The 55,093-nt window shown below is 65.3% G+C and carries 55 protein-coding genes (1 of these 55 cut by a window edge); 28 read left to right on the forward strand and 27 right to left on the reverse strand.

From position 1 onward, the window contains the following. From ACQKPE_RS09080 to ACQKPE_RS09105, 6 genes are all read left to right on the forward strand, one after another. The coding region (locus tag ACQKPE_RS09080) for an MBOAT family O-acyltransferase (protein WP_427665085.1) at positions 1-1,032 on the forward strand (1,032 nt) is incomplete at its 5' end. Between the two features lie 10 nt (positions 1,033-1,042). Beyond that, positions 1,043-2,200: an alginate O-acetyltransferase gene (locus ACQKPE_RS09085; RefSeq protein ID WP_427665087.1), complete on the forward strand. Its 1,158-nt coding sequence runs from the start codon at positions 1,043-1,045 to the stop codon at positions 2,198-2,200. 14 nt (positions 2,201-2,214) lie between these two features. Then, on the forward strand, positions 2,215-2,859 hold the full coding sequence (locus tag ACQKPE_RS09090) for an alginate O-acetyltransferase AlgF (RefSeq protein WP_427665089.1): 645 nt from the start codon (positions 2,215-2,217) through the stop codon (positions 2,857-2,859). 32 nt (positions 2,860-2,891) lie between these two features. Next, the gene (locus tag ACQKPE_RS09095) at positions 2,892-4,346 is read left to right on the forward strand and encodes a mannose-1-phosphate guanylyltransferase/mannose-6-phosphate isomerase (RefSeq protein WP_427665091.1); all 1,455 of its coding nucleotides are present in this window, start codon (positions 2,892-2,894) and stop codon (positions 4,344-4,346) included. Between the two features lie 144 nt (positions 4,347-4,490). Then, positions 4,491-4,955, forward strand: coding sequence for a multidrug transporter (locus tag ACQKPE_RS09100; RefSeq protein ID WP_427665092.1), 465 nt, complete (start codon positions 4,491-4,493; stop codon positions 4,953-4,955). Positions 4,956-5,026: 71 nt separating this feature from the next. Further along, complete coding sequence (locus tag ACQKPE_RS09105; RefSeq protein WP_427665094.1) at positions 5,027-5,851, forward strand: SDR family oxidoreductase; 825 nt, start codon at positions 5,027-5,029, stop codon at positions 5,849-5,851. Here the strand turns inward: ACQKPE_RS09105 and ACQKPE_RS09110 are convergent. The 4 genes from ACQKPE_RS09110 to ACQKPE_RS09125 are packed head-to-tail and all read right to left on the reverse strand — an operon-like array spanning position 5,834 to position 10,598. After that, complete coding sequence (locus ACQKPE_RS09110) at positions 5,834-6,721, reverse strand: efflux RND transporter periplasmic adaptor subunit (RefSeq protein ID WP_427665096.1); 888 nt, start codon at positions 6,719-6,721, stop codon at positions 5,834-5,836. The genes ACQKPE_RS09105 and ACQKPE_RS09110 overlap by 18 nt on opposite strands. Before the next feature lie 10 nt (positions 6,722-6,731). Continuing rightward, entirely contained in the window at positions 6,732-6,932 is a 201-nt protein-coding gene (locus ACQKPE_RS09115) for a DUF1656 domain-containing protein (RefSeq protein WP_427665098.1), read from the reverse strand. After that, positions 6,922-9,093, reverse strand: coding sequence for an FUSC family protein (locus tag ACQKPE_RS09120; protein ID WP_427665099.1), 2,172 nt, complete (start codon positions 9,091-9,093; stop codon positions 6,922-6,924). Before ACQKPE_RS09120 ends, ACQKPE_RS09115 begins: the two co-directional genes overlap by 11 nt. After that, a complete protein-coding gene (locus tag ACQKPE_RS09125) occupies positions 9,090-10,598 on the reverse strand; it encodes an efflux transporter outer membrane subunit (protein WP_427665100.1) in 1,509 nt (502 codons plus the stop codon). The genes ACQKPE_RS09120 and ACQKPE_RS09125 overlap by 4 nt, the downstream gene beginning before the upstream one ends. A 178-nt stretch (positions 10,599-10,776) precedes the next feature. On the opposite strand from ACQKPE_RS09125, the gene ACQKPE_RS09130 reads away from it, so the two are divergent. Together ACQKPE_RS09130 and ACQKPE_RS09135 are read left to right on the forward strand one after the other, a co-directional pair. Continuing rightward, positions 10,777-11,724 (forward strand): LysR family transcriptional regulator, encoded by a 948-nt coding sequence (locus tag ACQKPE_RS09130; RefSeq protein ID WP_427665102.1) that lies wholly within the window; start codon positions 10,777-10,779, stop codon positions 11,722-11,724. 59 nt (positions 11,725-11,783) lie between these two features. Next, positions 11,784-12,758 (forward strand): 2-hydroxyacid dehydrogenase, encoded by a 975-nt coding sequence (locus tag ACQKPE_RS09135; RefSeq protein ID WP_427665104.1) that lies wholly within the window; start codon positions 11,784-11,786, stop codon positions 12,756-12,758. Between the two features lie 7 nt (positions 12,759-12,765). On the opposite strand, the gene ACQKPE_RS09140 is transcribed toward ACQKPE_RS09135, so the two are convergent. Beyond that, positions 12,766-13,668: a DMT family transporter gene (locus ACQKPE_RS09140; protein ID WP_427665106.1), complete on the reverse strand. Its 903-nt coding sequence runs from the start codon at positions 13,666-13,668 to the stop codon at positions 12,766-12,768. 142 nt (positions 13,669-13,810) lie between these two features. On the opposite strand from ACQKPE_RS09140, the gene ACQKPE_RS09145 reads away from it, so the two are divergent. Then, positions 13,811-14,683, forward strand: a complete 873-nt coding sequence (locus ACQKPE_RS09145) for a helix-turn-helix domain-containing protein (RefSeq protein ID WP_427665107.1) — start codon at positions 13,811-13,813, stop codon at positions 14,681-14,683. A 14-nt stretch (positions 14,684-14,697) separates the two neighbouring features. Here ACQKPE_RS09145 and ACQKPE_RS09150 read toward each other — a convergent pair whose 3' ends face one another. The 6 genes from ACQKPE_RS09150 to ACQKPE_RS09175 all read right to left on the reverse strand — a co-directional run bounded on the left by ACQKPE_RS09150 (position 14,698) and on the right by ACQKPE_RS09175 (position 20,943). Then, positions 14,698-17,091, reverse strand: coding sequence for a TonB-dependent siderophore receptor (locus ACQKPE_RS09150; protein ID WP_427665109.1), 2,394 nt, complete (start codon positions 17,089-17,091; stop codon positions 14,698-14,700). Between the two features lie 130 nt (positions 17,092-17,221). Then, positions 17,222-18,199 (reverse strand): FecR family protein, encoded by a 978-nt coding sequence (locus ACQKPE_RS09155; protein ID WP_427665110.1) that lies wholly within the window; start codon positions 18,197-18,199, stop codon positions 17,222-17,224. Beyond that, the gene (locus ACQKPE_RS09160) at positions 18,196-18,753 is read right to left on the reverse strand and encodes an RNA polymerase sigma factor (protein WP_427665112.1); all 558 of its coding nucleotides are present in this window, start codon (positions 18,751-18,753) and stop codon (positions 18,196-18,198) included. Before ACQKPE_RS09160 ends, ACQKPE_RS09155 begins: the two co-directional genes overlap by 4 nt. Continuing rightward, positions 18,750-19,076, reverse strand: a complete 327-nt coding sequence (locus ACQKPE_RS09165) for a DUF3325 domain-containing protein (protein ID WP_427665114.1) — start codon at positions 19,074-19,076, stop codon at positions 18,750-18,752. The genes ACQKPE_RS09160 and ACQKPE_RS09165 overlap by 4 nt, the downstream gene beginning before the upstream one ends. After that, a complete protein-coding gene (locus ACQKPE_RS09170; protein ID WP_427665116.1) occupies positions 19,070-20,644 on the reverse strand; it encodes a PepSY-associated TM helix domain-containing protein in 1,575 nt (524 codons plus the stop codon). Before ACQKPE_RS09170 ends, ACQKPE_RS09165 begins: the two co-directional genes overlap by 7 nt. Further along, the gene (locus tag ACQKPE_RS09175; protein ID WP_427665117.1) at positions 20,641-20,943 is read right to left on the reverse strand and encodes a DUF3649 domain-containing protein; all 303 of its coding nucleotides are present in this window, start codon (positions 20,941-20,943) and stop codon (positions 20,641-20,643) included. The genes ACQKPE_RS09170 and ACQKPE_RS09175 overlap by 4 nt, the downstream gene beginning before the upstream one ends. Positions 20,944-21,122: 179 nt before the next feature. Between ACQKPE_RS09175 and ACQKPE_RS09180 the strand changes: the two genes are divergently transcribed. The 5 genes from ACQKPE_RS09180 (at position 21,123) to ACQKPE_RS09200 (ending at position 25,933) form a co-directional block, all read left to right on the forward strand. Next, complete coding sequence (locus ACQKPE_RS09180; RefSeq protein ID WP_427665119.1) at positions 21,123-21,617, forward strand: sigma-70 family RNA polymerase sigma factor; 495 nt, start codon at positions 21,123-21,125, stop codon at positions 21,615-21,617. Next, positions 21,614-22,546, forward strand: coding sequence for a FecR domain-containing protein (locus ACQKPE_RS09185; protein WP_427665120.1), 933 nt, complete (start codon positions 21,614-21,616; stop codon positions 22,544-22,546). The genes ACQKPE_RS09180 and ACQKPE_RS09185 overlap by 4 nt, the downstream gene beginning before the upstream one ends. Before the next feature lie 95 nt (positions 22,547-22,641). After that, complete coding sequence (gene fecA, locus ACQKPE_RS09190; RefSeq protein ID WP_427665122.1) at positions 22,642-24,954, forward strand: TonB-dependent Fe(3+) dicitrate receptor FecA; 2,313 nt, start codon at positions 22,642-22,644, stop codon at positions 24,952-24,954. 168 nt (positions 24,955-25,122) lie between these two features. Continuing rightward, on the forward strand, positions 25,123-25,470 hold the full coding sequence (locus ACQKPE_RS09195) for an HPF/RaiA family ribosome-associated protein (RefSeq protein WP_427665124.1): 348 nt from the start codon (positions 25,123-25,125) through the stop codon (positions 25,468-25,470). A 166-nt stretch (positions 25,471-25,636) separates the two neighbouring features. After that, the gene (locus tag ACQKPE_RS09200) at positions 25,637-25,933 is read left to right on the forward strand and encodes a DUF3509 domain-containing protein (RefSeq protein ID WP_427665126.1); all 297 of its coding nucleotides are present in this window, start codon (positions 25,637-25,639) and stop codon (positions 25,931-25,933) included. A 15-nt stretch (positions 25,934-25,948) separates the two neighbouring features. Here ACQKPE_RS09200 and ACQKPE_RS09205 read toward each other — a convergent pair whose 3' ends face one another. Continuing rightward, positions 25,949-26,422, reverse strand: coding sequence for a phosphate-starvation-inducible protein PsiE (locus tag ACQKPE_RS09205; protein WP_427665128.1), 474 nt, complete (start codon positions 26,420-26,422; stop codon positions 25,949-25,951). A 243-nt stretch (positions 26,423-26,665) separates the two neighbouring features. Here ACQKPE_RS09205 and ACQKPE_RS09210 point away from each other — a divergent pair, with 243 nt between their 5' ends. Next, entirely contained in the window at positions 26,666-26,929 is a 264-nt protein-coding gene (locus tag ACQKPE_RS09210) for a YebG family protein (protein WP_209873601.1), read from the forward strand. Between the two features lie 12 nt (positions 26,930-26,941). Here ACQKPE_RS09210 and ACQKPE_RS09215 read toward each other — a convergent pair whose 3' ends face one another. Then, a complete protein-coding gene (locus ACQKPE_RS09215; RefSeq protein WP_427665130.1) occupies positions 26,942-27,961 on the reverse strand; it encodes a Glu/Leu/Phe/Val dehydrogenase dimerization domain-containing protein in 1,020 nt (339 codons plus the stop codon). Between the two features lie 123 nt (positions 27,962-28,084). Between ACQKPE_RS09215 and ACQKPE_RS09220 the strand changes: the two genes are divergently transcribed. Further along, a complete protein-coding gene (locus ACQKPE_RS09220) occupies positions 28,085-28,891 on the forward strand; it encodes a SirB1 family protein (protein WP_427665132.1) in 807 nt (268 codons plus the stop codon). Positions 28,892-28,960: 69 nt separating this feature from the next. Here the strand turns inward: ACQKPE_RS09220 and maiA are convergent, their stop codons facing one another. The 3 genes from maiA to hmgA are packed head-to-tail and all read right to left on the reverse strand — an operon-like array spanning position 28,961 to position 32,196. Next, positions 28,961-29,587 carry a maleylacetoacetate isomerase gene (gene maiA, locus ACQKPE_RS09225; protein ID WP_427665134.1) on the reverse strand — a complete coding sequence of 209 codons (627 nt, stop codon included), beginning with the start codon at positions 29,585-29,587 and terminating at the stop codon, positions 28,961-28,963. An 11-nt stretch (positions 29,588-29,598) separates the two neighbouring features. Continuing rightward, positions 29,599-30,891, reverse strand: coding sequence for a fumarylacetoacetase (gene fahA / locus ACQKPE_RS09230; protein WP_427665136.1), 1,293 nt, complete (start codon positions 30,889-30,891; stop codon positions 29,599-29,601). 3 nt (positions 30,892-30,894) lie between these two features. Further along, entirely contained in the window at positions 30,895-32,196 is a 1,302-nt protein-coding gene (gene hmgA, locus ACQKPE_RS09235) for a homogentisate 1,2-dioxygenase (protein ID WP_427665138.1), read from the reverse strand. A gap of 178 nt (positions 32,197-32,374) precedes the next feature. On the opposite strand from hmgA, the gene ACQKPE_RS09240 reads away from it, so the two are divergent. Further along, positions 32,375-33,154, forward strand: coding sequence for an IclR family transcriptional regulator (locus ACQKPE_RS09240; RefSeq protein WP_427665140.1), 780 nt, complete (start codon positions 32,375-32,377; stop codon positions 33,152-33,154). Positions 33,155-33,177: 23 nt separating this feature from the next. On the opposite strand, the gene ACQKPE_RS09245 is transcribed toward ACQKPE_RS09240, so the two are convergent. The 4 genes from ACQKPE_RS09245 to ACQKPE_RS09260 form a co-directional block, all read right to left on the reverse strand. Next, the gene (locus tag ACQKPE_RS09245; protein WP_427665142.1) at positions 33,178-36,339 is read right to left on the reverse strand and encodes a hypothetical protein; all 3,162 of its coding nucleotides are present in this window, start codon (positions 36,337-36,339) and stop codon (positions 33,178-33,180) included. Positions 36,340-36,631: 292 nt separating this feature from the next. After that, a complete protein-coding gene (locus ACQKPE_RS09250) occupies positions 36,632-37,546 on the reverse strand; it encodes an SDR family oxidoreductase (RefSeq protein ID WP_427665144.1) in 915 nt (304 codons plus the stop codon). A 114-nt stretch (positions 37,547-37,660) separates the two neighbouring features. Continuing rightward, on the reverse strand, positions 37,661-38,566 hold the full coding sequence (locus ACQKPE_RS09255) for an alpha/beta fold hydrolase (RefSeq protein WP_427665145.1): 906 nt from the start codon (positions 38,564-38,566) through the stop codon (positions 37,661-37,663). A gap of 211 nt (positions 38,567-38,777) precedes the next feature. Continuing rightward, the gene (locus ACQKPE_RS09260; protein WP_427665147.1) at positions 38,778-39,233 is read right to left on the reverse strand and encodes a flavodoxin; all 456 of its coding nucleotides are present in this window, start codon (positions 39,231-39,233) and stop codon (positions 38,778-38,780) included. A gap of 100 nt (positions 39,234-39,333) precedes the next feature. Between ACQKPE_RS09260 and ACQKPE_RS09265 the strand changes: the two genes are divergently transcribed. Both ACQKPE_RS09265 and ACQKPE_RS09270 read left to right on the forward strand, forming a co-directional pair. Further along, a complete protein-coding gene (locus ACQKPE_RS09265) occupies positions 39,334-39,753 on the forward strand; it encodes a PAS domain S-box protein (RefSeq protein WP_427665149.1) in 420 nt (139 codons plus the stop codon). 88 nt (positions 39,754-39,841) lie between these two features. Further along, the gene (locus ACQKPE_RS09270) at positions 39,842-40,459 is read left to right on the forward strand and encodes a hypothetical protein (protein ID WP_427665151.1); all 618 of its coding nucleotides are present in this window, start codon (positions 39,842-39,844) and stop codon (positions 40,457-40,459) included. On the opposite strand, the gene ACQKPE_RS09275 is transcribed toward ACQKPE_RS09270, so the two are convergent. After that, the gene (locus tag ACQKPE_RS09275; protein ID WP_427665153.1) at positions 40,444-41,379 is read right to left on the reverse strand and encodes a MerR family transcriptional regulator; all 936 of its coding nucleotides are present in this window, start codon (positions 41,377-41,379) and stop codon (positions 40,444-40,446) included. The two genes, ACQKPE_RS09270 and ACQKPE_RS09275, sit on opposite strands and share 16 nt — an antisense overlap. Positions 41,380-41,596: 217 nt before the next feature. Here ACQKPE_RS09275 and ACQKPE_RS09280 point away from each other — a divergent pair, with 217 nt between their 5' ends. The 5 genes from ACQKPE_RS09280 to chrA all read left to right on the forward strand — a co-directional run bounded on the left by ACQKPE_RS09280 (position 41,597) and on the right by chrA (position 44,965). Then, entirely contained in the window at positions 41,597-42,157 is a 561-nt protein-coding gene (locus ACQKPE_RS09280) for an antibiotic biosynthesis monooxygenase (protein ID WP_427665155.1), read from the forward strand. A 73-nt stretch (positions 42,158-42,230) separates the two neighbouring features. After that, entirely contained in the window at positions 42,231-42,923 is a 693-nt protein-coding gene (gene folM / locus ACQKPE_RS09285) for a dihydromonapterin reductase (protein ID WP_427665157.1), read from the forward strand. Between the two features lie 9 nt (positions 42,924-42,932). Next, entirely contained in the window at positions 42,933-43,229 is a 297-nt protein-coding gene (locus tag ACQKPE_RS09290; RefSeq protein ID WP_427665159.1) for a DUF1244 domain-containing protein, read from the forward strand. Continuing rightward, positions 43,222-43,563, forward strand: coding sequence for a HopJ type III effector protein (locus ACQKPE_RS09295; protein WP_427665161.1), 342 nt, complete (start codon positions 43,222-43,224; stop codon positions 43,561-43,563). Before ACQKPE_RS09290 ends, ACQKPE_RS09295 begins: the two co-directional genes overlap by 8 nt. A gap of 97 nt (positions 43,564-43,660) precedes the next feature. Further along, positions 43,661-44,965 carry a chromate efflux transporter gene (chrA, locus tag ACQKPE_RS09300; RefSeq protein WP_427665163.1) on the forward strand — a complete coding sequence of 435 codons (1,305 nt, stop codon included), beginning with the start codon at positions 43,661-43,663 and terminating at the stop codon, positions 44,963-44,965. 19 nt (positions 44,966-44,984) lie between these two features. Here chrA and ACQKPE_RS09305 read toward each other — a convergent pair whose 3' ends face one another. From ACQKPE_RS09305 to ACQKPE_RS09320, 4 genes are all read right to left on the reverse strand, one after another. Continuing rightward, positions 44,985-45,893 carry an alpha/beta hydrolase family protein gene (locus tag ACQKPE_RS09305; RefSeq protein ID WP_427665165.1) on the reverse strand — a complete coding sequence of 303 codons (909 nt, stop codon included), beginning with the start codon at positions 45,891-45,893 and terminating at the stop codon, positions 44,985-44,987. A gap of 88 nt (positions 45,894-45,981) precedes the next feature. Further along, a complete protein-coding gene (locus ACQKPE_RS09310; RefSeq protein WP_427665167.1) occupies positions 45,982-46,668 on the reverse strand; it encodes an N-acetyltransferase in 687 nt (228 codons plus the stop codon). A 155-nt stretch (positions 46,669-46,823) separates the two neighbouring features. Continuing rightward, entirely contained in the window at positions 46,824-48,035 is a 1,212-nt protein-coding gene (fabV, locus tag ACQKPE_RS09315) for an enoyl-ACP reductase FabV (RefSeq protein ID WP_427665169.1), read from the reverse strand. Positions 48,036-48,154: 119 nt separating this feature from the next. Continuing rightward, positions 48,155-49,012 carry a LysR substrate-binding domain-containing protein gene (locus ACQKPE_RS09320; RefSeq protein WP_427665171.1) on the reverse strand — a complete coding sequence of 286 codons (858 nt, stop codon included), beginning with the start codon at positions 49,010-49,012 and terminating at the stop codon, positions 48,155-48,157. A gap of 136 nt (positions 49,013-49,148) precedes the next feature. On the opposite strand from ACQKPE_RS09320, the gene ACQKPE_RS09325 reads away from it, so the two are divergent. Genes ACQKPE_RS09325 through ACQKPE_RS09340 form a run of 4 tightly spaced genes read left to right on the forward strand, consistent with a single transcriptional unit; the run spans position 49,149 to position 53,317 of the window. Then, positions 49,149-50,204, forward strand: a complete 1,056-nt coding sequence (locus tag ACQKPE_RS09325) for an agmatine deiminase family protein (protein WP_427665173.1) — start codon at positions 49,149-49,151, stop codon at positions 50,202-50,204. Further along, positions 50,201-51,097, forward strand: coding sequence for an N-carbamoylputrescine amidase (gene aguB / locus ACQKPE_RS09330; RefSeq protein WP_427665175.1), 897 nt, complete (start codon positions 50,201-50,203; stop codon positions 51,095-51,097). Before ACQKPE_RS09325 ends, aguB begins: the two co-directional genes overlap by 4 nt. 2 nt (positions 51,098-51,099) lie before the next feature. Further along, on the forward strand, positions 51,100-52,194 hold the full coding sequence (locus ACQKPE_RS09335; RefSeq protein WP_427665177.1) for an extracellular solute-binding protein: 1,095 nt from the start codon (positions 51,100-51,102) through the stop codon (positions 52,192-52,194). Between the two features lie 4 nt (positions 52,195-52,198). Then, the gene (locus ACQKPE_RS09340) at positions 52,199-53,317 is read left to right on the forward strand and encodes an agmatine deiminase family protein (RefSeq protein ID WP_427665179.1); all 1,119 of its coding nucleotides are present in this window, start codon (positions 52,199-52,201) and stop codon (positions 53,315-53,317) included. Between the two features lie 3 nt (positions 53,318-53,320). On the opposite strand, the gene ACQKPE_RS09345 is transcribed toward ACQKPE_RS09340, so the two are convergent. Both ACQKPE_RS09345 and ACQKPE_RS09350 read right to left on the reverse strand, forming a co-directional pair. Beyond that, positions 53,321-54,994 (reverse strand): phosphoethanolamine transferase, encoded by a 1,674-nt coding sequence (locus tag ACQKPE_RS09345; RefSeq protein WP_427665181.1) that lies wholly within the window; start codon positions 54,992-54,994, stop codon positions 53,321-53,323. Between the two features lie 15 nt (positions 54,995-55,009). Next, positions 55,010-55,093: the end of a cytochrome b/b6 domain-containing protein gene (locus ACQKPE_RS09350; protein ID WP_427665183.1), read on the reverse strand. It continues 447 nt past the right edge of the window; the window shows 84 of its 531 coding nt (coding positions 448-531); the start codon falls outside the window, past its right edge; the stop codon is at positions 55,010-55,012.

The raw sequence follows: 55,093 nt of genomic DNA on the forward strand, positions 1-55,093 counted from the left end.
GACACCCCGGCCACCCGCAACCTGATCGACTTCGCGGCGTTCGTGGCGATCTTCCCGCACCTGATCGCCGGCCCCGTGCTGCGCTTCAAGGACCTGGCCGACCAGTTCAACAACCGCACCCACACCGTGGACAAGTTCTCCGAAGGCTGCACCCGCTTCATGCAGGGCTTCATCAAGAAAGTGTTCATCGCCGACACCCTGGCGGTGGTCGCCGACCACTGCTTCGCCCTGGAGAACCCCACCACCGGTGACGCCTGGCTTGGCGCGCTGGCCTACACCGCGCAGCTGTACTTCGACTTCTCCGGCTACAGCGACATGGCCATCGGCCTGGGTCTGATGATGGGCTTCCGCTTCATGGAGAACTTCCGCCAGCCGTACATCAGCCAGTCGATCACCGAGTTCTGGCGGCGCTGGCACATCAGCCTGTCCACCTGGCTGCGCGACTATCTGTACATCACCCTGGGCGGCAACCGCGGCGGTACCTTCGCCACCTACCGCAACCTATTCCTGACCATGCTTCTGGGCGGCCTGTGGCACGGCGCCAACTTCACCTACATCATCTGGGGCGCCTGGCACGGCATGTGGCTGGCGATCGAGCGTGCACTGGGCCTGGACACCAACCCACAGCGCTTCAACCCAGTGAAATGGGCCTTCACCTTCCTGTTGGTGGTGGTCGGCTGGGTGATCTTCCGTTCCGAGAACCTCGACGTGGCCGCACGCATGTACGGCGCAATGTTCAGCTTCGGCGACTGGCAGCTGTCGGAAATCAACCGCGCCAACATCACCGGTTTGCAGGTCGCGACCATGGTCATCGCCTACGCCACCCTGGCCTATTTCGGCCTGCGCGACTTCTACCGCAACGCCACCCCTGAGCAAGCGCCACGCACCCCGGTGCAGGTCAACGCCGATGGCTCGGTGGGCATGGACTGGACGCGGATCATGAGCCGCGCGCTGGTACTGCTGCTGTTCGTCGCCTCGGTGCTCAAGCTCTCGGCGCAGAGCTACTCGCCGTTCCTCTACTTCCAGTTCTGAGGCCAAGACCATGAGCCGGACACTTCGTATCACCTACTCCCTGACCTTCATGGGCATGCTGGTCGGCCTGGGCGCTTGGTCTGTCGGTGGCATTGAAAGCTTCAACCGTACCGAGCAGATGACCTTCCTCAACGGCAAGCTGGCCAAGGCCGCCGAGACCCACTACGACGAGCAGTTCCCGATCAAGCGCCTGAGCACCAACCTCTGGGCCGCGCTGGATTTCAAGCTGTTCAACGAAGGCCGCCCCGGCGTGGTACTGGGTCGCGAGCAGTGGCTGTTCACCGACGAGGAGTTCAAGCCCACCGCCGGTGCCGATCACTTGATGCAAGAGAACCTCGCGCTGGTGCGCGGCATTCGCGACACCCTGCAACGCCAGGGCACCCAGCTGGTGCTGGCGATCGTGCCCGCCAAAACGCGGCTGTACCCCGAGTACCTAGGCGAGGAGCAACCGGCCAGCCTGCACAGCGAGCTGTTCAACCAGTTCCACGCCCAGGTGCGCCAGGCCAACGTGTTCGCCCCCGACCTGCTGGCGCCGCTGGAGCAGGCCAAGGCCCGCGGCCAGGTGTTCCTGCGTACCGACACCCACTGGACGCCCATGGGCGCCGAGGTGGTGGCCCAGGCCCTGGCCGAGGCGGTCAAACGCCAGAGCCTGCTCAGCGGCGAGCCCCAGGCCTACATCACCGAAGCCGGCGCCAGCGCGCCGTACAAGGGCGACCTGACCAACTTCCTGCCGCTGGACCCGCTGTTCAGCAACCTGCTGCCCAAGCCGGACACCCTGCAACAGCGCAGCACCCGCCCCGTCTCGCCCGAAGGCGAAGGAGGCGATGCGCTGTTCGCCGACGCGCAGATCCCGGTGGCACTGGTGGGCACCAGCTACAGCGCCAACCCGCACTGGAACTTCCTCGGCGCCTTGCAGCAAGCGCTGCACAGCGACGTCGCCAGCTACGCCGAAGACGGCCATGGCCCGCTGCTGCCGATGCTCAAGTACCTACAAAGCGACGCCTTCAAGCAACACCCGCCACAGGTGGTGGTGTGGGAGTTCCCCGAACGTTATCTGCCAATGAAGAACGACCTCAGCGCCTTCGACCCACAGTGGATCGCGCAGCTGAAGAACACCCGCAAGACCGAAGAAAACCTGGCCCTGTCGTCCAATCGGACGGATCACTGATAGAGGACATGCACATGACCAACAAACCTTCCTTTGCCAAAGCCTTCACCCTCGCCGCTGGCCTGAGCCTGCTGACGGCACAAGCCATTGCCGGCGACGCCGCGCTCTATGGCCCAAGCGCGCCGAAGGGCTCGACCTTCGTACGCCTGTACAACGCCACCAGCACCCCCACCGCCGCCACGGTCGGCAACACCCAGATCAAGCAGGTGAGCGCCCAGGGCAGCAGCGACTTCAGCTTCCTGCCCGGCGGCGACTACACCGCCCAGGTCGGCAGCAAGTCGGTGCCGGTGAAACTGGCCTCCGACAAGTACTACACCCTGGTCAACAACGCCTCGGGCAACCCGCAGCTGATCGAGGAACCGCCGTTCAAGAACAAGCAGAAAGCCCTGGTACGGGTGCAGAACCTCAGCGACAAGCCGCTGACCCTCAAGACCGCCGATGGCAAGACCGAAGTGGTCACCCCGGTGGCCGCCAAGGGCCGTGGCGAGCGCGAGATCAACCCGGTGAAGGTCAACCTGGCGCTGTATGAAGGTGACAAGAAAGTCAGCGACGTCAAACCCGTCGCCCTGGAACGCGGCGAAGCTGCCGTGCTGTATGTGACCGGTTCCGGCAGCAGTCTTTCGCCGGTTTGGGTAGTCCGCCCGGTCGCCACTAACTGATCCCTGCCTCTATCGACTATTGGAGAAACATCATGATCCCGGTAATTCTTTCTGGTGGTAGCGGTTCGCGTCTGTGGCCTTTGTCGCGCAAGCAATTCCCCAAGCAGTTCCTGGCCCTAACCGGTGAGCACACGCTGTTCCAGCAAACCCTCGAGCGCCTGGTGTTCGAGGGCATGGACACCCCTATCGTGGTCTGCAACAAGGACCACAAGTTCATCGTCCAGGAGCAACTGGGCAGCCTGCAGCTGGAAACCCAGGCGATCCTCATGGAGCCGTTCGGCCGCAACACCGCACCTGCGGTAGCGATGACCGCCATGAAACTGGTCAACGAAGGCCGTGACGAGCTGATGCTGGTGCTGCCCGCCGACCACGTGATCGAGGACCAGAAAGCCCTGCAACGCGCCCTGGCCCTGGCCACCGTGGCCGCCGAGCGTGGCGAGATGGTGCTGTTCGGCGTGCCGGCCACCAAGCCTGAGACCGGCTATGGCTACATCCGCTCCAGCCAGGACGCGCTGCTGCCTGAAGGCGTGGCACGCGTGGCGCAGTTCGTCGAGAAGCCCGACGAAAAACGCGCCAACGAGTTCGTGCGTGCCGGTGGCTACTTCTGGAACAGCGGCATGTTCCTGTTCCGCGCCAGCCGCTTCCTCGAAGAGCTGAAAAAGCACGACCCGGACATCTACGACACCTGCCTGCTGGCCCTGGAGCGCAGCAACGAGGACGGCGATGTGCTGAGCATCGACGAAGCCACCTTCGCCTGCTGCCCGGACAACTCCATCGACTACGCGGTGATGGAAAAGACCCAGCGCGCCTGCGTGGTGCCGCTGTCCGCGGGCTGGAGCGACGTGGGTTGCTGGTCGTCGCTGTGGGACGTGCACGAGAAGGACGCCGACGGCAACGTCACCAAGGGCGACGTGGTGGTGCAGGACAGCCGCAACTGCATGATCCACGGCAACGGCAAGCTGGTGTCGGTGATCGGCCTCGAGAACATCGTGGTGGTCGAGACCAAGGACGCCATGATGATCGCCCACAAGGACAAGGTTCAGGGCGTCAAGCAGATGGTCAACACCCTCGACAAGCAGGGCCGCACCGAAACCCAGAACCACCTGGAAGTGTACCGCCCGTGGGGCTCGTACGACTCGGTGGACATGGGTGGGCGTTTCCAGGTCAAGCACATCACCGTCAAGCCCGGTGCCAGCCTGTCGCTGCAGATGCACCACCACCGCGCCGAGCACTGGATCGTGGTGTCCGGCACTGCCGAGGTGACCTGTGACGAGAACGTGTTCCTGCTCACCGAGAACCAGTCGACCTACATTCCGATCGCCTCGGTCCACCGCCTGCGCAACCCGGGCAAGATCCCGCTGGAGATCATCGAGGTGCAGTCTGGCAGCTACCTGGGCGAGGACGACATCGAGCGCTTCGAAGACGTGTATGGGCGTACCTCCACGCCGATCGAGCGTGGCGTTTCGGTGAAGACCATCGCGCAGTAAACGCAAGAGGCCGCTGCTACAGGTTTCCCCCATCCCTGTGGCAGCGGCCTCGTCTTGCGATTGGAGGGCACAGCCCTCCCCTTTTGAGCCCACCCCGATTTCCCGCTACGATGATCGAACCCTCGCCACCAAGGCTTGCACCTCATGATCATCGGCGCCTTCCTCATTCTCACTTGGCTGATCTTGCTGCTGCGCTACCCGGCCAAGGCCCTGCCTATTTCCCTGGCCGCCGTGCTCGGCTTGGGCCTGGTCGCCTTGGGTGTGGTCTGGCAAGACCAACGCGAAGCTTCGCAATTGGCCCGCCTGGACCTGCGCCTTACCTACGCCCCCGAGCAGTGCCCCGCCGACCGCGCCCTGCGCGTGACCATGAAGAACAACAACAAGGCCCCGCTGACCGAGCTGCGCTGGCGCGTGGCCGCCTATGCCCCGGGGGACACCGTGAACCTGGCCGAGAACACCTACAACGCCCCGCGCTATCGCGGACCTGGCGAACTGCAGCCGGGTATCGAGTGGAGCGACTGCCTGCCCATTCCACCGCTGCGCTCGGGCTATCGGCCGCAGACCCTGGAGTTCCGGGCCGAGCACCTTCAGGGTACATTCGCCAATTGACCTATCGCCTGTACCGCCGCGAATAGGCCGGTACTGCCCACACAACCCTCGAACTGAACACAGGCCCCCCCATGCCCACCATCCTGATCACCGGTTGTTCCAGCGGCATCGGCCGCGCCCTCGCCGATACCTTCCGCGACGCAGGCTTCGAGGTGTGGGCCACCGCGCGCAAGGCCAGCGATGTCGAGCAGCTGTCCGCCGCCGGCTTCACTGCCCGTCAGTTGGACGTCAACGACCCACAGGCCCTGGCCCGGCTGGCCGAGGAACTCACCGACCGCGATGCCGGCCTGGACATGCTCATCAACAACGCCGGCTACGGCGCCATGGGCCCGCTGCTGGACGGTGGCGTCGAAGCCATGCGCCAACAGTTCGAAACCAATGTGTTCTCGGTGGTCGGCGTGACCCGCGCCCTGTTCCCACTGCTGCGCCGTGCCAAAGGCCTGGTGGTGAATATCGGCAGCGTGTCGGGCGTACTGGTCACCCCATTCGCCGGCGCCTACTGCGCCTCCAAGGCGGCGGTGCATGCCTTGAACGACGCCCTGCGCCTGGAGCTGGCGCCGTTCGGCATACAGGTGATGGAAGTGCAGCCCGGCGCCATCGCCTCGCAATTCGCCAGCAACGCCCAGCAACAGGCCGACCAGGTACTGGCTGCCGATTCGCCGTGGTGGCCGCTGCGCGAACAGGTGCAGGCCCGCGCCCGCGCCTCGCAGGACAAACCCACCCCAGCTGCGGTGTTCGCCCAGGGCGTGCTTGCCGCCACGCGCAAGTCGCCGGTGCCAGCGTTGGTGCGCCTGGGCAACGGCAGCACGGCGCTGCCGCTGCTGGCGCGGGTGTTGCCGCAGCGGTTGCTGGATACGGTGTTGCGCAAGCGGTTTGGGTTAATGCGCCCGCTTTGAGACAGCAGTGAGGCCCTCGCCTGGCCTCACCACCACCGTACAGGTCGTTCCCGCCGCCAACAGGTACCCCTGCGGCACCTCGTCGATATGAATGCGCACCGGCACCCGCTGCGCCAGGCGCACCCAGTTGAAGGTCGGGTTCACGTCCGCCACCAGCTCGCGGCTTTGCGGGTTGTCGCGGTCGTAGATGCCGCGGGCGATGCTCTCGACATGCCCCTTCAGGCGCTCGCCGCTCATCATCTGCAACTCGGCCACATCGCCCACCTTCACGTGGGGCAGCTTGGTTTCCTCGAAAAAGCCATACACCCAGAACGAGTGCTCATCCACCACCGCCATCACCGCCTCGCCGGTGCGGGCGTAGTCGCCTTTATGCACGTTGAGGTTGGTCACGTAACCATCGACCGTGGCCAGGATGCGCGTACGCGAAAGGTCCAGCTCGGCGGCGGCCAGCAGCGCCTGGGCGTGCTGGTAGTCGGCCAGGGCCGCGTTGGCGATGTTGCTGGCGTCGTCGCGGTTTTCCCTGGAGATCACCAGGTTGTCCAGGTCGGCGCGGCGCTTGGCGTTGACCTTGCGCATCTCCCAGGTGGCCTTGCGCGAGGCCACCAGCGCCTTGGCCTGGTCGACCGCCAACCGATAGTGCTCGGGGTCGATCTGGATCAACACGTCGCCCTTGCGCACCCGCTGGTTGTCGCGCACCGGCACGTCCACCACATAGCCGGGTACGTCGGCGGCGACGTTGATGATGTCGGCACGCACGCGGCCATCGCGGGTCCAGGGCGTGGTCATGTAGTGCAGCCACAGCTGGCGACCGATCGCCACGGCAGCGGCCAGCACCAGCAAGGTGGCGAGCAGGCTGAAGAACTTTTTCATCGAAGGTTTCTCACCAGTAGAGCGACAGCGCCAGGGCGCCGAACAGGCAGACGAACAGGCACAGGCGCAGCAGCGCCGGGTGCCAGAAGAATCGGTAGCCATCATGGCTTGCGATGAACCGGTCCAGGCCCCAGGCCAGGCCCAGGGCGAACAGGAACACCAGGGTCAGGGTTGGCATGTACAGGCCATGGAAGGCGATTTCACGGGGCATGCTGCGGTCCTTGGGCCAGGGGCGACTGGGGGTCGAGCAGGGAGCTGCGGATGAAGTGCAGGTAGCTCTGCACCCGGCGCAGCACCGAGGTGTCGAAGTGCCGGGCGAAGGGTTCGTCGGTGGCCTGTACGCGGCTGATGGCGTGGTCTACCGCCACCAGCGCGCGCTCGTGGTTGCTGGCGTTCGGTTGCAGGAACAGCCGCGCCAGCGCACGGCCCATCACGCGGATGGCCTGTCGCCAGGGTTGGCTTTCGGCATAGGCCGGGTGCACCGGGGCCGTGGCCTGCTCCTTGCGCAACTCGATGATCGCGTGGCCGACTTCCGAGACCACGAACATCCAGCGCATCAGCTCGCCCTGCACCTGCGGCTTGCCTGCCGCCAGGCCATAGGCCTGGTGCAGCAGGTCGCGGGTGCGGCTTTCGAAGGCCGGGCCCAACCCACGCAGGCGGCCACCGATGGCGAACAGCACCTGCTCGCGCAGCTCACGCTCCAGTCGGTTCCACAGCCAGCGGCTGTTAGGCGGCAGGATGATCGCCCCGGCGGCGGCGCACACCAGCATGCCGAGCAGCATGCCCAGGTAGTCGTTCACGTACGTATAGGGGTCGTACACCGTGAGGTTGTTCGGCACCGAGCCGATGGCGAAGAACACCAGCAGACCGATGCCATAACCCGCATAGGCCGGGCGTGCGGCCAGGTAGGCGCCGAGCACGAACACCGGCGCCAGCACCATGCACAGCAAGGGGAAGCCATCGATCCAGGGGAATACGAAGAAGGTGTCGAAGAACCCGACGAAGGCGCCGAGCAGCGTGCCGCAGGCCATCTGGAAGGCCATGCGCTTGGGGTTCGGCGAAGCCGCCGACAGGCCCACGGTGACCGAGGCGATCAGCGTCATCATGGCGCCGCTGGGCCAGTCGCTGAGCAGCCAATAGCTGCCCAGCATCAGCAGCACCAGCGATGCCCGCAGCCCGGCGGCCAGCGACACCAGCCAGCTGGTCTGGGCCACGTAGGGCTCGTCCCACTGCTCACGCTCGTGGTTGTGGGCGGCCAGCGAGGCATGGGTCTGGGCATAGCTGTAGAGCTCGTCGATGAAACGGTAGAGCAGCTCGAAGGCGGTGTGGAAATCCAGCAGGTCGGCTTCGCTGGGCAGGGTTTGCAGATACGCCGCGCGCAGGCTGCGCACCTGGGCTTGCAGGCCGTCCTTGTAGGCAGCCAGCTCCAGAGTCAGGCGCAATGCATCGGCGTCGGTGAGCAGCCGACCTGCGTAGGGTTCGAGCAGTTGCACCAGGGTTTCAAGGCCCGGCTCGACAGCCTCGACGATACGCGCCGGGCCACGGGCTCGCAGACGCTCGAGCAACCGATGCAAGGCGTTGAAGCGGGTGGAAATGGCCATGAACTCGCTGTTCATGCGCACCAGCCGCCCCGAGCGCCTGCGCATGTGCGGGTCTTCGAAGGCGGTGACATTGCGCAGGCTTTCAAGGCCTACCGCTTCGGCGATGAAACGCACGTTGCTGGTTTCGAAGCGGTCGTGCTGGCTGTTGCCGCGCAGGGCCTCGATCACCACTGCGGCGAACACGCCGAAGCGCTGGTACAGCGCATTGCGCATGGCCGCGCTGGCCGACTGCGGCAAGATCGCGGCGCTGACGAAGGTCGACACCAGAATGCCCAAGGCAATTTCCAGCACCCGCCATACCGCCAGCATGAACGCCTGGTCGGGGTGCTGCAATACCGGCAGGCCGATCATCGCGGCGGTGTAGCCCGCCAGCACGAAGCCATAGGCACGGAAGGTGCGGTAGCGCATGGCGCCGGCCGAGCATAGGCCGACCCACAACGCCAGGCTCGGCAGGAACAGCTCGGTGTTCTGCGGGAAAATCGCGATCAGCGCGACCATCATCGCCGAGCCTGCCAAGGTGCCTAGCACCCGATAGAAACTCTTGGCGAACACATGCCCGCTCTGCGGTTGCATGACGATGAACACCGTGATCATCGCCGTGCGTGGCTGCGGCAGTTCCAGGCGCATCGCCAGCCACAGGGTGACGAAGGCTGCCAGCAGTACCTTGAAGATGTATACCCAGGTGACCCCATCGGTGCGCGCCCAGGTGAATAGGCCCCGGCGCCATTCCAGGCTTTGCAGCCAGCGCAGGGTCAGGCTCGCGGCGTTCATTGGCGCAGGCCTGACGAATCGAAGATCGCCAAGCTGGCAGGTGCGTTGGGCGCGGCTTGATCCTGGGCTTCAGGCACATCCTCACCGGCTTGCAGCCCACCGCCCAGGGCCGTGGCCAATTCGGCATGGGCGCTCAGGCGTGCAGCCTGCACTTGCTGCTGCACCTGCTGCTGGCGGAACAGCAGGGTCTGGGCGTTGAGCACATTCAGGTAGTCGGTCAGCCCGCGCTGGAAGGCCACGGTGGCAATGTCGTAGGTCTTCTGCGCGGCGGCCACGCTTTCGGCGGCGAAGTGCGCCTGCTCGTGCATCGACTCGCGGCGGATGAGCTGATCGGAAATGTGCTTCAGCGCGCCGACCACCGCCTGGTTGTAGCGCGCCACCGCCATGTCGTAGCCCGCCGAGGCCACACCCAGCTGCGCACGCAGACGGCCACCGTCGAAGATCGGCAAGCTGATGGCCGGGCCGACGTTGTAGTTGAACTTGCGTCCGCTGATGAATTCCAGCGGGCCGCCGCCGGTGGCCATGAAGTCCAGGCCGCCGACCAAGTCGACATTGGGGAAGAAACCCGCATGCGCCACCTCGATACCGCGCGCCTGGGCCGCCACCTGCCAGCGGCTGGCGACCACGTCGGGGCGCTGGCCGACCAGTTCGGCGGGCATGTTCGAGGGCAGAGTGAGAGGTTGCGCAAGGCTTAGCCGCGGACGCCCGATGCTGCCCCCAGCCCCTGGCCCCAGCCCCGCCAAGGCCGCCAATTGGTTGCGCGCCAAGGCGATTTCCTCGTTCAGCGCGTCGATCTGGCGATGGGTCTCGGGCAGCGGCGCCTCGGCCTGGCTGACCTCGAAATGGGTGCCGATGCCACCTTGCAAACGGCGCTTGGCCAACGCCAGGATCTGCTCCTGCTGGGCAAGCTCGGCCTTGACGATGTCGCGCTGGGCGAAGTGCAGCGCCAGCTGGATGTACACCTTGACCAGGTTGTTCTGCAACTCCAGCTGCGCCTGGCGGGCCTCGGCCACGCGCATGTGCGCCAGGTCCACGGCCTGTTCGCTGGCATTGCGCTCACGCCCCCACAGGTCGAGGGCGTAGCTCAGGCCGATACCAGCGTTGTTGTCCCAGGTGTTGGCGCCAGACAACGCGCCAGGGCCATAGAACGGGTCCGCTGGCCAGTTGTGGCGCTTGAGCGCGGCTTGGCCATTGGCTTGCAGCTTTTCTGCCGACTCCACCACGCCAGCCATGGCCTTGGCCTCGCGCACCCGCGCTGCGGCCATGGCCAGGGTCGGGCTGCCAAGCAGCGCCAGGCTCACCCAGTGGTCCAGCTGCGGGTCGCGGTAGGCCCGCCACCATTGCTGGGCAGGCCAGCGCGCATCGATAGTCGCCTCGCGAATGGCCTGGTCGGTGTCCAGGGTGTTGGCTTGCAGGGCTTGGGTTTGCGGGGCAATACCCGAGGTTCCGATACAGCCGCTGAGGGTGAAACTGAGGGCACAGGCGCTTAGGATGCGACGCGGCACAGCTGCGATTTCCCGAGGAGGAGGTAGGAGGCCGGGCAATTCTAGGGGCGGGTTTCATTGGCGATAAGCGCCTATTCCTGCGAATCTTTGTTACCGAAACAGCGATAATCCGGCTTTGGTCGAAGCACCGGAAGCGTTGCTTCATGGCACAATTGGCCCTCTACACCGAGAGTGACCCATGGACACCTTGCAAAACATGCGTGCGTTCAGTTGCGTGGCGCAGCTGGGCAGTTTCACCGCCGCCGCCGTGCAGCTGGACACCACCACCGCGAACGTGTCGCGGGCGGTCTCCAACCTGGAAGCGCACCTGCAAACCCGCCTGCTCAACCGCACCACCCGGCGCATCGCCCTGACCGAAGCGGGCAAGCGCTACCTGATGCGCTGCGAGCAGATCCTCACCTATGTCGAGGAAGCAGAGGCCGAGGCCAGTGATGCCCACGCCCGCCCGGCCGGGCAGTTGAAGGTGCATTCTATGAATGGCGTCGGCCAGCACTTCGTGGTCGATGCCATCGCCCGCTACCGCCAGACCCACCCCGACGTGACCTTCGACGTGACCATGGCCAACCGCGTGCCGGACCTGCTCGACGAGGGCTACGACGTGTCCATCGTGCTGGCCACCGAACTGCCCGACTCGGGTTTCGTGTCCCAGCGCCTGGGCATCACCTACAGCATTGTCTGCGCCTCGCCCGACTACGTGGCCCAGCATGGCTTTGCGCACAAGCCGGTGGACCTGCTCAAGCACGCCTGCCTGCGCATGGTCAGCCCGGTGATTCCACTGGAGAAATGGCTGTTCGACGGTCCGGAAGGCCAGGAGATGGTCAACATCACCAGCTCGCCGTTCCAGGTGAACTCCGCCGACGCCATGAAAACCGCCATTCGCAGCGGCATGGGCGTAGGTGTGCTACCGATCTATGCGGCCATCGAAGGCCTGCGCGACGGTAGCCTGGTGCGGGTGATGCCCGACTACCGCTTGCAGGAGCTGAACCTGTACGCCATCTACCCTTCACGCCAGTACCTGGATGCGAAGATCAAGACCTGGGTCGAGTACCTGCGCAATTCGCTGCCGGAAATCCTCGCGGCCCATGAGGCAGACCTGAAGACCCATGAGTTGCTGGTGGCGAACTGAAAATGGTAGGTTCCTAAGCATTCACGCCCTTCCCGTCCGCCTTGCAGAGAAGTAGCCCGATGAAAAAGACCGTCCTGGCCTTCAGCCGTATCACCCCGGCCATGGCCGAGCGCCTGCAGCAAGATTTCAACGTGATCCTCCCCAACCCCAAGCTCGGCGACATCAACGCCCAGTTCAACGAGGCCCTGCCCGAGGCCCATGGCCTGATCGGCGTGGGCCGCAAGCTGGGACGCGCCCAGCTCGAAGGCGCGGGCAAGCTGGAGGTGGTGTCGAGCGTCTCGGTCGGCTACGACAACTACGACGTGGACTACTTCAACGAGCGCGGCATCGCCCTCACCAATACCCCCGACGTGCTCACCGAAAGCACCGCCGACCTGGGCTTCGCCTTGGTCATGGGCTGCGCGCGCCGCACGGCCGAACTCGATGCCTGGACCAAGGCCGGGCAGTGGCAGGCCACCATCGCCCCGACCCACTTCGGCACCGATGTGCACGGCAAGACCCTGGGCATCGTCGGCATGGGCAACATCGGCGCCGCCGTGGCCCGCCGCGGGCGCCTGGGCTTTGGCATGAACGTGCTGTACAGCGGCAACAGCCGCAAGACCGCGCTGGAGCAAGAACTGGGCGCGCAGTTCCGCAGCCTGGAGCAACTGCTGGCCGAGTCGGACTTCGTGGTGCTGGTGGTGCCGCTGTCCGATGCCACCCGCAAGCTGATCGGCGCCCGCGAGCTGAAGCTGATGAAGCCCAGCGCGTTCCTGATCAACATCGCCCGCGGGCCGATCGTCGACGAGGCCGCGCTGGTCGAGGCGCTGCAGAACGGCACCATTCGCGGCGCCGGCCTGGATGTGTACGAGAAAGAACCGCTGGCCGACTCGCCACTGTTCAAGCTGCCCAACGCCCTGACCCTGCCGCATATCGGCTCGGCCACCGCCGAAACCCGCCAGGCCATGGCCGAGCGGGCCATGGAAAACCTGCGCGCGGCGCTGCTGGGTGAGCGTCCGCGCGACCTGGTGAACCCGCAGGTGTGGAAAGGCTAAGCCCCCCTCAACGTGCAACCGCAGCCCCAGGTGCCACCTTGGCCCTGGGCTTGCGGAACACCAGCACATTGCCCGCCATCACCGCCACCAGCCCCAGCAGGGCCGGCGCCGTCCATTGATACCCCTCGACCACCGCCGACACGTTCAACGCCACCAACGGGAACAGTACGGTGCAGTACGCCGCCCGCTCCGGCCCCATGCGCCCGACCAGGGTCAGGTACGCGGTAAAGCCGATCACCGAGCCCGGAATCACCAGGTACAGCAACGAGCCGATGTAGCGCGCGTTCCACTCCATGTCGAAGGGAATGCCACTGGCCAGGCAATACACCGCCAGCATCGAGGCGCCATACAGCATGCCCCAGGCATTGGTGGTCATGGGCTTGAGGCCCGCCTTCTGCTGCATGCTCGACAGCATGTTGCCCGCCGAGAAGCACAGGGTGCCGAGCAACGCCAGGCCCAGGCCATAGAGGGTTTCCTGGCTGGCGGTATGGTGCGACAGCTCCGGCCAGAACAGCAGCCCGAGGCCCAACAAGCCAAGCGCACCACCGCCCAGCACGTTGGCGGCGATTTTCTGGCCGAAGAACAGCCGCGCGTTGAGGGCGTTCCACAGCGTCGCCGTAGAAAACACCACGGCGATCAACCCAGTGGCGACCCACTGGCTGGCGGTGAGGAAACACATGAAGTTGACGCAGAACAGGCAGAACCCCTGGGCCAGGCAGATCAGGTGCCCGCGCCGGTCCATCGTTTGCAGGCGACGACTCAGCAGCAGGATAGCGAACAGGATCAACCCCGCCAGGGCGAAGCGGTAGACGATCGATACAGGAATGGCGACTACACCCAGTTGCAGTTTCAAGGCGATCCAGGTGGTGCCCCAGATGAGCACGGTGAGCAGGTACAGCGAAAGATTCATGGCGCGGGTCTCGGGTGGATCGAAGTCAGCGCCAGCGTCCCACCTCCCCCACGCCTGCGCTTGCACAAACTTGCGCTTTTTCGTCGCCTCACGCTGCCAACTTCCCGCGCGCGCAGTACGATAGCGCCACGAGGAAACGCCCATGACCCCACTGACCCAGCTGCACGTGTTCAACGCCATGAACGCCTCGCCCAACGCCCGGCTGGAGCTGAGTGCGCACCTGGGCGATGGGCTGGCTGCCGCGCTGTGGAGCAACCGCGACGACGCCCGCGACTACCAGGCGCCTAGCCACCACACACTGTCGTGCTACATCGCCGACGGCACCGGCACCTTCCGCCGCCAGCGCCCGGCCGACAAGGGCTCGCCCGACAAGCTGTGCATCATGCCGGCCGGCCAGGAGTCGAACTGGGTGGTCAATGGCAGCATCCGCCTGGCGCACCTGTACATCAGCGAAGAACAGTTCGCCCTTGGCTGTACCCGTCTGCTCGACCGCGAGCCCCGGGAAATGCGCCTGCAAGAAGCGACGTTCCTCGACGACCCGCAGCAAGCCCAACGCTTCCGCCAGTTGGCTGCCCTGGACTGGGACGAGCCCGGCGAGCGCCTGCTGGCCAGCAGCATGGCCCACGCCATCGTCGACCACGCCGTGCTCAACCAGGCCGGTCTGCGCCAGGGCCTGAAGCTCAAGGGCGGGCTGGCGCCGCACCAGCGTCGGCAACTGGTCGACTACATCGAAGCGCACCTCGACCAGCCCCTGACCCTGGGCGAGCTGGCGCTGCGCTGCAACCTCTCCGAATACCACTTCGCCCGCATGTTCCGCGCAAGCTTCGGCTTGCCGCCGCACCAGTATCTGCTGGCGCGTCGGCTGCACCTGGCGTGTCGGCTGTTGCGCGACGGGGCGCTGCCACTGGGGCAGGTGGCGCTGCTGTGCGGGTTCGCCAGCGCCAGCCACTTCAGCAACCGCTTCCGCCAGGTGATGGGCGCCACGCCGGGCGAGTACCGCGCGGCGTTTGGCTGAGGCCCCATCGCCAGCTAGAACTCAAACGTACTGCTCAGGCTCACCTGCCGCGCATCGCCGATCGCCACGAAATTCCGGTTCACCGCCGAGCTGTAGTACACCTTGTCGAACAGGTTCTTCACGTTCAGTTGCAAGCGTACCTTGTGCTCGTCCAGGGTGGTCTCGTAGCTGGCGAAGGCGTCGGCGACTGTGTAGGCCGGCAGGTCGAAGTCGTTGGTCGCATTGCCCGCACGCTCGCCCACGTAGCGCGCCCCGGCGCCCAGGCGCAGGCGGTCACCGCCGAACAGGCTGCCGTAGTCGTACACCGCCGACAGCGAAGCGCCGTGGCGGGCGACGTTCTGCAAGCGATTGCCCTTGAGCTCGGGGTCCTTGGTCACTTCGGCATCGATGAAGGCATAGCTGCCAATCAGGCTCCAGCGCTCGCTGAGCTGGCCGGTCAGGTCCAGCTCGACGCCGCGCGACTTCACCTCACCGGCGTTGCTGTACAGGGTATCGCCGGTACCGGCGTCGAAGTTGGCCACCAACACGTTCTGCTTGGTGATATCGAACAGCGCCAAGGTGCCGGTGAGCCGCCCTGGCAGGTCGAGCTTGGCGCCAATTTCCCAGGCCTCGCCCTCCTCCGGGGCGATGGAGGAGTCCAGCACCAGCCCGCCCGTCAACGGCGCGATGCTGGAGTTGGGCTTGAACGACTCGCTGTAGCTGCCATAGAACGACAGCTGCTCGTCGACCTTGTACACCACCCCGGCATGGGGCACCCAGGCCTGGTCGCTGTTGTCGGTGTTGGCGGTGAATGGCCGCCCGCGCCCAGCGTACTGGTCGTACTGCTGCAAGCGCGCGCCAGCCACGACGATCCAGTGCTCGTCCAGGTGCACGGCGTCCTGGAAGAACAGCGAATCGGTGCGCAGCTTGTCGGTCTGGTCGCTATCGCTGGGGCGCACGGTGCTGCCCTCGGGCTCCAGGCCATACACCGGGTTGAGGTAGCTGAAGGTCGAGCGGCTGGCCTGGCGGATCAGGTCGGCGCGGTAGATCTTGCGGTCTTCGTGGTCGAAGCCGATCAGCAGGTCGTGCTGCATGCCGCCCAGCTGCACGTTGCCGGCCAGGCTCAGGGTGGCGTACTGGTCGCGGCTCAGCGAACCGTGGGTGCCGTCGATGCTGCGGCTCAGGGTGCCATTGGCATCGTTGACGCCCGTCACGCGCACCTGGCTGGCGTCGTAGGTTTCGCGGTTGAAGCTGTAGCCGAAGTGCACTTTCCAATCGTCGGCGAGCTGGTGGTCGACTTCCAGGCGGTACAGGTCCGAGCGCCCTTCCATGTCGTTGAAGGGTTCGTCCAGACGGCGCTCGGCGGGGATGTTCAGCGGGTGGTTGGTGCGGTTGCTGATGGCCGTGCCGCGGTCGAATGGGTAGAGGAATTCGCGGTGCTCGTAGGCCAGTAGCACCTGGGTGTCTTCGCCGAACCAGGCCAGCGACGGCGCTACCAGCGACTCACGGTGCACACCGAAGTTGCGCCAGTAGTCTTCATCCTCGTGGTCGACGATCAGCCGGTAGGCGAAGTTGCTCTCGCCCAGCGCGCCGGTGCTGTCGAAGCCGCCACCGCTGCCGTTCTTGCCGCTGCCGTAAGTGGAGCCACGCAGGTTCAGGGCGTTGTAGGAGGTCAGTTGCGGGCGCTTGCTGACCACGTTGATCACCCCACCGGGGTCCTGGATGCCATACAGCAGCGAGGCCGGCCCCTTGAGCACTTCGACCCGCTCGGTGGTGGCGTTCAGGGCACGGCCCTGCACCACCGGCATGCCATCGCGCATGATCGAGCCATCACGGTTGTCGCCGAAGCCGCGTTTCATCACGGTGTCGGAGGTACCGCCGAAGTTGTTGCCCTGGGTGATGCCGCTGACGTTGTACAAGGCGTCGTCGAGGTTGCGCGGGGCTTGGTCGCGGATCACCTGGGCCGGCACCACGTTGATCGCCTGGGGAATGTCCTGGTTGGCGCCTTGGCCGCGCATGATCGAGGCGCTGGAGGGTGGCTGGTAGCTGTAGGCGTCCATCTGCGAGCTGATGGTGGTGGCTTGCAGGTTGAGCGCGCCGGAGGTGTCCAGCGCTTCGAGAGTCAGGGTGCGGGCATCGAGACGGCGCCAGGCCAGGCCTGAATTGCCCAGCAGCTGTTGCAGGGCCTGCTCGGCGCTGAACGCGCCATTGAGCGCCGGGGCCTGCTGGCTCGGCAGCTCCAGGGTGTACACCACGCTCTGCCCGGTGGTGCGGCTGAAGGCGTTGAGCGCCTGGGCCAGGGGCTGGCTGGGCTGGGCGAAGGTGTACAGCTGCACCTGCTCGGCGGCACCGGCAAGGGGCGTCACCGCCACGGCGGACAAGGCAGAAATACCGAGCCAGAGGGAGACGCAACGCGGGGTGAACTTCATGGACGCTGGACCTGTGAGAGAGCTGATTATTTGCGAATGAATCGCACTTCCACTCAGTACACGGATGTCACGTCCTGTTACCTCATCCGGGTTGTGAAAATATTTTGGTTTTTTGTTGGGGCCGGGATAGTCAGCGTAAAACTGTCAACCGCCCCAGCACCGTCTGCCGCGAGAAACCCAGCACCTTGCCCAGCGAATCCAGCGCCACCAGCGGCTCATCCACCGGGAAGCTGCCGCTGACCTTGCGCTGCCCTAGCTCGCCATCGAGCAACAAGATGCGCCCTGGGTAATACCGGCCCAGATCCTCCACCACCTGCGCCAACGGCACCTGGTAATAATTCAGCCAGCCCTGGCGCCAGGCCAGGCGGTTGTCGCTGTCCACTGTCTGCACCTCGCCCGCCACACCTGCGCCATAGGCCAATTGCTGGTTGGCGGTCAGCTCACGGGCTACCTGGCCCTGCGCGGCGCTCACCGCCACGCGCCCGCTGCGCACCGTGACCTGGGCGCCCTCGCCCTGCCCGCGCACCTCGAACTGGGTGCCCAGCACGCGTACTTCACCGCCCGCCGCCTCGACCAGGAACGGCGCGCCGGTGTGGGTCACTTCGAAGAAGGCGGCCCCGCGCAGTATGCGTACGCGCCGTTCGCCATGTTCGAAGTCCACGGCCACGGCGCTGCCGGCATCGAGGGTCAGGCGCGACTGGTCGGCCAGGGTCACCTGGGTGATGTGCTCGGCGCTGTGGTAATCGGCGCGCAGGTCCTGCAACCAGTACTGCGGCTGCCAGCCCGCCAGGCTGCCCAGCGCCAGCACCAGGCAGGCCGCAGCTGCCAGGGCGCCGCCACGCTGCCGCCAGCGGCTGCGCGGGTGCTGGATGGCGTACAGGTAGTGGGCAAGCTGGGCGTGCTCTTCTTGCGCCAGGCGCGCAGCGGGGGCCTCGCTCAGCTGCCACAGTGCCTGGGCCTCGGCGTAGGCCTGGCGGTGCGCCGGGTCGGCCAGCAGCCAACGCTTGAATGCTGCGCTCTCGGCCTCGCTTGGTTGTTCGTTGATGCGGCTCATCCAGCCCAGTGCGTCGCGAGACTGTTCGGCGGTGATCGGGGTGTCGAGGCTCATCGATGGTCGCTCCCTGGCCTGCGCAATGGCGTCGCGGGTTCGGCGACACTCGCCTTGCACGCTTCGAGGGCGCGCATCATATGCTTTTCCACCGTGCTCTGGGACACCTGCATGGCCTTGGCGATCTCGCTGTACTTGCAGCCATGGATGCGGTTGAGCAAGAAGATCTGCCGAGTGCGCTCAGGTAATTCACGCAAGGCCGCCTCGATGCGGCGCAGGTCGTGGTCGACTTCCAGCGCCTGCTCGGGGGCCTGGGCCGAGACTTGTTCGTCATCGATCAACAGCCCTTCGACCACACGACCCCGGCTGCCTTCGCTGCGCAGGTGGTCGATGGCCAGGTTGCCGGCGCAGCGCAACAGGTAGGTGTCCAGTGCCTCCACCTTGACCTGGGGTCGGCGCCAAAAGCGCAGGAACAATTCCTGGACCAGGTCACTGGCCGTCGCCCGACAGCCAACGCGGCGGCTGACCAGGGCCTCCATGCGCCCACGCTGGGCCAGGAATACCTGGAGAAAGCGCGCCCGGCCGCCGGCCTCGTCGGTGTCGTGCTCGTTCACGCGGCGAATACCGCCAACAGCGGCGCCAGCAGCACACTGGCAGCGGCCAGCCCGAGCAGCAGGCGTGGCTGGTAGGGCAGGCCGAACACCCACAGGGTCAAGCCAGCCATCAGCACTGCGCTCCACTCCACCAGGCCATCGGCCATGTCGCGCCAGTGCAGCGCAAGCCCCAGTGCCAGCAGCAACAGGCCCCAGCCGGCAACACGCAGGGTGCGCAACTGCGCGGCACGGGGCTTGCTCCCGAGCAGTTCGACGAAGTGTTTTTCCATGGCCAGGCACAGCGCGGCCAGCCCGGCGAAGGTGAACAAGGCCACGCTCAGCATCCGCCCGCCTCCACCGCTTGCGCCTTGGCCACCCGAGGCGCGCGCTGCTTCGCAGGTTTGGGTGCACGCAGCATCTTGCTGGCCGCCCAGGCCAGGAACAGGCCGGTGCCCAGGGCGGTGAGGTCGAAGCCAGCCATGGCCCAGTCGCCCATGGCGATGGAATGGTTCAAGCCCTGCCCGGTGGTCAGCGCGTTGAGCAACGGCAGCAAGGCGAACGCCAATGCGCCCAGCGCCAACTGCTCACCCCAGGCGCGCCGCCCAGGGCGCAGCACAGCGTGCGGCAAGGCCAGCAACCAAGCCAGGAAGAATGCATTCACCTCCCAGTCGGCACGCCCCTCCAGCGCCACCGGCAGCAGCCGGTTGGCCCAGAAGAACGCCGCCACGCCCAACAGCAGGCCGCTCATGCTGACGATATTCAGCACCTCCACCAGCCGCAGCTCACCCGGCAGGCGCTCGCTCTTGGCGTGCTTGAGCTGGCGCTTGCCCAGCCACATCACCAACCCCGTACCGATCACCGCCGTGCCGGCGATACCGAAGACGAAATACAGCCAGCGCAGCCAGGGCCCGGCGAAATTGCCCATGTGCAGCCCGGCAAAGGTGAACGAGGTCATCATCGCCGCGCTTTCCGGCGCGCCCTGGGCCACCAGCGCGCCGGTGGCACCGTCGAAGGTCCAGTTGGCACTGCGCTGGTAGGCGACGTTGTCGGCCGAGGCGCGGGTGAAGGTGACGCGGGCGTTCTGGTCCCCAGGGTTATGCACCTGGATGTAGCCCATGCGTGCACCCGGCAGCTGCTCCTGCACCTTGGCGTACAAGCCCGATAGCGGCACCAGCGGCGCGGCCACACCCGCGACCTTGGGCGTCTCGTCGCGCCCGAACAGATCGTTGAAGTAACTGTTGGGGTTGCCGTAGCTGGCCAGGATGCCAGCTGGCATCACCAGGTACATGAACAGCACCAGGCTGCTGTAGCTGATCATCAGGTGGAACGGCAGCACCAGCACGCCGATCGCGTTGTGGCCATCGAGCCAGGAGCGCTGGCCCTTGCCGGGGCGGAAGGTGAAGAATTCCTTGAAGAACTTCTTGTGGGTGATGATGCCGGTCACCAGGCCCAGCAGCATGATGAAGGCGCACAGGGTCGACAGCCAGCGGCCCCACGGATATGGCATCTCCAGCTGGAAATGGAAGCGATAGAAGAACTCGCCACCGCGGCTTTCGCGCGCCTCGACCGGCTCACCGCTATGAGCGTCGAGTTCCTTGCCGGTAAAACCGCGCCGGCCACCTCCGTTCGGGTCGCGCCAGCTCACGCTCAGCGCGGCTTCACGGTCGTTGGGCAGGCGGATGAACCAGCTGCTGGCGTTGCCGGCATTGGCTTCGAGGTAGCGCTGGGCCATGTCCAGGCTGGCCACCGGGTCCAGCGGGTAGCTGCGGATTTCCGGCTTGCTCCAGTGGTTGATCTCTTCCTTGAAGTACGACAGCGTGCCGGTGAGGAAGATGGCGAACAGCAGCCAGCCGAAGACCAGGCCGGTCCAGGTGTGCAGCCAGGCCATGGATTGGCGCAAACCTTCTTTCATGGTTGCTTCACCCAGTAGGCGAGCCCGCCAGCTACCCCCAGCAGCAGGCTTGGCGCCAGTACGCCGAGCCAGGCATGCCAGGCGCTGCGGCAGGCGAAGCACCAGAGGAAAGCCAGCAGGTAGAAGACGAACGACAGCATCATCCCGGTGAGCGCCGCATCGACCTGGGCGCCGGGCAGCAGCAGGCTGATGCACACGGCCGCGCTGGAGGCCAGCAGGTAGCCACCCAATGCCGCGGCCAGGCAGCGTGAGGCCACGGCCAGGCGATAGCTTGGGGGTAGGCCGGCTTTGCTCTTCATAGCGGCGGTCCGGGGTGGCGGAAATGGGGGTGCAATCTTAATGATTTCAATTCTCATAAGCAAAGTCTGAAAGACAGAGGGTCGGGGCCGATGTACGGATTGCTCGGAAGCGTTCTGCGCGCATACAATGCGAACAATTCTTACTTCCAGTTGCGCCGTGCGGCGCCGGAGTCGCATCGGTGTCCAGCGCCCTTACTACAACGGTCGAAGGCCTCTACCACGCCCATCACATCTGGCTCACCGGCTGGTTGCGCCGACGCCTGGGTTGCCCGCAGGGCGCCGCCGACCTGGCCCAGGACACCTACGTACGCTTGCTCCAGGCCCGCGAGGCACCGCAGCTGGTCGAGCCCCGCGCGTTCCTGGTCACCGTGGCCAAGCGCGTGCTGTGCAACCATTTTCGCCACCTGGAGCTGGAGCGCGCCTACCTCGACGCTCTGGCCCAGGTTCCTGAGCAGGTCGCCCCGAGCGAAGAAGAAAAAGCGCTGATCTTCGAAACCCTGATGGAACTCGACCGCCTGCTCGATGGCCTGGAGCCACTGGTCAAGCGCGCCTTCCTGCTGGCCCAGGTCGACGGCCTGGGCCAGGGTGAGATCGCCCGTGAACTGGGCATCTCGCTGGCCACGGTCAAGCGCTACCTGCACAAGGCGGCGCTGCGCTGCTACTTCGCCCTGTGAACACGCCCTTCTCCCCCCAGGTGGCCGAACAGGCCGTGCACTGGCTGCTCGAGTCCCAGGACGAAGGCTTTGGCCAGGCCCGGCAGCAGGCGCTGGAGCACTGGCTGCAAGCCGACCATGAACACCAGCGCGCCTGGGCGCATATCCAGCAGGTCAACCAGCGCCTGCGCGGGGTAGCCTCGCCCGTGGTGCATGCCACCTTGCAGGCGCCGCCTTCCCCGGCACGGCGCCGGGCGCTCAAGGCGCTACTGTTGTTCGGCGTGGCCAGCGCTACGGGCCTGGGGTTGCAGCAACACAACCCGCTGCCGGGGCTGATGGCCGATTACCGCAGCTCGGTGGGCCAGCGTCGGCGCCTGGCGCTGAGCGATGGCAGCCAATTGCATCTGAATACCCGCAGCGCCGCCGACGTGCGCTTCGATGGCCAGCAACGGCGGGTCGACCTGCTCGACGGCGAGCTGCTGCTGGAGGTCGCCCACGACCCACGACCCCTGCTGTTGCACACCGCAAAGATGGCGCTGCGGCTGGAAGCCGGGCGCTTCAACGTGCGCCAATTCGAAGGCTTCAGCCAGGTTTCGGTGTTCAGCGGCAGCGCCCTGCTGGGTGGCCAGGCGCTGCTGGCCGGGCAGCAGGCCAGGTTGCTGAGCGGCGCCTGGCAGGGCATCGCGCCACTGGAGCACAACAGCGGCGCCTGGGTGGACGGCATGCTGGTGGTCTCGCAGATGCGTCTGGTGGATTTTCTGGCCGAGCTTTCGCGTTACCGCCAGGGGCAGCTGGGTTGCAGCGAGCAGGTGGCCGACCTGCGGATTTCCGGGTCCTATCCGCTGGATGACAGCGAGCGGATCCTGGAAATGCTCGAGGTGGCGTTGCCCGTGCGGGTGAGGCGCTTTACCCGGTATTGGGTGACGATCGAAAGGCGCCTGCCAGCCTAGCGAATGCTGGCTGCAAAAAAATTTGCAAACCCCCTGAGCCATTTTCCAACCCTCGCGTGACAGAGAAGGCAGAACCCCTTCTTACGAGACAACCCATGCGCCCCACGCCCCTCGCCCTGCTGCTCGCCGCCACCCTGAGCTTTACCCTGCCCGCCGCCCAGGCCGCCCCACGCGACTACCAGATCGCCGCTGGCACCCTGGAAGATGCCCTGAACCAGTTCGGCCGCGAAAGCGGTGCACTGATTTCGTTCGGCTCGCAACTCACCCAAGGCCTGAGCAGCCCAGGCCTGCAAGGCCAGTACGAGGTACGCCAGGGCCTCGATGCCCTGCTGCGCGGCAGCGGCCTGCAAGCGCACCAGCAAGCCGACAACGCCTTCAGCCTGCAACCCCTGGCCAGCGCTGCCAGCAACGGACCGGTAGAGCTGGGCACCTCCACCGTGGTCGGCGACTGGCTGGGCGAGGCACGCCAGGACAACGTCTTCGAACACCCCGGCGCGCGTGACGTGATCCGCCGCGAAGCCTTCGAGCGCAGCGGCGCCAGCAGCCCACGCGAAGTGCTCAACCGCATCCCCGGCGTCAACGCTCCGGAAAACAACGGCACCGGCAGCCACGACCTGGCGCTGAACTTCGGTATCCGCGGCCTCAACCCACGCCTGGCCTCGCGCTCCACGGTGCTGATGGACGGCATCCCGGTGCCCTTCGCGCCCTACGGCCAGCCGCAACTGTCGCTCGCCCCCCTGAGCCTCGGCAACATGGACGCAGTGGACGTGGTGCGCGGCGGCGGCGCGGTACGCTATGGCCCGCAGAACGTTGGCGGCATCGTCAATTTCGTCACCCGCGCCATTCCTGAAGAAGCGACCTTCAAGGCGTCGATGCAGAACCAGGTCAGCCCTTCGTCGAGCCACGACGGTTTCAAGAACAGCGCCAACCTGCTGGTCGGCGGCACCAACGACAATGGCCTGGGCGGCGCCCTGCTGTACTCGGGCACCCGCGGCGGCGACTGGCGCGAACACAGCGACACGCAGATCGACGACCTGATCCTCAAGGGCAAGCTGCAACTCGACGAGGCCAACAGCCTGCATGCCATGGCCCAATACTACGAGGGCGAGGCCGAGATGCCCGGCGGCCTGAGCCAGGCCGCCTTCGACCAGGACCCATACCAGTCCACGCGCCTGAAGGACAAGTTCTGGGGCCGTCGCACCCTGGTCAACCTCGGCTACGACTACAAACAGGACGACCGCCAGTTCAGCGTCAACAGCTTCTTCACCAAGACCTTGCGCAGTGGCTACCTCGACCAGACCAACTTCGTCTCGCTGTCGCCCCGCGAGTACTGGGTGCGCGGCATCGAGACCCGCTTCTCCCAAGGCCTGGCCCTGGGCGACAGTTGGCATGAGCTAGGTATGGGCTACCGCTACGTCAACGAAGCCGGCCACGAACTGCGTTTCCGCGAGCCGGTCACCGGCAGTCTGCCGACCACCGCCAGCCGCAACGACCGCGACACCCGTGGCGGCACCGAAGCCCACGCGCTGTACCTGGACGACCGCATCGATATCGGCCGCTGGACCATCACCCCCGGCATCCGCTACGAGATGATCGATTCCGAGCAGGCCAACAAGATCAGCGGCCAGCGCTACCAGGGCAGCTACAACACCGCGCTGCCGGCGCTGAACGTGCTGTACCACCTCACCGACACCTGGAACCTCTACGCCAACACCGAAGGCTCGTTCGGCAGCGTGCAATACAGCCAGATGCCCAACCGGGTGAGCAGCGGCCAGGTGAAGCCGGAAAAAGCACGCACCTGGGAAATCGGCACGCGCTACGACAATGGCGACCTGCAAGCGGAAATCGGCGCGTTCCTGATCAACTTCGACAACCAGTACGAAAGCAACCAGACCAACGACTCGGTGATCGCCCGCGGCGAAACCCGTCACCAGGGCATCGAGACCAGCGTGCGCTACGCCCTCGACGGCCTGAGCCCGGCGCTGGCCGGCTTCGATGTGCACGCCAGCTACGCCTTCGTCGACGCCACCATTCGCGAAGACGGGCCGAACAAGGGCAACCAGGTGCCGTTCTCGTCGCGACACAAGGGCAACCTGGGCGTGGGCTACACCGAAGGGCCGTGGCAGCTCGACCTGGACGCCAGCTTCCAGAGCAGCCAGTACGCCGACAATGCCAACACCAGCGCCGAGAGCGCCGACGGCAGCACCGGGCGCATTCCCGGCTACATGCTGGTGGGTACGCGCGCGGCCTACGACTTCGGGCCACAGCTGTCGGACCTGAAGGTGGCGGTGGGGGTGAAGAACCTGTTCAACCGCGAGTACTACACCCGCTCGTTCGATGACAACAACAAGGGCAAGTACGTGGGCGAACCACGCACGCTTTATGTGCAGACGTCGGTGGTGTTCTGACGATCATGGGGCCGCTTGCGGCCCCAATTGCTACAAAAAATTTATCTGGATGAGGGGGTTGAAATCGTTGCGCGGATCCCTGACCTTAGAGTCAAGAGGCGATGTTTTTCCAAGGGCCTCACTGGCCTAGGCACGTCTCTGGCGAGCAAGCTGAATAAGGATTGAATCATGCAAATCCAGGTCAACAGCAGCAACCACATCCAAGGCAACATCCGTCTCAACGAGTGGGTTCGCAGTACGCTGGAAAGTACCCTCGAACGCTACGAAGACGACCTCACCCGCATCGAGGTCCACCTGCGCGACGAGAACGGCGACAAGCCCGGGCTGCACGACAAGCGCTGCCAAATGGAGGCTCGCCCCAAAGGCCACCAACCGATTTCCGTGACCCACACCGCTGCCTCGCTGGACCAGGCCGTCGATGGCGCCGCCAGCAAGCTGAACAACGCGCTGGAACACTTCTACGGCAAGTTGCGCAGCAAGCGTGCGGTGTTGCAGCCCAGTGACAGTGACGAGTGATTGTGAAGCGTAACGCTTGACCGAGAACGCCCGGCGCCCTGCGCCGGGCGTTTTCGTTTCGGCCCGAAAATTGCGGTGCTTTTCATCCGCGAACCCGATCAACGGCCCTGAACCCTCGCCCACGAACGGCGGTCAACCTCTTCACACTCATTCGCAGACCCAGCCCATGACCAACCCATTCGACCTCATCAGCGACGCCTTCGCCCCGCAGTACCGGGTCAACCTGAGTATCGAGCGGCTCGACGGCAGCATCATGCTGACCCTCTCGAACGACACCGGCGTGGTCGCCAAGCGCCTGATCAGCCAGGCCCAGCGCAACGACCCGCAGCGCTTGAGCCGGGTCATCGACAGCATCCGCTTCGGCCTGGCCATCGAGCAGGGCCACAGTGCCCTGGAAATTCTCGCGGCAATGACCGAAGGCCACCGCGAAACCCGCTGGCAGAACTGCCGCCTCGCGCACTGAGTCGGCAACAGCCCGTCAGACCTTGCCGTCGTCCAGCGCCTTGCCGCTGGCGTCGATGGTCTTGGTCGAGGGGTAGCGGTACGAGGCGTAGCGCACCACCAGGATCGCGAACGCCAGCAAAAGGATTCCGCCGCACAGGTACAGCAGCCCGATGTCTGGCGCCTTGTGGTGCGACACGTCGCCGATCAGCAGGCGTGTCAGCGCAGTGATCGCCACGTAGAGCAGGAAGCGAATGGGCATGTGGTTGGTCTTGAAGTAGATCCCCACCATCGCGCCCAGCTCCAGGTAGATGAACAGCAGCAGGATGTCATCGACACTGATCCCCCCTTTGGCAAGCATGTCCAGGAACGTCATCACCGCCGCGTAGGCGGTGATCGCACCAATACCGAACAACGCCAGGTAGTGGAACGACTCGACGCACAGGTTGCCCAGCGAGTCGGCATAGCCATGCAGGCACTTGCGCAGGTTTTCAGCCCATTTGGTGTTCACGATCTTCTATTCCCCGATACGACATGAAGGATGATGCGTCACCTCTGTGACGCTTGTGCCATGCAGTTAAAGGGCCAGGCCCCTAGGTTGGAAGGCGACCGATTGCCGCAAGGCACCTATCGGCTACGCTTTTGCGAAATGTAAAAAAGCCATCACTGGAGGTTGCGCGGCGGTGGCCTCTGCCATTACTGTATATAAATACAGTTACTCAACCCAATCAGCAAAAAGGCACAGAGGTGATGAATGGCCGTCGAAGTGGTGTACCGCAGCAGCCGCGACCCGGAGCGCTTGTTCATGGATAAGGCCGAAGCCGATCGTCACGACAAGATGCTCGAACTGGCCGAACGGCTGGCCGAGGTACTGCAAAAGGCCGTGCCATCGCTGACCGAGCAGCAGGTGGAAGAAGCGGGCATCTACATGGCCAAGAACCGCGATGTGTTCGCCCGCGCATTCAAGAGCCAACCCGATGCGCTGGGTGAATTACTCGAAGGTGGCGGCGAGGAGTAAGGCACTCGCCCATCAACCGTACAGCAACCGCTCCGCCAGCATCTGCGCCACCCGCGCCGGTGAGCGCTTCTCGGCCTGGGCATGGGCGAATACCTCGGTCAGCCGCGAAGGAATGCGCGCAAGGTGCGCCGTAATGGTGCCGATGTCCTCGCCACGGTGGGTCATTGCCACGTAGATCAAGCCACCGGCGTTGATTACGTAGTCCGGGGCATACAGGATGCCGCGGCTTTCCAGCTGGTCGGCCACCTGCAAGGTGGTCAGCTGATTGTTGGCCGAGCCTGCCACCGCCGCGCAACGCAGTTGCATCACGCTCTGGCCGTTGAGCACCGGCCCTACCCCGCACGGCGCGAAAATGTCGCATGGGGTGCTGAGCAAGGCGTCGTTGGTCACCGGATGGGCATTGAACTGCTCCACGGCCAGGCGCACCCGCCCTGGGTCCAGGTCGCTGACCAGCAACTCCGCCCCTGCCGCGTGCAACTGCTCGGCCAGCGCGTAGCCCACGTTGCCCAACCCCTGCACCGCCACCCGCAAGCCCTCCAGGTTGTCGCTGCCCAGGCGCGCCATGGAGGTGGCGCGAATGCCCGCGAACACGCCCATTGCCGCATGCGGCGAGGGGTCGCCCGAGGCCGTGGTACTGGTGACGTGCGGCGTGGCCTGGGCAATGCAGTCCATGTCCAGGGTCGAGGTGCCGCTGTCCACCGCGGTGATGAAGCGCCCCTGCAAGGTGTCGACGAAACGCCCGAACGCCTCGAACAGCGCCGCGCGGTTCTCCACATGGGGGTTGCGCACGATCACCGCCTTGCCTCCACCCAACGCCAGGCCTGCCAGCGCCGCCTTGTAGCTCATGCCTTGGGCCAGGCGAATGGCATCGCTCATGGCGCTTTCATCGTCGGCATACGGCAGGTAGCGACAACCGCCCATGGCCGGCCCCAACTGCTCACTGTGAATCGCCACCACGGCCTTGAGCCCCGTGGGCGGGTCGATGAACAGGTGCAGGGACTGGGTGCGTGTACTTTGCATGAGCGCGAACATCGACGGGCTCCCCAAGAGGTGCTCATACCAGTATAGGCAGGCTGCTGCCGGGCAGGTCGCGGCCAGACCACTGGACGAAACCCGGCACCAGGGCTAAAAGATAAGCGTGTGCGGAGACCCTTCATGAACCCACGTCAAGCCTGCCTCGCCTGCCTGGACCGCGCCCCGGTCGCCCTGCTGGAAGCCACCTTGTGGATCGCCACCGAGCACGATCGCCAGGTCGACCCCAGCGTGCACCTGGCCCAGCTCAATGACCTGCACCGGGAGGTCAATGCCAACCTGCCCATGCTGCCGCTGGCCGAGCTTGCACAACCGCTGCTGCGCCAACTCAATGCCCTGGGCTTCCAACAGGACGAATACTTGCCTCTGCGACCGCAAGCGGCACTGATGGACAAGGTGCTGGAGCGCCGACGCGGCCAGCCGTTGATGCTAGGCATCCTGGCCCTGGAACTGGCCCGGCGCCTGTCGATTCCGCTGGAGGGGGTGAACTTCCCCGGCCATTTCCTGCTGCGCGTACCCGGTGCCGATCATTTGCTCGACCCCTGCGGGGGGCGGCGCCTGTACCCCGCCGATTGCCGCGAACTGCTCACGCGTCAGTTCGGCCCCAAGCAAGCGCTGGTCGCCGAACACCTGCGCAGCGCCAGCGCTGCGCAAATGCTGCAACGCCTGTCACGCAACCTGCGCCAGTTGCACAGCAGCAACGACAACGATTTGGCCGCGCTGGTCGACGCCGAGCGGGTGATGCAACTGGGCCAGGCGCAGGTCGGCGACTACCTGGCGCGCGCCACCCTCTACCAGCATCTGGACTGCCCCCAGGCCGAGCGCTTCGACCTGGAGCACGCCCTGCTGCTCACCGACGACCCGGTGCAGCGCCTGAAGCTCAGCGAGCGCCTGGGCCAGTTGCCCCACGCCAGCCGCTCAATCCACTAACGCATGGTCCGCCACTCGCTGCGCCGCCAGGCGTGGCGCACCAGGCCAGCGAAGAAACCACCACCGAACTCAAGGTGTATCGGGTTGCCGTGCCGGGTGCGCCTGGGTGAACGCTGGATGCTGCCCGGCCAACGCTACCACTCGGCGAATACGCGGATAGCTGCCCAGGTCGACGTTGAACCGCTCGGCCGCATGCACCTGGGGAATCAGGTACACATCCGCCACCCCCGGCCAGTCGCCAAAACAGAAACCCTCATCGCCAATCAACCGCTCCACCGCTGCCAGCCCTTGGCCGATCCAATGCGCGATCCACTGGTTGACCTGCACTTCGTCATGCCCCAACTCACGCAGCTGGTTGAGCACGCTGACGTTATGCAGCGGGTGCACATCGCAACCGATGATCGACGCCACCCCACGCACCCTGGCCCGGGTCTCGGCATCGCCGGGCAACAGCGCAGGCTCCGGGAAAGCCTCCTCCAGGTACTCGATGATCGCGGGCGACTGCACCAGCAACGCCCCGCCATCGGTGCGTAACGCCGGCACCCGCCCCTGGGGGTTGAGCGCCAGGTACTCGGCGCCACGCTGCTCTCCCTTGAGCAGGTTGACCGGCAGGGCCTGGTAATCCAGGCCCTTCAACGCCAGGGCAATACGCACTCGATAGGAAGAGGTGGAACGGTAGTAAGTGAACAGTTCCATCACCCTGCCCCTCAGTTCGCTGCGCGAATGATGCCGCGGCATTCGCCGAAGCCGATACTGGCGAAGCCTTCACGCGTGCAGCGGGCACGCAGGATGATTTCGTCGCCGTCCTCGAGGAACTTGCGCACCTCGCCACTGGCCAGCTGCAGCGGCAGCTTGCCGCCTTCGGTGATCTCCAGCAGGCTGCCGAACGCGCCGGGCTCGGCGCCCGACAAGGTGCCCGAGCCGAACAGGTCGCCCGGTTGCAGTTGGCAGCCGTTGACGCTGTGGTGGGCGACCATCTGCGCCACGGTCCAGTACATGCTGCGGGTGTTGCTCAGGGTCAGGCGATGGGCTGTAAGCCCCTGCTCACGCATGCGCTCGGTGAGCAGCAGCACTTCCAGCTCGATATCGAAGGCGCCGCCGGCCTGGTCGCGCTTGTCGAGCAGGTAAGACAGCGGTTGCGGGTCGCCTTCCGGGCGTGCCGGTTGAGCACAGCGGAATGGCGCCAGCGCCTCGGCAGTGACCACCCAGGGCGAGACGCTGGTGATGAAACTCTTGGACAGGAACGGGCCCAGCGGCTGGTATTCCCAGGCCTGGATGTCCCGCGCCGACCAGTCGTTGAGCAGGCAGAAACCGGCCACGTGCTCGGCGGCATCGCCCACTGGAATCGCTTGGCCCATGGCGTTGCCCTGGCCGATCCAGATGCCCAGTTCCAGCTCGTAGTCCAGCCGCGCGCAAGGCCCGAAGCTCGGCTCGGTGTGCCCGGCCGGCAAGGTCTGGCCCTTGGGGCGACGCACGTCGGTGCCGGAGGGGCGGATGGTCGAGGCGCGACCGTGGTAGCCGATCGGTACGTGCTTGTAGTTGGGCAACAGCGGGTTGTCGGGACGGAACAGCTTGCCGACGTTCTTGGCGTGCTCTATGCCTACGTAGAAATCGGTGTAGTCGCCGACCTTGGCCGGCAGGTGCAGCTGGCATTCGCTTGCCGGGTACAACGCGGGCTGCAAGGCGTTCTGCTGCGCGCTACCCTCGGCCAGCAGCTCCAGCAGGCGCTCACGCATGGCCACGCGGGCCGTGCGGCCCAAAGCGAAGAAGGCATTCAGCGCACCGCCCTGGGCAGCCTCGACCGCCGCCTTGGCCGGGCCGTCGAACAGGCCCGCCGCCAATACGGCCTCAAGGTCGAGAATGGCCTCGCCGATGGCCACGCCGCAGCGCGGTGACTGCCCCGGACGACTGAAGATACCCAACGGCAGGTTCTGCAGCGGGAAGTCGCGGTGCCCGTTGGCGTGCTCGACCCAGCTGCGGGCAATGGCGGTGTGGTTCATGGGTTATCTCCGGTTCGGGTTGAAGGTGCTCGGCAGGGTCGCCCAGCAGCTGTCGTAGTCGGCCTGCAATTGCGGGCATTCGAGGGCCTGCTGGCTCGGGCGCAGCACCTGGCTGGTCTCGAACATGAAGGCCATGGTGGCGTCGATCTTGTGCGGCGCAAGGTCGGCAGCGATGGCCTTGGCGCAGGTGTCGGCGTCCGGGCCGTGGGCGCTCATCACCCCATGCAGCGAGGCGCCGCCTGGCAGGAAGCCCTCGGCCTTGGCATCGTAGGCGCCGTGGATCAGGCCCATGAACTCGTTCATCAGGTTGCGGTGGAACCACGGCGGGCGGAAGGTGTTCTCGGCCACCATCCAGCGTGGCGGGAAGATCACGAAGTCCATGTTGGCCAGGCCATGCACGCTGGTGGGCGAGGTGAGCACGGTGAAGATGGACGGGTCGGGGTGGTCGAAGCTCACCGTGCCGATCGTGTTGAAGCGGCGCAGGTCGTACTTGTACGGCACGTTGCTGCCGTGCCAGGCAACTACGTCCAGCGGTGAGTGGTTCAGCTCGCAGGCCCAGTGCTCGCCGAGGAACTTCTGCACCAACTGCACCGGCCCTTGGGCCTCTTCGTAATGGGCAACCGGGGTGAGGAAGTCTCGCGGGTTGGCCAGGCCGTTGCTGCCGATCGGCCCCAGGTCGGGCAGGCGCAGCGGCGCGCCGTGGTTCTCGGCAATGTAGCCACGCGCCTGGCCGTCCAAGAGTTCGACGCGAAACTTCATGCCACGCGGGATCACTGCAATTTCCAACGGCGCGACTTCGAGTACGCCCAACTCGGTGGCAATGCGCAGGCGGCCTTGTTCGGGCACCAACAGCAGCTCGCCATCGGCATTGAAGAACACTCGCTCCATGGAGCGGTTGGCGCGGTAGATATAGATGCTCACCCCCGCCGGTTTCTCGGCCGGCGCATTGGCCACCATCGGCAGCCAACCCTCGATGAAGTCGGTGGGCTCACTGGGGATAGGCTGTGGGCTCCAGCGCAGGCGATTGGGGTTGGCCGCCCCCAGGGGACCAGCCAGCGGTTGCCGGGCCAGACGCTCGAAGCGCGGGTGCAGCGCCGAGGGACGGATGCGATACAGCCAGGTGCGCCGCAGCTCATTGCGCGGCATGGTGAATGCCGTGCCCGACAACAATTCGGCATACAGGCCATAGGGGGCCTGCTGCGGCGAGTTCTGCCCCAGCGGCAGGGCGCCAGGCAGCGCTTCGCTGGCAAATTCGTTGCCGAAGCCGCTCAGGTACTGGAGTTCAGGGGACGTGTCGCGGGTCATCGATGCCTCCGGGCTCGCCAGGAGCCGTTTCGGGCAGTGGGCTGCCCGAATGGCCTGGCGACCTTCAGCAGCGCGTCTGCATTGTTTTTATCGTAATCAGATTACGAATAACGTAATTTGCTCGAGGAAAGGCGTCAAGTTATAAAGGCGCCACCTGTCACGATGGACACGCGTTCCCATGGCCAAAGCCAGTTCCCCCAGCGACAACGGCAAGCAGAAGGTCCGCTCGGCGGAAGTCGGCACCGACATCCTCAAGGCGCTTGCCGAGCTCTCCCCCTCCACCTCGTTGTCGCGCCTGGCCGAGCACGTGCAGATGCCTGCCAGCAAGGTCCACCGCTACCTGCAAGCGCTGATCTCCAGCGGCTTTGCCGAACAGGACCGGGCCACCAACCACTATGGCTTGGGGCGCGAGGCGTTGCGGGTGGGCATGGCGGCGCTGGGCAGCATCGATGTGCTGAAGGTCGCGGCATTGCCGCTGTCGCAATTGCGCGACGAATTGAACGAAAGCTGCTTCATCGCCGTGTGGGGGAACCAGGGCGCCACGGTGGTGAACATCGAACCGGCGGTACGCGCGGTGACGGTGGTAACGCAGATCGGCTCGGTGCTGCCGCTACTCAGTTCCTCCACCGGGCTGGTGTTCGCGGCCTACCTGCCGGCGCGCGAAACGGTGGAGCTGCGCGACCGCGAACTGGCCGCCTCGGGCCACAGCGTGGAGCACTACGGCGCGCTATTGGAGCAGATCCGCGAACGCGGCTTGCACCACGTGCACGGGCTGCTGATGCCCGGGGTGGATGCGTTGTCGGCACCGGTGTTCAATGCCACCGGGCAGATTGCCGCCGTGATGACCGTGGTCGGGCCCACCTCGATCTTCCATGCCGACGAGCATGGCCCGGCCGCCATGCGCCTGCGCTCCGCCACAGAGGCGGTGAGCAAGCGCATGGGTTACGAGCCCGGGTGAAGTCTCGCGTGCCAAAGGCCCCTTTACAACGTCGCGCGGTGTTCGAGCAACCACAGCAGCTCTTCGTTGAAACCTTTGTAGTTCGCACTGACCAGCTTGCTGCCTACCGGCCAACCTAAGTCAACAGTCAGTTTTTTGAGATGCTGGATCAGTACCGAGGACGGATCTGGGAACAACTGGTTCCACTGTCGCTGCAGAGTCGTCAGGAGTCGGGTGCTCAGGCCAGTTACCGACACCACGCCCACGACGCCTACCATGAAGAACATCAACGCCGCTGTGCGATCACCATCACGCCAGCTGAGTACCGCCCGCGCGAACGAGCGGGTCGTTACCAGTACGCCTACGCCCAATGCCGCAGCCGGAAATGGCAGTGCCAACACGCTGGCCAGGACGATCCCCCATTCCACCAGCACGCCCGAGATACGCTCGGCGACGCTGGTGGTTCGCTGCTCGGCTTCATGCACCAGACGCCGAGCCCGCTCATGGAAATCTGTTCGCAGGTCCAGTATGCGCACCTCGGCCCGCAGCGCTTCGACCAGCACGGCAATGCCGTCGCCTTCTCGCAACTGGCGCTCGATCAGTGCCTCCATCTTCGGCCTGTCCTCGTACGCCACACGCTGGCGGCAGTAATCGGCCAGGCCGTCCTCACGCCAGGCTTCGGCCATCGCCAGCGGCGTCAGCAGCGGCCGCTCTCCCGGAGCATCGGGCAAGTACAACAGCGACCCGCGACTGTTCCCCGCAGGGTCGTGCAAAACATAGGCGCCCTCTACCCGGCAGCCTCCCAGCCATAGCTCCGAAAGCAGGCAATCACCGACGAGGCTTTGCTCATTGAATTGCAAACACACTTCGGTGAGCCATGCGGCATGTTCGTTACTCAGCTCTCCTCGAAGCACTTCCGCCAGGCAGTCACGTTGCATCTTCAGCCCCAGCAACAGCCGGTGCAGCTCCAGTTGCTGAACGCGCTCGGGGCGGTCTTCGGCCAGGTAAGTGCGCCGGATCAGCTCTGCGTATTGCTCCCCCAACCGGGCAGCCCGTACATACCCTCCCAGCGCGGCGACATTCAGGTGCGAGATGTCCTGCCCAGTCACACAGCGTAAGCGTGCGCTGGCCGCAAAGTTGATATGGGCGTCGTAGCCCTGGATGACCAGCTCGGTGAAGGTCATTTCCGGTTGCAGATCGACGCTTACCATCAAATGCTCCGGGTCCAGCCAGCCCGGCGAGCCGCCCGGGAAGCTGTTCAAGCGACGGGCCACTTGCTCTCGGGCATAGGCCTGGAAATTCACAGGTTGCACCACTGTCTGCAAATGCTGGTGAGCCGAGCGCAGCTCGTTCTCCAGGTCCGACAGGCGTTGACGCAGGTTGGCGGGGGCCTGGAGCAACCACGGGGGGCTGACACGGCGCAGCTCATCAAGAATGCTCGAGACCTTGTCCTCGACCAACCGAGCCCTCACCTGCGCCCAGCCATCGGCCGGCATTGCGGCGAGCGCTACTTGATCTGTCGGCCATGCATCGTGGCGCTCGGCACTGCGTGCGAAAATCGACGAGAAGCGCACACGTTGCTCGATAGGCATTCGCTCCAGCAGGTAGGTCCTGCCTGCTGGCGTACCGGTGAAGGCCCCCAGGCCCAGGCTCAGTTGTCGCAGCGAGCTGAACGTGTGGAAATCGCCCCCCGGTGCACCCGGTGCGTACAACACATGCTGGTCTTCATTGAAGAAACACAGCAGGCCGCTGAGCACATGCCCCATGAGCGTCACCCGTGCGATATCCATGCTCACGGCCTGCGGGCCATCACCGAGGGTACCCAGCAGCGCTTGCACAGTGCTTTGCGCCAAGCCTTGCTGGCGCGCGACGAGCAGTGCCGCGTGCAGGCGCTGGCTGATCATCTGCTCCAGCAGCAGCCTGACGTCAGGCTGCTGGTAGCAGGCCTCGAGCGTGGCGAGGTAGCGGGCCCGCAGGTCGAGTTCGACAGTCATCCGTTGAAGGTCGACCTGGCTGATGGCATCGCGCAGGGCCGGGTCGACGGCCTCGACGCTCAGGCGTTCTGCCCCGTAGCCACCACTCAGTAGCCATTCCAGTAACGAGCAGGTGCGTTCCCCGGTCAATTGCTCATTACCCGCGGGAAATACGTGCCGCACGGTCATCTGCACCTGGTCTGGCTCGACCTGTACCTCATGGCTGGCCAGCCAGCGCTTGGCCTCATGATTGCCGAAGGTCGTGAGGTCACGGCACTCGCCCAGCGCTGCCTCAAGCTGCTGCTCCAGATCATCCACCCTCGACCAGGCAGCCTGCATGGCATCACGCGTCGCGTCATCGGCGACGCGCAACCATTCAGGCATCAGGGCCTTGCGCGCCAGGGCGATGTAGCCTGTGCTGAGCTTCTGCATGCATTGGGTGAACGGCTCCAGATGCAGCGCAGCCTCCAGGTCCGCCATCGGCACGGTGTCCTGGCCGTTGGTTTCAGCGGCTGCGATCACCTGCTCGACCAGTTGCGCCTGCCAGGAACGCAGGTCGTCGACCAACAGGGCGCTCAGGCCCGACTGCTGCTCCGAGAACACCAGCCCTGGCGCCTCGGTGTCGAGGATCGCCTGACGTTGGTCCGGGCTCAGGCCATACGAGCACTGCGTACCTTGCAGGTGCTCGCGCAGTTGCATGGCCACGCGCGACGGGTCGTTGTCATACCACACCCCCCAACCTGCGCCATGCAGGATGAAGTCGTCGTCTGTGGGTTGGTCACGTTCGAGTACCTCGCTGATCACCCGCATACCCGGCAAGCGCACCAGGCTGTCGGTGGTTTTCAGCCAGACCAGGCCGATATCGGCATCGCTACTGCTCATGAGGGTTTCGACCCGTTCACGGCTCGCGGGGGAATACTGGTTGTACAGGCGCACTTCCAGCTCGCAATGCATCGCAAGCTTCACCGCCAGGCGCAGCGGCCTGGAAGCCCGCTTGGCCTCCTGCCCCCACCACGCCTGCGAACGCTGTTGCCAGTCCGCCAGGGCATCGCGTAGCTGCCCTACCGCCAGCGCGCTTTCGCTCTCTGGCGACGGCTCCAGCAAACTCGGTGCTTGGAAAAACTGGGCCTTGTAGGAGAGAGGAAGCAGGGAGAACGCTTTCAGCACGTCCTCCTCACGCACGACGAACGTAAGAAAGCCAGAAAAGGAAAAGTCCGGAAAATTGAATGTCATGGTCGGCATTCTCATCAAATGAATGGAATGCAAGCTTCAACCAATCCATTTGGATGCTTTCAGCAGGAAGTGATTGTGTCAGTAATGTCTGCCGATTATCACGGATGAGGTAACGGTGAATGTCGCAAGATGCTATTTTTCCAAGCGATCTCAAGCGCTTAAGCTATTTCCACAGGCTGATTCGAAGGGCTCGCCCTGAAGGTTTGCCCCTGGCTGTACGACGTTGATTTGAAGCTCCCTGATCTGACGTCTCGCTTGGCCGCTGCATAGGCAGCGGCCTTTTTTATGCGCATCAGCCCAGCGGGTACTTTTGCAGGTTGGCCATCATCTGCTGCAAGGCCTGCAAGCTGTCTTGCGGGTGCACCGCGCCGTCAAAATCGCCAATGCGCGCCCAGTTGTCCGCCACCTGCTCCGGGGTAAAGCCTTCGCGTGGGTCAAAGCCCACCCCCAGGCTGCGCTCCCAGCGCACCTTGCCGACCCAGCCGCCGCCCACCTCGAACAGCTCACCGCTGTCCTGGCACTGCTCGCTGCCCAGGTACACCACCAGCGGGCTGATGAGTTCTGGCTTGAGACGCTCGAACACCTGCGGCGGAATCAACCCTTCGGTCATGCGCGTGCCGCCGGTGGGCGCGATGGCATTGACCAGGATGCCGTGCTTGCGCCCTTCGATGGCCAGGGTGCGGGTCAGGCCATAGAGGCCAAGCTTGGCCATGCCGTAGTTGGCCTGGCCGAAGTTGCCGTAGATACCCGAGGTGGAGGCGGTGAAGATCACCCGGCCCCAGTTGCGCTCGCGCAGGTGAGGCCAGGCGGCGTGGGTGACCTTGTAGGCGCCCTCCACGTGAACGCGGTAGACCTGGTCCCAGTCGGCGTCGTCCATCTTGTGGAAGGTCTTGTCGCGCAAGATGCCAGCGTTGTTCACCAGCACATCGACGCGGCCAAAGCTGTCCAACGCTTGCTCGACGATGCGTGCACCATCGCCGACTGAATCATGGTTGGCCACCGCCGTACCGCCGGCAGCACGGATTTCTTCGACCACGCGGTCAGCCGCCGAGGCACTGGCACCCTCGCCGTGGGTCGAGCCGCCCAGGTCGTTGACCACCACCTTGGCGCCACGGGCCGCGAACAGCAGCGCATGGGCCCGACCCAGGCCGCCACCGGCCCCCGTGACGATCACCACGCGATCTTGCAGACGTACCGGTTCGCTCATGCTCAAGGCTCCAGTCAAGGATAAGGTTGCGGGCAGTGTCCGCGAGCCCAGGGCTGCGGACAATCAAGCGCCCAGGCGCTGAATGGCAGGCGATAAGACAGGTTGATCGCCCGGTCAGGACCAGGCGACCTTCTGCGGCAGATGGCTCATGGGTTGTTCACGAAACGCCAGGTAATGGCGCAGCACCTGTACCGGTGCCTCTGTGTGGGGGTAGTGGCCGATGCCTTGCAGTACCACGGTGTCCGGCTCGGGCACCAGTTGCCGGTAGCGCTCGACCATATGCGCGCCGGATAGCGGGTCGACCGCACCGTTGATGAAGCGCAGCGGCACGCCTTCGCGTTGCAGCGCCGTCACCCAGCGCTCGCGCATGCGGAAACGTTCCGGCACACAGGCCATCAGCTTGTGCAGGATGCGCGTGCCGCGGTTGGACACCATCAGGCTCCAGCAATCATCCAGTGCGCTCTCGCTGGGGTGGGTGCAGGGGCCATAGACCTGGGTGACATTGCGCACCAGGTCGTCGCGCCCGAACGAGCGTGCTATCAGCCAGCCCACAGGGCTGAGCAGCAGCTTCTGCACCAGCAGCAGTGGGCACTTCTCCGGGAACAGCGCACTGTTGAGGAACGCGCAACTGGCGACCTCGGCGCGCCCCTCGTGGTGCCGCGCCAGCAGTTCCTGGGCGACGCTGCCGCCGTAGTCGTGGGCCAGCAGGTGCACCGGCTGTTCGATGTGCAGGTGCTCGAGCAGCGCCTGTTGCAGGTCAGCCTGCTCCAGCAGGCTGTAGTCGTGGTCCAGGGGTTTTGCCGAGTCGCCAAAACCCAGCATGTCGCAGGCTACCACGCGAAAACGCTGAGCCAGCGGTGCCCACAGGTAGTGCCAGTCCCAGCTGGCGGTTGGGAAGCCATGGATCAACAGCAAGGGCTCTCCCTGCCCTGCTGTCCAGTAGCGGATGCTCTGGCCCCGGAAGGTAAAAGCCTGACCCCGGGTACGCCAGACGCACAATGGAATTTCGGCCAAAGGCATCGGTATTGTCCTGCGGGTCAGGTGTTGGGGGTGAGGAAGATAGACGGCAAGGCTGCGTTCATTGCATGTACCTCGGCACTTGCATGTGCTCTCTAGGAACCACCTATGTCGAGGCACAGTCTAGTCAGGCCCTCACAGGGCGAAACTTGCCTTGGCAGCCAGCTTGATGACCGTGCGAGTCAGCGGCACGAACGGTCATCACGCCCGTGGTTCAGCCTCGCAGCGCGGCGGCGAACTCAGCCAGCCATGGCTCGGCATCGGCCTCAGGGGTCACGGTTTCGCTGGCATCCAGGCGCAACATCGGCTGCACTTCGCGCAGGCCCAGCTCGAGGAACAGCTCGCGCAGCTGCTCGCCACCGCCGCAGTAGGTATCGCCGTAGCTGGAGTCGCCCAGGGCCAGCACCGCCCCGGGCAGGCCGCGCCATTCGGCGGGCAGGGTGTCGCGAATCGTGCTGTACAGCGGCATGATGCTGTCGGGCAGCTCGCCCATGCCGGTGGTCGAGGTCACGCCCAGCAGCGCCTGGGGGGCGAAGCCGCGCAGGTCGTCGAGGGTGGCGCGGGCAGCGTGCCAGGCTTCGAAGCCTGCGGCCTTGAGCAGGGCTTCGGCATGGCGGGCGACTTCATCGGCGGTGCCATACACCGAACCGGAAATAATGGCGACTTTCATCGGGAACAGATTCCGAAACTGAGTGAAAACGTAGGATACTAGCACTCACCAGTGGCAAAAGGCCGCCCGGCTCACGCCCTTCTCACCCAACGGCCTGACCATGATCAACGCACAGCTGCTGCAAGCCATGATCGATGCCTCCAACGACGGCATCGTGGTCGCTGAACAGGAAGGCGACGACACCATCCTGATCTACGCCAACCCGGCGTTCGAACGCCTGACCGGCTATCTGCGCGACGACATCCTCTACCAGGACTGCCGTTTCCTGCAGGCTGACGACCGCGACCAACTGGCCCGTGGACGTATCCGCAAGGCCATGGCCGAGGGACGGCCCTGCCGCGAGGTGCTGCGCAACTACCGCAAGGACGGCAGCGCGTTCTGGAACGAGCTGTCGATCACCCCGGTGTACAACGAAGCGGAGCAGCGCACCTACTTCATCGGCATCCAGAAGGATGTGAGCCGCCAGGTAGAGCTGGAACGCGAACTGGCCGAGGCCAGGACGCGGTTGAGCGATGCCTGAGCCGACCAATGGCATCGAACCAAGTACTTTTCGCACGGTCAATGGCCGTGAAGAACCCCGCAGACCACCGCCACCCCCGAGCCCGAGCATGCAAGCAGACGCCCTCCTGACCCAGGATGAGCTGGACTTCATCCACAACATGCAGCATGCACCGCAGCTGAACCTGGCGGATTCCATGTCGAGCCTGCTGGTCAATGGCGACCGGCGCCTGCAACAGCTGCTCACCCGCCTGGTGGCCAACGAGCAGGTCACCCTGCAGGCCCAGTTCAACAACCAGCAGATCACCTTCCCATTGCAACTGGTCGAGGACGAGTTCCACGCCCTGCACCTGCAACTGGGCTCGCCTGCCATCTATGAAGATGGCCCGAAGCTGCGCCCCTGGCGGCTGTCGATGGACCAGCCAAGCCCGCTGATCGACGCCCGCAACACGCCCAGTTCGCTGTGGGTGCGCGACATCTCGTTCAAGGGGGTGTTGCTGCAGATCGCCAATGGCGCCCTGGTGCCGAACCACTTCGACCTGTACTTCGCCCCGCCCGGCATCCAGCCCATCGCCCTGCAAGGCGTGCTGCGCCGGCGCATCGGCCCGGACCTTGCGGCCTACGACCTGGCGCGCAGCGAAGCCGACGAGATCGAACGCCTGCGCGAATACATCCTCCAGGCCCACCGCCGGGCGCACCCGGAACTGCACACTCAGGTATCGAGCTGACCGGCCAGGTACTGGCGCAGACGCCGACGCATCTCCCCACCTTGCGCCCCCAGGCAGGCCACCGGCCCGCCCTCGAGGCTGTCGTAGGCCATGTGCGCGGCCTCCCCGGCCACCAACACCGGGCATTTCACTGTCAACGTCAGGCGCGCCAGGCGCCGCGCAAGGTCTGACGCCGGCCGCTGGTTGGCGAACAGCACCAGCGCGTCGGGGCGCACGCGCTCGCACACCAGCGCCAGCTCGGCGAACGGCTGCTGAGGCGCGAGTACCGTCACAGCCATTTCCTCGCACCCGAGCACCAAGCCTGCGGCCAGCAACTCCAGCTCGCTGCATTCAGGAGCCAGGGGCGCCAGCAGCACGCGCCGCGATTTCGGCTCGCGCAGCCTTAGCAAGCGCTGCAGCACGTGCCCGCGCAGGAACTGGTCGAGGAACAGCCACTCACTGACCTGGCCATAACCGTCCTGGTCGAGGCGCAGGGCCTCCCATACCGGCATGAACACCTCGCCCAGCACCTGCTCTGGCGGGTGGCTGGTGAACAATTGCTCGAACAACCGCTCCAGGGCCTGGCTGTCGAACGCCTGCGTTGCCTCGCGTACTTGCGCCTGCAAGCTCGCCTGGGCATCGAGGCTGCCGGTCGTCCAACCGTCGCGGGCCTGGCTGCGAGCCAGGATGCCTCCGACCTTGCTCACGGCCACGCCACGACGCAGCCAGCCGAGGATACAGGCGATGGTGTCGATATCGGCCTGGGAGTACAGGCGATGACCGCTGTCGGTACGGGTCGGCTGGATCAGCCCATAGCGGCGCTCCCAGGCGCGCAGGGTCACCGGGTTGACGCCCGTCAGCCGGGCCACCTCACGGATCGGAAACAGCTCCTGGTGGGCCAGGTTGTCCTCGGCCCCAGAGGCGGCAAGCGACTCATTCATAGGTGTGGAAACTCTGTCTCGTGGGTAAGGATTTGCCATTTTACGCATGGGATGTGCCATCGGTCAGCGTCACCGCATGTCGACCGACACTGACGGGTCACGATTTATCCGCGATAATCCGCGCCCGATTCTTGCATAGATGACTGCGTCGCCCACCACCCCGGGCACAAGTCAAAGGGGCCAGCTACCCGCCAGCCCCGTCGTAAGGAGATACACGATGTCTACCCCACCCGTCACCCTGATGGTGTCACGCCGCGCCGCCCGTGGCCGTTTCCAGGACCTGCTGGCCTGGCTGCACGAAGGCGAGCAACTGGCTACCGACTTCCCCGGCTACCTGGGCTCGGGCATCCTCGCACCACCGGCCGATGGCGACGAATTCCAGATCATCTTCCGCTTCACCGACGAAGCCACCGTGCAGGCCTGGGAGCATTCCGCCTCGCGGCGCGCCTGGCTGCAACGCGGCGACGGCCTGTTCGAGCGCCCTAGGGAGCGCCGCGTAACGGGCCTGGACGACTGGTTCGGCACCGAAACGGTGCAAAAACCGCCGCGCTGGAAGCAGGCCACGGCCATCTGGCTGGCGTTCTTCCCGGTGTCGCTGCTGTTCAACCTGCTGTTCGGCCACTGGCTGTCAGCCCTTGACCTACTTCCCCGCGTATTGCTCAGCACCCTGGCCCTGACGCCGTTGATGGTCTACTGGTTCATCCCGCTGTCCACCCGCTTGCTGGCTCCCTGGCTGAACCCTGCCGACGACACGCCGCGCGGCCTGCGCAGCCGCTGAGGCCAGCCACGCAAGAGGGAAACAGTTCGGGTATGCTGGGGCATCACTGCACGAACAAGTTGACCGCCCGAACATGAACAGCCCCATCCTCATCACCGGAGCCAGCCAGCGTGTCGGGCTGGCCCTGGCACTGGCGCTGGCCAATGCTGGCCACACGGTCGTCAGCGCCAGCCGCAGCATCCGCCCCGAGGCGGCGCACCCGAACATCGTCCAGTTCCAGGCCGACCTGTGCCTGGAGGATGACCGCCGGGCCTTGGTGGAGCACCTCAAGCAGCACTACGACGGCTTGCGCGCGATCATCCACAACGCCTCGCTGTGGCTCGACGACAACCTGTGCAACCTCGACACCATGTTCCGCCTGCACGTCGAGGCACCCTACCACCTGAACCTGGCCCTGGGCGCGCAGCTGGCCAAGCTGGACAAGGCCGATATCATCCATATCTGCGACGAAACCTCCTCGCGCGGCAGCAAGAGCCACATCGGCTATGCCGCAACCAAGGCCGCGTTGCAGAACATGGTGCTGTCGTTCGCCGAAAAGTACGCGCCGAAGGTGCGCGTCAACGGTATCCTGCCGGGCCTGCTGATCCTCAAGGAAGATGGCGACGAGGCCTACCGCCAGCAGACCCTGAAAAAGGCCCTGCTGGAGTTCGAACCGGGTGCCCAGCCGCTGATCGAGGCGGTGATGTTCCTGCTCGACAGCCAGTACAGCACCGGCAGCCAGGTGGTCATCAATGGTGGCCGCCACCTGAAGAACCGCATGACCTGAGAGAAGCCCATGACCCCGCAACAACAGCTCGAACTCGAAGCCGCCGCGTTCCGGCGCCTGGTCGACCACCTGCAAAAGCGTACCGACGTGCAGAACATCGACCTGATGAACCTCTCCGGCTTCTGCCGCAATTGCCTGTCCAAGTGGTACAAGGCCGCCGCCGACGAGCGTCAGCTCGACCTGAGCCTGGACGACGCCCGCGAGGCGGTGTACGGCATGCCCTACGCCGAGTGGAAAGCCCAATACCAGAAAGAAGCCAGCGCCGAGCAACAAGCGGCGTTCGACCAAGGAAAGCCCCGTGACTGACCTGAATACCCTGCGCCAGAGCCTTGCCAGCGGCGAGCACGTCTTCGCCGACACCCTGGCGTTCATTGCCGCGAATTACCAGTACCAGCCCCAGGCTTTCAACAACGGCGGCGTGGAAAACGCAGCCGGGCAGAACGAAGGCTCGTGCAAGACCCTGGGCCTGGCCCTGCTGGAAGGTCTGAGCGACGAGGAGGCCCTGCTGGCCTTCGGCGAGCACTACCGCAGCGTGCTGGCCACGCCTGAGGGCAGTGACCATGGCAATATCCGGGCGTTGATCCGCCATGGCCTGGCAGGTGTGAAGTTCGTCGGCCAGCCACTGGTGCGTAACGCTTGAGACCGGTGGGGCCGCGCAGCGGCCCCAATTAAGTGATGGTGCGTTAACTGACTCGGATCTGGCCTCCCTCTCCTCACGACCCAGTGGAACTGCCTGCATGCCACACACTGCTTCAGTTCCATTGCGCCAAGCCCTGCTTTTCTGGCTCAAGCTCGGCTTCATAGGCTTCGGCGGCCCCGCCGGGCAGATCGCCCTGATGCACCGGGAAATCGTCGAGCGCCGCCGCTGGCTCAGTGAGCCGCGCTTCCTCCACGCCCTGAACTACTGCATGCTGCTGCCCGGCCCCGAGGCCCAGCAACTGGCCACCTACCTCGGCTGGCTGATGCACCGCAGCTGGGGCGGCATCCTGGCTGGCACGCTGTTCATCCTGCCCTCGCTGTTCATCCTTATCGGCCTTTCCTGGGTGTACATCGCCTACGGCCAGCAACCACTGGTGGCGGGGTTGTTCTACGGCCTGAAGCCGGCCATCACCGCCATCGTCGCCCAGGCGGCCTGGCGCATCGGCTCGCGGGTGCTGCGTAACAGTGCGCTGTGGGCCATCGCCCTGGCGGCGTTCGTCGCCTTGTTCGGCCTGGGGCTGCCGTTCCCGCTGATCGTCTTGGGCGCGGCGATGCTGGGCTACCTGGGTGGGCGCTGGCGCCCGCGGCTGTTCGAGGTGGCGAGCCCCACGCGTACCGAACCCGACAGCGAAGCCCCTGCGCATACGCGTTTTCGCTGGCCACGCCTGCTGATGCTGCTGGTCTGTGGCGCGGCGCTGTGGTGCCTGCCGATGGCAGCCCTGACCCTGCTGTTCGGCTGGGACGCCACCTTCACCCAGATGGCCTGGTTCTTCACCAAGGCTGCGCTGCTGACCTTCGGCGGGGCCTACGCGGTGCTGCCCTACGTGTACCAGGGCGCGGTGCTGCACTACGGCTGGCTGACCCCAACCCAGATGATCGACGGCCTGGCCCTGGGCGAAAGCACCCCGGGGCCGCTGATCATGCTGGTGGCGTTCGTCGGCTTCGTGGGCGCTTACGTACAGGCGCAATTCGGCGCAGAGCATGCCTTTCTGGCCGGCGCCCTGGGCGCTTGCCTGGTTACCTGGTTCACCTTCCTGCCGTCGTTCCTGTTCATCCTGATCGGCGCGCCGCTGGTGGAAAGCACCCGCCATCAGTTGCGCTTTAGCGCACCGCTCACGGCCATCAGCGCGGCGGTGGTGGGGGTGATCCTCAACCTGGCGCTGTTCTTCGCCTACCACGTGTTCTGGCCCCATGGGTTTGGCGTGACGGTCGACTGGGTGGCGGTGGTGATCGCGCTGGTGGCGTCGGTGGGGTTGATGGTGTTCCGCCGTGGGGTGCTGGAGGTGTTGATCGTCTGTGCGTTGGCGGGGTTGCTGGTGGTGATGTACGGCTATCGGGTTTGAGGCCGGTACTGCCACTCCATCACTTGACCCTCTGCCCCGGCACTTGCGCCGACAGCGCCCCTCGCTGCAACCACTCAAGCGCAATCGGCCACAGTTGCTCGCGAAAACGGTCGTGGAAGAATGCGAAATGCCCCACCTCCGTCACCCCGATATCTCCGGGTGCCAGGCGCTGGTGGCAGGGTTCGGCATGCGCCAGGTAGGCCAACAGCCGGTCGGTGGCAGCGACAGTGGCGAAGGGGTCGTCGGTAAGGGTGATCGCCAGGGTCGCGGCCTGCACATGGGCGAAGGGGGTCGCCGCGAGTAAACGACCACTGGGGCGCTGTTCGTAGCGTGCGCTGGGCGCACTCCAGTCGCGCACCACGCCGGCCGGGGTGTCTTCCAGCCAGCCCAGGCGCTTGCCGGGAAAGTAGCCGAATAGTCGGGTCAACAGCGGCATCAGTACATGCCATTTGGCCACGAGGCGCCAGCGCTGGTCGGCCGCGTAGTCACGCCAATAAGCGAACTGCGCCCCTACCGTCACCAGCCGTCGCACCTTCGCCGCCGAAGGCGCCAGGCCCACCGCCCAACCACCGAAACTGTGGCCCACTACATCGATTGGCTGGCCGGGAAACTGCGCCTCGGCCAATTGCAACATGGCTTCGCAGTCGAGCCGCCCCCAATCGCTCCATGAAGCCTGCAAGCCACGCATCGACGCGGGGCGCGACTCGCCGATACCGCGGTAGTCGTAGGTCAGCACGTCACAGCCCTGAGCGAATAGGTAGTCGGCGAAGCGGGCGTAGTAGCGGCAGCGCACAGAAGTGGCTGCGTTGATGATCACCAGCGGGCGCTGGGTGTCGGGTTCTGCGTGGCGCCACTGGAAACCGCCGAGGTCGTAGCCGTCGGCGGTGGTATGGCGAAAGGCGGTGGCGGGCTGGGTCAGGCTGCTCATGGCATGCTCCCTGCGACGTCGCGCCGGGAGGCGGACGGATTTTGTTGTCCGTCCACGCTAGCAAAAATTTTAGTCGGCTGTACTGGCCTCAAGTCGTCGGCAACGCCCGCGCCACTCCAGGCTTGCGCAGCACCTCCAAGCGCGACCCGTCATACCGGGTTTCGCGGAACAGCTTCCAGCGCCCGAACAGCCCATACACATGCATCACCCGACCCTGCTCGTGGTAGCCCATGCGCAGGTGCAGCTTCATGGCCGGCACGTTGTGCGTCTCGACCACGTCCACCACCTTGTGGCAGCCCTTGGCATGCATGGTGTTCCACAGGTCGACTTGGGCAGTGACGGACAGCTCCGAGCCAAAGAAGCGACGGGTCATTTCCCCGCCGAATTCGAAAAACTCCCCCGGTTTCACCGGGAAGGTGCAGCCGTAGTAATGCTTGTCGTGGTAGTCGACCACGCTGGCCCAGATGAACGCCACGGCGTCGCCGTGTTCATCCAGGTACATGTGCCCGGTGTGGCCCTCGGCGGCCAGTTCACGCATGGTTTCGACGCGGTCGCCGAAATGGCGCGCGAACGCGTCGGCATTGGCGGTGGTAATGGTTGCGAGGGTGACTGGGGGGTGTTCCTTGAGGCTGTAGGGCGGCACCGGGCTGACCAGGTCGCGCTCCATCCACAGCAACTCCCAATGGAAGAACACGTAGCGTTCGAAGAGGGTCTTGAAAGTGCGCTTGAAGCCTTTCTGACGGAGCCGTTCTTGTAGTTTTTGCAATACCCGCATGCTGCCTCCCCGGCACAGACTAAATTGCCCGGCCATAGCTGCGGTATAGAACGACCCACTGGCACAGGGCCAGCAAGGTATTTATTTCAAAATGTTAACAAGCCTAGGCGGGAACCCCACGCCCGCTGGAAACGGTCGTGGGGTCAAGGGCTTGCTTACAGCTCGACGCAGTCGAACCGTACGTCGGTTGCCACATCTTCGTCGTAATTGACGTCAGCGCGCTCGAAACCGAACAGGTTGAGGAACTGCTTCTTGTAACCGGCGTAGTCGGTCAGCTCGAACAGGTTCTCGGTGGTCACCTGTGGCCACATGGCCTTGCAGGCGTCCTGCACGTCGTCGCGCAGTTCCCAGTCATCCAGGCGCAGGCGGCCCTTCTCGTCCACCTCGGCCGGGGCGCCGTCGGTGCGGAACATGCGGTCGCGGAACATGCGGTCGAGCTGGTCCTGGGTGCCTTCGTGGACGCCCTTCTCCTGCATGATCTTGAACACCATCGACAGGTACAGCGGCATCACCGGAATGGCCGAACTGGCCTGGGTGACCACCGACTTGAGCACCGCCACGTTGGCGCCACCCTTGATTTCACCGGCCAGTTTCTTGTCCAGGCGCAGGGCGGTTTCGTCCAGGTCCTGCTTGGCCTGGCCCAGAGCGCCGTGCCAGTAGATCGGCCAGGTGATCTCGGTGCCGATGTAGCTGAACGCCACGGTGCGTGCACCGTCAGCCAGCACGTCGGCGCCGCTCAGGGCGTCGATCCACAGCTGCCAGTCCTGGCCGCCCATGACGGTGACGGTGTCGGCGATTTCCTGCTCGGTGGCCGGCTCGATGCTGGCCTCGATGATGGTGTCCTTGTTGGTGTCGATGGCGGTCGACTTGTACGGCTGGCCGATCGGCTTGAGGGCGGAACGGATCAGTTCACCGGTCTGCGGCAGCTTGCGCACCGGCGAGGCCAGGGAGTAGATGACCAGGTCGACCTTGCCGCCCATCTCATTCTTGATCAGCTCGATGACCTTGGCGCGGGCCTCGTCGGAGAACGCATCACCGTTGATCGACTTGCTGTACAGGCCCTCGGCCTTGGCGAACTTGTCGAAGGCGGCAGCGTTGTACCAGCCGGCGGTGCCGGGCTTGGTCTCGGTGCCGGGCTTTTCGAAGAACACACCCAGGGTGTCGGCCTTGAAGCCGAACGCTGCGGTAATGCGCGCCGCCAGGCCGTAGCCGCTGGACGCACCGATCACCAGGACCTTCTTCGGACCATCTTCGCGCACGCCCAGCTTGCGGGTGGCTTCGATCTGGTCACGGACGTTGAGCTCGCAGCCCTTCGGGTGAGTCGTGGTGCAGATGAAACCGCGAACCTTGGGATGAATGATGGCCAATGTCTGTACCTCGTCAGGTTTATGCCGGGGAAGCGCCACAGGGGCGATTCCATTTGAATTAGAGGGTGAGACTACCCCTGGAAGTTATCCGACACATATTACGGGGTGCGCGGGGTGATTCAAATGCCCGAGGCGGGTAGCGCCCCGCGCAACCACTCCAGGAACTGCCGCGCCAACGGGTCTTCCTGGCTTTCCCAATGCACCAGGCAAGCCCAGCTCGGGCCACGCACCCGCTGCGCCGACAGCGGCTGCAAGCGCCCCTCGCCGACCATCCGTTGCGCCAGCAATTGGCTGACCAGGGCGATGCCCAGCCCTTCGGCGGCCGCATCCAGCAGCAAGCCGGGGTCGGAGAAGTTCAAGCCCTTGCCTTGCTGCCCCACATCCTCGCCCCCCTCCACCTGCCAGTGGCTCCAGTCCATCTCCCGCTCGCCATGCAAGGTGGTACGACCGGCCTCGGGCAGCGCCGGGTGGCAGGCGGGGTACAGTTGGTCCTGGTGCAGCACACTGAAGCTGCATTCGGCCTGGGCGCCGATGTCGTCGCGAATGGCCAGGTCGATGGTTTCACTGGCCATGTCCGGCGCCTCGAAGCTGGTGAACAGCCACAGGTCTACCTCCGGGCAGCGCTGGTGGAAATCCGCCAGGCGCGGCAGCAGCCAGTGGCGGGCGAAGGCCGGGGTGGTGTTGACCACCAGTTGGTTGGGCTTGCGGTACTGGTCGAGCCGACGGATGCCCACGGCCAGTTGCTGCAACAGGGCCTGGGTGGTGCTCAGCAGGTCGTGGCCGGCGTCGGTCAGCGCCACGCTGCGGCCATTGCGGTGGAACAGCGGCTGTTCCAGATAGCCCTCCAGGCTGCGCACCTGCTGGCTGATCGCCGACTGGGTGAGGTTCAAGGCCTCGGCGGCCTTGTGGAAGCTGCCCAGGCGCGCGGCGGCTTCGAAGCCACGCAGGGCGTTGAGTGGGGGCCAGTGTTTTAGCATTACCGATAAGCTCAACTAATCAGAAGTGCGCTAAATCTATCGTTTGTTCGCCTGCCTTCCTAGCCATAGCATGAACACCAACACCCGCGACGGCGGGCTTCGTTGATAAAAATCCCTAATAGATCGGAGTTCGAATATGCACCTGTCCAACGACAGCGGCTGGCGCATGCCTGCCGAATGGGCCCGCCACGCCGCCACCTGGATGATCTGGCCGCATAACCAGGCGCTGTGGGAGGCGGGCTGGCGCGTGACGCTGGCCGATGTGCAGCGCGACTATGCCCGGGTGGCCACGGCCATCGCCCGCTTCGAGCCGGTGAAGATGGTGGTCGACCCGTCCGCCATGGCCAGCGCCCGTGCCTTGTGCGGCGCAGGCATCGAGCTGGTGGAGCTGGCGGTGGACGACAGCTGGTGCCGCGACAGCGGGCCGACCTTCCTCTGCCACCCGCAGTTGGGCGTGGCCGGGCTGAGCTGGCGCTTCAATGCCTGGGGTGGCAAGTCCGAGCATGCCAAGGACCGCAGCCTGGGCCGACGTATCCTCGACCAGCTGGGCCTGGAAGGCTTCAGCACGCCCCTGTGCAATGAAGGCGGGGCCATTCATGTGGATGGCGAAGGCACGTTGATCACCACCGAATCGGTGCTGCTCAACCCCAACCGCAACCCCGGCATCACCAAGGCCGACTTCGAAGACTGCTTCGCCCGCCTGCTGGGCATCCGCAAGACCCTCTGGCTGCCCGGCGACCCGCAATACGTCACCGGCGACATGACCGACGGCCATGTGGACGGCGTGTGCGCCTTCGCCCGCCCCGGCGTGCTGCTGGTGGATGCCACCCACGACCACAGCTCGGTGTACGCCGAAGTGGCACGCGAGAACCGCCGCGCCCTGGAACTGGCCACTGACGCCCGGGGTCGGCGCTTCGAGCTGCTCGACCTGTATGAAGCCAGCGCCGCCGTAGACCCCGAGGCCGACGTGTTCTGCGCCTCGTACACCAACTTCTACCTGGCCAACGGCGCGGTGATCATGCCGGCCTACGGCATCGACGCCGACCAGGCCGCCGCACGCCAGCTGGCCCACGCCTTCCCCGACCGCGAAGTGGTGCCGGTGCGTATCGACCATATCGCCCACGGCGGCGGTGGCATCCATTGCATCACCCAACAGCAACCGGCCTGGCCACTGCAGGAGGCACGCCCATGAGCACCTTGCGCATCGCCACCACGCAGATGCCCTGCGACTGGCACCTGCCCGGCAACCTCGACCGCGCCGAGCAACTGGTGCGACAGGCCGCAGCCCTTGGTGCCCAGGTGATCCTGTTGCAGGAGCTGTTCGCTACGCCCTACTTCTGCATCGAGCAGTGCCACAGCCACCAGGCGCTGGCCCAGCAGTACCCAGACGGCCCACTGCTGCAACGCTTCGCCGCCCTGGCGCGGGAGCTGGGCGTGGTGTTGCCGCTGAGCTTCTACGAGCGCACCGGCAACGCCTTCTACAACTCCCTCACCGTGGCCGACGCCGACGGCCGCCTGCTGGGCCTGTACCGCAAGGCGCATATCCCCAACGCCATCGGCTACCAGGAGAAGGAATACTTCAGCCCCGGCGACACCGGCTTCAAGGTCTGGGACACCGCCTTCGGCCGCCTGGGCATCGGCATCTGCTGGGACCAGTGGTTCCCCGAAACCGCGCGTTGCCTGGCCCTGCTGGGCGCCGAGGTGCTGCTGTTCCCCACTGCCATCGGCTCGGAACCCGGCGCTGCCGAACTGGACTCACGCGACCACTGGCAGGTTGCCATGCGTGGCCATGCCGCTGCCAACCTGCTGCCGGTGGTCGCGGCCAACCGCGTCGGTCAGGAAGTGGCCGGCAGCGACAACAGCCTGTCGATGCGCTTCTACGGCTCGTCGTTCATCTGCGACCACAAAGGCGCATTGCTGGCCGAAGCCGACCGCGACAGCAGCGGCGTGTGGCTGCACGACCTGGACCTGGCGCGCATGCGCGAGGACCGCCTGAGCTGGGGCATCTACCGCGATCGCCGCCCCGACCTGTACGCGCCGCTGCTCACCCTCGACGGCCACACACCTCACCCCGCGAGGGCCTGACCATGCCGAACCGTCATTCGAAACCGCTCGCCTGCCTGGCCCTGGCCCTCTGTGCAGGCCTCACCCACGCCGAACAGGAGCCGTTGCGCCTGTACAACTGGGCCGACTATTTCGCCGAAGACACCCTCAAGCGTTTCACCGCCGAAACCGGCATCCCGGTGATCTACGACGTGATGGACAGCAGCGAAGTGCTTGAGGCCAAGCTGATGTCCGGGCGCAGCGGCTACGACCTGGTGTTCCCCGGCGACACCGTGGCCGAGCGCCTGGTGCGTGCCGGCAGCCTGCAACCGCTCGACCGCTCGCGCATCGACGCACTGGACGATATCGAGCCTGGCTTGCGCCAACTGCACGACCGCTACCCCAAGGCCAGCCAGGCCACGGTGCCCTACACCTGGGGCACCATCGGCCTGACCTTCAACGCCGAGAAGATCCGCCAACGCATGCCCGATGCCCCGCTGAACAGCCTCGACCTGCTGTTCAAGCCAGAGCTGGCGGCCAAGTTCGCCGACTGCGGCATCTCGATGATCGACTCGCCCGATGAAGTGCTCGCCGTGGTGCTCCATTACCTGGGCCGCGAGCCGCGCAGTGCCAAGCGCGAAGACCTGGCCGCTGCCAGCGAGCTGCTCAAGGGCATCCGCCCGTATGTGCGCAAGTTGCAGTCGCAACCGGTGACCGAGCTGGTCAACGAAAACACCTGCCTGTCGCTGGGCTACAGCGGCGACGTGACCCAGGCCCAACGCACCGCCGAGGCGGCCGGCAAGGCCATCGACTTCCAGTACCGCGTGCCGCGCGAAGGCACCACGGTGTGGATGGACACCATGGCCATCCCCGCCGACGCACGCCACCCGGACTACGCCTATCGTTTCATCAACTTCGTCATGCGCCCGGAAAACATGGCCGCGATCAGCAACTTCACCGGCTACCCCACCGCCAGCGCCAAGGCGCGCCCGGCCGTGGACCCACGCATGCGCGACAACCCCGACATCTACCTCGACGCCGCCACCTATGCCCGGTTGATCCCAGGCAAAGACATTCCCCAGGCCGACATGCGAGCCCGCATGCGTGTCTGGACTCGCTTCAAGACCGCACAGGACTGACCCCATGCCCACTCGCCGTACCTTCCTGCAACAGCTCAGCGTAGCCGGGGGCCTGGCCGCCGTGGCCGGCCTCGGCTTGCCCCTGAGCATTGCCCGCGCCGCCGATGAGGGCCGCTGGTTCATCCCCGACGAGGGCGAGAAACAGGCCCGCGCCTACCTTGCTTTTGCCGCCCAGGACGCCATCTGGGAAGACTTCACCGCCGACGTGCAAGCCGCGCTGGGGCGTATCGCCCGGGCCATCGCCGACTACCAGCCAGTCACGGTCTTCTGCCGCGAGGATGAACGCGACCTGGCCGAGGAACACTGTGGCAGCCACAACACCACGTTCATCGTCACCGAGCTGGACGACATCTGGATGCGCGACATCGGCGCCAACTTCGTGGTCGACGACGATGGCGAGCTGGCAGCGGTGGATTTCAACTTCAACGGCTGGGGCAACAAGCAACAGCACCGCTTCGATGCCAAGCTGGCAAGGCTGGTTGCCACACGGGCCAACGCGGCCTACCAACGCAGCGAACTGGTGGGCGAAGGTGGCGGTATCGAGGTGGATGGCCACGGCACGGCGGTGATGACCGAAAGCTGCTGGGTCAACGCTAACCGCAACCCCGGCTGGAGCAAGGCCGAGGTCGAGGCCGAGCTGAAGGCGCGCCTGGGGCTGCGCAAGATCATCTGGTTGCCAGGCATCAAGGGCAAGGACATCACCGATGCGCATGTGGATTTCTACGCACGCTTCGTGCGCCCTGGCGTGGTGCTGGCCAACCTCGACACCGATCCTGAATCCTACGACCACAAGGTGACCCTGGCGCACCTGGAGATTCTGAAGAACGCCACCGATGCCGATGGCCGCGCCTTGCAGGTGCGCACGGTGTCGCCGCCGCTCAAGCCGCGCAAGAGCAAGTTCAACCGCGACAACCCGGATTTCGCAGCGGGCTACATCAACTATTTCGTCATCAATGGTGCGGTGATCGCCCCACAGTTCGGTGACCGCGCAGCAGACGAAAAAGCCCGGGCACTGCTGGCCGAGCTGTACCCGGAGCGTGATGTGGTGCTGCTGGACATCGACGCCATCGCGGCGGGTGGCGGGGGCATCCACTGCGTGACCAGCCATTGCCCGGCGGTATAAGGGCTAGGCACCGCAACCACGCGCCCCGCCCTCCAGCCAGCGGCTCAGTTGCACCGGCAGCAAATGCACCAACCCCTGGGGCGTCTCGCACACCGGCTGGATGAAGTTGTCGCTGAACAGCAACTTGCCATGCACGAAATACTCCCCGTCGCGCAGGTTGGGGTTGTCGATGCGCGTGCCCAGCCGTGCCGCCAGCCATTTGCCGATCTCGTAGTGGCTGAGCCAGCGCTCCGGCGCCAGGGCCTCCATGGCCTGGGCCGGAGCGTCGCGGCTGATGACGATCACCGGCACGTCGCTGACCTCCGGCACCAAATCGTTATGCCCCCACTTGCCATCCTCACCCAGGCGCTGGCCATGATCACCGGTTATCACCAGGTAGCGCTCTCCTTCCAGACGCTCGAAACGCGCAATCACCTCATCGAGCAGGCCATCAAGGTAGTGGATCGAGTTGTCATAGGCATTGTGCTTGGCCTGCGGCCCTTGGTCTGGCCAAGGCACTTCGGCGCCTTGGTGCTGGTAGTTGCTCGCATACGGCAGATGCGCGGTGCGCAGGTTGAGGACGACGAAGTTGCGCGCGCCGAAACGCTGCTGGTCGAGGATGTCGAGCACCGCGTGGTCCTGGCGCTTGAGGAAACGCAGCGGGTGGTCCTCGCGGGTGATCGACACATCCAGGTGACGGCTGCCCAGGTTCGCCAGCAGTCGCGATTCCTGGGAGGAGATCCAGTGCGTGCGCATGCCCGCCTCGCGGGCAAAGCGGAACAGGTTGATCCGCCCCTCGCGCAGCAGGTGGTCCTGGCCCGGCTCGCGGATCGGGTTGAGCAGGTAGGGCAGGCTCACGTCGGTGGCCACTCCCGCCGAAACACCGGGGCGCACCAGGGCACTGGGGTGGCCGTCCAGGTAGGCATCCAGGCGTGGGGTGGTCTGCCGGTCGTAGCCATACAGCCCCATGCGCTCGCTGCGCAGCGAGTCGGCCACCACCAGCCATACATGCTTCGCCCCGCTGGGTACCGGGCTGAGGCGGTAGGGCATGAAGGGCGCTTGCGGCAGCGGCGTGTGGGGTTTGAAGGCCAAGCGCACGGCCCAGGCGGAGAAGGCATTCAGACTGTTATGCAGGCCACTGCGCGACGGCCCCGGCTCGAACGCGTCGAGGTTGCGGTAGGTCGCGCGGTAAGGCTTGGCCAGCAGCACCACGGCGATCAACACCAGCGCCCAGCGGCTGGCGGGCAGGTGCACGCGTGCGGGCAAATGCCAGTGCAGGGCAATCAGCGCGGCGTAGGGCAACACGACGCTCAGGCCTGCCGTCCAGTGCGCGCCCAGGCTGTACCGGGCTGCGCCGAACACCTCGCCCGGCTCGGTCACCAGGCCACGGATATCGATGGCGTTCAGCGGCTCGCCGAAGAAGCTGATATTGGCCAACTGCAACAGCTGCATGCCAGCGAACAACGACAGGATCGTCACCACCACAACACGCAGGTTGCATAGCCACAAGGCCAGGCAGAACACCCAAAGGCCCGCCACCCAGGCGCCTTCCAGCTCGGCCTGGTTGTTGGGGGTGAACAGTTGCTGGATGAAATCGTCGGCCAACAACAGCAGGCAGCTCAGGCTGGCCAGGGCGCACAGGCGCAGCCAGGCCGCGCCGGGCGTGCCTCGGCGCGGCAAAGACAGGGACATCAGCATGGGAAAGGCTCGTGGTCAGTGGTCGTCAGGCAGGCGGCGGCGTCCGGTAAGCATCGACAGCGGCAGGTTCTCGCGCAGGCGCAGGCTTTCGACCACGGC

The organism is Pseudomonas sp. NPDC089554, from assembly GCF_050280645.1.
GTDB lineage: Bacteria > Pseudomonadota > Gammaproteobacteria > Pseudomonadales > Pseudomonadaceae > Aquipseudomonas.

Bases quoted from the DNA above. Each gene is read 5' to 3' on its own strand.
- ACQKPE_RS09270 (WP_427665151.1), top strand. From the start codon at position 39,842: ATGCAAGCAGACGCCCTCCTGACCCAGGATGAGCTGGACTTCATCCAC.
- ACQKPE_RS09150 (WP_427665109.1), bottom strand. From the start codon at position 17,091: ATGAAGTTCACCCCGCGTTGCGTCTCCCTCTGGCTCGGTATTTCTGCC.
- ACQKPE_RS09240 (WP_427665140.1), top strand. From the start codon at position 32,375: ATGGCCAAAGCCAGTTCCCCCAGCGACAACGGCAAGCAGAAGGTCCGC.
- ACQKPE_RS09325 (WP_427665173.1), top strand. From the start codon at position 49,149: ATGCACCTGTCCAACGACAGCGGCTGGCGCATGCCTGCCGAATGGGCC.
- ACQKPE_RS09145 (WP_427665107.1), top strand. From the start codon at position 13,811: ATGACCCCACTGACCCAGCTGCACGTGTTCAACGCCATGAACGCCTCG.
- ACQKPE_RS09170 (WP_427665116.1), bottom strand. From the start codon at position 20,644: ATGAAAGAAGGTTTGCGCCAATCCATGGCCTGGCTGCACACCTGGACC.
- ACQKPE_RS09135 (WP_427665104.1), top strand. From the start codon at position 11,784: ATGAAAAAGACCGTCCTGGCCTTCAGCCGTATCACCCCGGCCATGGCC.
- ACQKPE_RS09305 (WP_427665165.1), bottom strand. From the start codon at position 45,893: ATGAGCAGCCTGACCCAGCCCGCCACCGCCTTTCGCCATACCACCGCC.
- chrA (WP_427665163.1), top strand. From the start codon at position 43,661: ATGCCACACACTGCTTCAGTTCCATTGCGCCAAGCCCTGCTTTTCTGG.
- ACQKPE_RS09100 (WP_427665092.1), top strand. From the start codon at position 4,491: ATGATCATCGGCGCCTTCCTCATTCTCACTTGGCTGATCTTGCTGCTG.
- ACQKPE_RS09140 (WP_427665106.1), bottom strand. From the start codon at position 13,668: ATGAATCTTTCGCTGTACCTGCTCACCGTGCTCATCTGGGGCACCACC.
- ACQKPE_RS09120 (WP_427665099.1), bottom strand. From the start codon at position 9,093: ATGAACGCCGCGAGCCTGACCCTGCGCTGGCTGCAAAGCCTGGAATGG.
- ACQKPE_RS09335 (WP_427665177.1), top strand. From the start codon at position 51,100: ATGCCGAACCGTCATTCGAAACCGCTCGCCTGCCTGGCCCTGGCCCTC.
- ACQKPE_RS09110 (WP_427665096.1), bottom strand. From the start codon at position 6,721: ATGAAAAAGTTCTTCAGCCTGCTCGCCACCTTGCTGGTGCTGGCCGCT.
- ACQKPE_RS09290 (WP_427665159.1), top strand. From the start codon at position 42,933: ATGACCCCGCAACAACAGCTCGAACTCGAAGCCGCCGCGTTCCGGCGC.
- folM (WP_427665157.1), top strand. From the start codon at position 42,231: ATGAACAGCCCCATCCTCATCACCGGAGCCAGCCAGCGTGTCGGGCTG.
- ACQKPE_RS09090 (WP_427665089.1), top strand. From the start codon at position 2,215: ATGACCAACAAACCTTCCTTTGCCAAAGCCTTCACCCTCGCCGCTGGC.
- ACQKPE_RS09275 (WP_427665153.1), bottom strand. From the start codon at position 41,379: ATGAATGAGTCGCTTGCCGCCTCTGGGGCCGAGGACAACCTGGCCCAC.
- ACQKPE_RS09210 (WP_209873601.1), top strand. From the start codon at position 26,666: ATGGCCGTCGAAGTGGTGTACCGCAGCAGCCGCGACCCGGAGCGCTTG.
- ACQKPE_RS09215 (WP_427665130.1), bottom strand. From the start codon at position 27,961: ATGTTCGCGCTCATGCAAAGTACACGCACCCAGTCCCTGCACCTGTTC.
- ACQKPE_RS09320 (WP_427665171.1), bottom strand. From the start codon at position 49,012: ATGCTAAAACACTGGCCCCCACTCAACGCCCTGCGTGGCTTCGAAGCC.
- ACQKPE_RS09345 (WP_427665181.1), bottom strand. From the start codon at position 54,994: ATGCTGATGTCCCTGTCTTTGCCGCGCCGAGGCACGCCCGGCGCGGCC.
- ACQKPE_RS09095 (WP_427665091.1), top strand. From the start codon at position 2,892: ATGATCCCGGTAATTCTTTCTGGTGGTAGCGGTTCGCGTCTGTGGCCT.
- ACQKPE_RS09340 (WP_427665179.1), top strand. From the start codon at position 52,199: ATGCCCACTCGCCGTACCTTCCTGCAACAGCTCAGCGTAGCCGGGGGC.
- ACQKPE_RS09195 (WP_427665124.1), top strand. From the start codon at position 25,123: ATGCAAATCCAGGTCAACAGCAGCAACCACATCCAAGGCAACATCCGT.
- ACQKPE_RS09245 (WP_427665142.1), bottom strand. From the start codon at position 36,339: ATGACATTCAATTTTCCGGACTTTTCCTTTTCTGGCTTTCTTACGTTC.
- aguB (WP_427665175.1), top strand. From the start codon at position 50,201: ATGAGCACCTTGCGCATCGCCACCACGCAGATGCCCTGCGACTGGCAC.
- ACQKPE_RS09130 (WP_427665102.1), top strand. From the start codon at position 10,777: ATGGACACCTTGCAAAACATGCGTGCGTTCAGTTGCGTGGCGCAGCTG.
- ACQKPE_RS09115 (WP_427665098.1), bottom strand. From the start codon at position 6,932: ATGCCCCGTGAAATCGCCTTCCATGGCCTGTACATGCCAACCCTGACC.
- maiA (WP_427665134.1), bottom strand. From the start codon at position 29,587: ATGGAACTGTTCACTTACTACCGTTCCACCTCTTCCTATCGAGTGCGT.
- hmgA (WP_427665138.1), bottom strand. From the start codon at position 32,196: ATGACCCGCGACACGTCCCCTGAACTCCAGTACCTGAGCGGCTTCGGC.
- ACQKPE_RS09260 (WP_427665147.1), bottom strand. From the start codon at position 39,233: ATGAAAGTCGCCATTATTTCCGGTTCGGTGTATGGCACCGCCGATGAA.
- ACQKPE_RS09105 (WP_427665094.1), top strand. From the start codon at position 5,027: ATGCCCACCATCCTGATCACCGGTTGTTCCAGCGGCATCGGCCGCGCC.
- ACQKPE_RS09175 (WP_427665117.1), bottom strand. From the start codon at position 20,943: ATGAAGAGCAAAGCCGGCCTACCCCCAAGCTATCGCCTGGCCGTGGCC.
- ACQKPE_RS09310 (WP_427665167.1), bottom strand. From the start codon at position 46,668: ATGCGGGTATTGCAAAAACTACAAGAACGGCTCCGTCAGAAAGGCTTC.
- fahA (WP_427665136.1), bottom strand. From the start codon at position 30,891: ATGAACCACACCGCCATTGCCCGCAGCTGGGTCGAGCACGCCAACGGG.
- ACQKPE_RS09155 (WP_427665110.1), bottom strand. From the start codon at position 18,199: ATGAGCCTCGACACCCCGATCACCGCCGAACAGTCTCGCGACGCACTG.
- ACQKPE_RS09255 (WP_427665145.1), bottom strand. From the start codon at position 38,566: ATGCCTTTGGCCGAAATTCCATTGTGCGTCTGGCGTACCCGGGGTCAG.
- ACQKPE_RS09165 (WP_427665114.1), bottom strand. From the start codon at position 19,076: ATGCTGAGCGTGGCCTTGTTCACCTTCGCCGGGCTGGCCGCGCTGTGC.
- ACQKPE_RS09265 (WP_427665149.1), top strand. From the start codon at position 39,334: ATGATCAACGCACAGCTGCTGCAAGCCATGATCGATGCCTCCAACGAC.
- ACQKPE_RS09280 (WP_427665155.1), top strand. From the start codon at position 41,597: ATGTCTACCCCACCCGTCACCCTGATGGTGTCACGCCGCGCCGCCCGT.
- fecA (WP_427665122.1), top strand. From the start codon at position 22,642: ATGCGCCCCACGCCCCTCGCCCTGCTGCTCGCCGCCACCCTGAGCTTT.
- ACQKPE_RS09085 (WP_427665087.1), top strand. From the start codon at position 1,043: ATGAGCCGGACACTTCGTATCACCTACTCCCTGACCTTCATGGGCATG.
- ACQKPE_RS09250 (WP_427665144.1), bottom strand. From the start codon at position 37,546: ATGAGCGAACCGGTACGTCTGCAAGATCGCGTGGTGATCGTCACGGGG.
- ACQKPE_RS09200 (WP_427665126.1), top strand. From the start codon at position 25,637: ATGACCAACCCATTCGACCTCATCAGCGACGCCTTCGCCCCGCAGTAC.
- ACQKPE_RS09220 (WP_427665132.1), top strand. From the start codon at position 28,085: ATGAACCCACGTCAAGCCTGCCTCGCCTGCCTGGACCGCGCCCCGGTC.